Here is a 57,671-nt window from a genome sequence, read left to right as displayed (position 1 = left end):
ATCGTAGGGGCGATGCTGTTGAGCTGAGGGTATATTTTTTCGTGACGTGTTTTTTGTCCAATGATTAAATCAGGCTTCAAAGCCATTATGGCTTCCACATTCGGCTGAAGCTCATCCCCCAAGTTCTTGACCCCCTCCATTTGAGGACGCAAATAGTTGTACCAAGGCTTTTGATCCCAGGATTCTACAGCCCCGACCGGTTTTACGCCAAGTGTGACAACAATATCTACAGCGCCGTTAAACAGGACGACGACGCGCTCCGGTTTCTTCTTCAACGTTACCGTACCCATAGCGTGTTTAATTGTTTTCTCTGTGTAGGCGGCAGCGCCTTGCGGCGGCTTACCTCCATCGGCAGCCTGACCGCTATTGTTCTTATCCCCGGTCCCAGCCGTACTCGACTGTCCGCAAGCTGAAACCGCCAGCGCCAGGACTAGCACCAACATCATTTTTATTACTCTCATCCGATTGCTTCCCCCCGTAATTAGACCTTTCAGTTGATACTGATAATTATTATCAATTATAGGAGGCAGACTTTTCCTTGTACATATCCAATATTAGCCGTTTCACATACTAAATTTATCCCATCTTCCCCTGTACACCGTTTCAGCTTTATAATATGGAACCCTGAGTTGAGCTACAGCGCAAATAGCCCTCTTTTGTCTGAAGAAAATAATGTTATAGGCTGGAAAAGAAAGTACTCGACTTGCGCAGGCGAAATTGACAAGTATTTGAGTGAAAAATTCTATCATTTTCAAAAAACACCTCCAAGGTTATTTCCATATCTAACGACATGGTAAACATCACTTGAAGGTGTTTTGTACATATCTTAGCGACGCTCGACGGCTACGCCCCCAAAAACGCCCCACAGATTTGCAGGATCATTTAAGTATTTATGCGGAAACCCCAGCTCAATCGCACTTATCGCATCGAGTCTATGCAGCTGCGCTTCAGACAGCTTCAGATCCAGCATGTTCAAATTGCTTTCAAGCTGCCCAGCTTTACTAGCACCCAGCAAAATAGATGTAACGGACGGTTGGGCTCTCAGCCATGCCAACGCAACATGTGCTGCCGGAGCATTCACTTCATCTGCTACCTTTTTGACTTCATCCACGATATTAAATACTCGCTCGTTTAACATGCCATGGCTAGCCATCATGGTTATCCGTGAACTCCAGCCCTCGGATTCCATATTTCGCTGCTGCAAATCCTCTCTTGAATATTTTCCGGTCAAAAGACCGTTAGCCAGAGGCGACCAGACAATAATCCCGAGCCCCATTTCCTGAGCCATCGGAGTGAGCTCTCTTTCCGACGTTCTCTCGATCAGACTATGTTCGTTTTGCAGAGCAATTAGAGGAGACCATCCTCTCAGGTCTGCGATCGTCTGCATCCGTGAAATCTGCCAAGCTGGCGTATCCGATATCCCTGCATAGAGCACCTTGCCCGCTCGCACAAGATCATCCATGGCCCGCAGAACTTCTTCAACCGGCGTCGTATTGTCCCAGGAGTGCAGATACAGCAGGTCGATATAATCTGTTTTCATTCGTGACAAACTCTTTTCAACAGAGCGAATCATATTTTTTCTGTGATTTCCGCCTGCATTCGGGTCCCCTTGGTGCGTATTCATCGTATACTTTGTAGCAAGAACGATACGCTCACGCCGCTCGCCTAGAATGTCACCCAACATTTTTTCCGAGCTTCCGTTCGTGTAACCGCTGGCCGTATCGACAAAATTTCCGCCCCGATCAAGATAAATGTCCAGCATATTGCGTGCTTCATCCTTGTCTGCACCCCATCCCCAATCCGTTCCGAAAGTCATGGTGCCAAGAGCAAGCTCCGAGACGCGTAATCCGCTTTTTCCTAATAAATAATATTTCATAAATGCCTCCTAATCATAGTTATTCATTTTTTTCAAAACTGGAAATCTTTCTTTTTTTATAAGAAAATGATCATCGTTGGATGCGCCGCTTTTTACATGAATCACCCCCTTCAAGTAATATCTCTCCACCATGGAACCGATGGCATTTCGGAAGAACCAATCTCAACACTTTCACCTATGCGAGGTACCGCGATGACGACGCTTCTTTCAGCTGCAGCCTTGAGAACACGCTTGATCGGTTCATCCCAGTCATGGAACGCGAGTGTAAATGCGCCCCAATGAACCGGGAGCAATATGTTACCGTGAAGTTCAATGTGGGCTTGAACTGTCTCCTCGGGCAGCATATGCAGTGGCCACAAGCCATTGTTGTCGTATTGTCCAGCCTCAATTAATGTCAGATCAAAGGGACCGCAGATTTCGCCAATCTCTTTAAAGTGAGGGCCGTAGCCGCTATCTCCGCTAAAAAATATCTTTGTATGTTTTCCTTCAATAATCCAGGAACACCACAGCGTAGTGTTTTTCCTAAAAATCCCTCTTCCCGATGAGTGCTTTGCCGGTGTGCAGCGAAACTTCAGTCCTTCAAACCCAAATTCCTCCCACCAGTCAAGCTCCACAATCTTGTCAGGAACAACACCCCATCTTTCCAAACGGCCGTCAACCCCAAGAGGGACAAGAAATGTTCTCACTTTATCTTTTAATTTCATGATAGACCTGAAATCCAGATGATCATAGTGATCATGTGAGATAAGCACCGCATCAATCTGCGGAAGATCCTCGATTTCAATGGGCAATTGTTCGCTATAACGTCTGCCGCCCTGAAAGGAGAGGAATAGGACTCAAATATCGGATCTAACAGTAATAGCCGCCCCTCCAGCTGAATTAACGAAGTAGAGTGCCCGAGCCATGTAACAGCCGTTTTATTAACATCTTCCTTTGATAAAGGTGCCACGATTCGCTGGACCGGAAGTATTTCTTTCGGCCGAGCCCTGGGATTGCCTTTGATATATTGCCGCAAGATGGGGAGCAAAGCCTTCACGTTGTAATCGACAGTCGTTTCAACAGGATATTTAAACCTCCCGTTTACGAAGTTTTTGGATGTTTGATATTCCGTTCTTCTCTTACTGGACATAGGTACCAACTCTCCAATTGTTTATTAAAATCAATAAAAATTGAACGTTCATTCATTTATGATTTAAAAAAAGAAGGACTCCTTATGCTTTGACTGCGTCCCAGCTTGATTGAATCAAGTCCTTCACATTTTTATCATTAAATTCAAATTCTCTTCTGTAATATTGCTTGGCAAGCTCGGTAACAGGAGCATAAATCAAAACTAACATCAGCATGGTATCGTAATCTTTAAGCAGCTTCTGTTCTTTGCCTTCCTCAATCAATTTATAAAAAGGCTGGAACATCATACTGGAATCTTCAAGATACAAATTCTCGACAAGCGGTGAGTTGCAAAATTGTTCATAGAAGAGGAATTCATCTTTATGGTTAAGAATGAATTCAATATAGTTGCTCATAATCAGTTCAAATCTTTCCTTGACCGGCATTGGATGATGAACACCCTGGAACATACTTGAACTAATCTTTTGCTCGACATTCAAAAACAGCTTCCTCAGCATGTCCTCCTTGTTTTCGAAGTAAACATAGATCGTTCCTGGCGATACCTGAGCCCGTTTGGCGATTTTAGACATGGAAATTTCAGAGAAGCCGATCTCATTCAAAAGCTGTATGGTTGCTTGAAAAATAGCTTCATTTTTATTTTTGTCCTTATATCTCATGGTTGAATAATAAACGATCATTCAATTAAAGTCAAATACGCTGACATGTGAAGTCGCTAATGGGTCTGGGAAGAAACGTAACGGCCGCTGCTCCCATCGACTTAGGCAACAACTTCCCCTCCTCACCCTTTAGTACCTGAGCTTTTCTTTTAACCTATTTCGGGTATCATCCAGAATGACCGGGGTAATGGAGCCGCTGCTATACTTGAAAAAGCTGTACACATCTCCATTTCCCGACTGAATGTACCATTGTCCGTCCTCCTGAAAGGGAAAAGCAAACTGCGGCTCGCTGCCCCCGGCAAAGAATGAATTAGCCGCAGGGGCGATATGCGCGGTTTCAAACTGCTTCACGTCAGGATTCCACCGATAAACGGCAACATAAGGATCCTGTGTCCACAGCGTCTCAATGATTTCAGCCTTATGGTCACCATCAAGATCGAGCTTGTAAATCTCATGCATCTGGAAATCGTTATCCTTAACCCATTTACGGGAGTCCTCCCTGTAGTAAAAGATGCTTAATCCGATGGAGCCATTCACTTCAAATTCCGGAACCGTCCCTCCTCTCCACTGGGAAGGCTCCACCTTACTCGATCCGTCGCCCGAAAGCCGCCCTAAGCTATACCAGGTATCCTGATCCTGCAAGTAGCCATAAATGAGATTCTTATCGTCTTTATGTGCGTAAAGGTGAACAAGGATAGATTGCTCATGGCTTGTCTGAACCTCGATTGTATGTAAAAAGACCTCTTCCTTAGGGGGCTTCTCTTCACGTAACTCCTGAAATTCAGTTGAAGGCAGCGGAGAAAATTCCAGCTCAAGAGAGGGTTGGGCAGACAGCTCTTGATAGTGCGGTTGTTCCAAAACCTGCTGTGGGATCAGTGACGCTGCACCCTGGGTCTTACTTTCAGCAGCCCCCGAACAGCCGGTGACCAATATCGTCAGGGCCATAAATCCAATCCATCGTTTCACTTACATTCTCCTCACTAATCTCCGGCATCTCTCCGTATGGGAAAACAAATGTCTGTCCACGAGTCCTCCGACTCCGGACCTTGGTGCCGTTCACCGTAGATTTCGAAATTGTTTTTCAAACGGGCTTCAATTGTCCACCATCGGTGAATTCATTACCGATATAAACCACCAGAGAAAAAGAAACGGAAGCAGGCAGACTATGGTTAGGAGCAGCACAACAACTCTATTGCTTTCTTTGCTCATTATCATCACTCTCAGTTCTGAAAGCTCTTCCTAAACCATAGACGCATTTCACTAAAGTAAAGTTATATACCGCGCCTATTTTATGAAAAGTAAGCTGCCTCTGCTGTTCCTCATAGCTGCAGCAATGCATAAGCGCCCCCCATAGATGCAAATAATACTGTAATAAATTAACATTCGGAGGGCGGCATATGTGGAATATTATTGTTAATTCGCTTATATTGGCGGCTATGGGTACCGTATTTTTAAGATTGGCAGGACGAAAATCTTTATCTCAAATGACGACGCCTCAAATCGTTATTCTGCTATCTATCGGTGCTATTCTTGGTTCGGAGGCCGGCGGCAAAGGCATAGGCTATTCCTTATTAGCCGCTGCGACGTTCATTGCATTTTTAGTGGCTATGGAATTTCTCACCCTTCATTGGAACCGTTCGGAAAAGATATTAAAAGGCAAATCCGTCCTTGTCATTTCGGAAGGACAATTGGTGTTGGATAACCTGAAGAAGCTTCGCATGTCCGTAGATGATCTGGAGAAACGGCTGAGAATCGCCGGGATTTCAAGCATCCGGAACGTAAAGACCGGTACAATCGAAGACAATGGAGAGTACGGGTATGAGCTGATGCCCCACGCCCAGCCGGTAACTAGGAGCGATCTGGAGCTAATGCTGGGAGTGAAGCTCGGAACGCCAGCCCCGTCTCCCAATATTTTCACAGAAGTCAGCAAGGACCGGCATGACCGCGAGATTCCGCCAAGGCTTCAATAAGCCTTCGGGCTCTTTCCCGAACGATCAGCTGCTAATTACAACCCAATCATCCAGCCTTTTCGATTCAACAGGCAGCTGCCCCTGCTTTATCCATTCCACGGCCTGAACAACTAGCGGGGATGCATTATCTTCCGTAATGTCTCGAGTGGAAACCCATAAGGCACCTAAAGAATCTTGCCCATCGAAAGGGTCCGGCTTCGGAGCCAACACTCCGCCCAGCTCTTGAACCAGGTAAAATACAGCCACATGATGAATATGAGAGGTTCCCTTTTTACGCAATGCATAGGGAACTATATAGTCGCACACACCGAGATTCCTTTCCATTCGTACCTTCAACCCTGTTTCCTCGACAAATTCCCTTATCACCGCATCGTTCAAGGTTTCATGCTCCTCTACAGTACCTCCCGGAAGATCGTAACGCCCGATATAGGGGCCGCCCCCTTTTCGGATCACTAACAAATCCTCCTGACGCAAGCAAATCCCATACGCTCCTAAATGGCGGTGCCATACTTCCTTAGGTTCTGTCATCCATACCTCCATGAAATAGGTAAATTAAGAGCCTTATTTGTCCTCGGCTGCGAAATACCGGTTACCGTCGATATCGCTAAAATACAGCCACCACCCGCATCCGCCGCCATCCTCCAAGGTCGCTGTAATACCGCTATCAATCAGCTTTTGCTGAAGCTCTGAACAGGTACCTGATGATGAATCACCGATTGAATCCCCATACAATGCCCTCCCTTAGAAAGTAAATTCCATATTTACCCAATAACAATACCGTACATTTGTTCTTATGTAAATGATCTTTTTTTAAATGGCAGTTATGTAAAAAAGGGCCGCCGGATGATTCCAGCAGCCTCATGGTGTCTACTATGTCAATAACATGATGTTATTTTGCGTACAATCTAACATATTCGGGATAGGCACGAAGATGGATTTCTTTGGCCCGTCTTTGCGTCTTTTCTTTGACCTCCGGTATGCTCTCCGCCTCCACATAATCAGCAAGAATATCAATAACATCATCCAGCAGCTTGGCTCTGAAGTAAAGCTCCATTCTCTCGAGCAGCTCTTCCCCTGCCAAACCTACGACCCGCTCCTTCCACCAAGGCCATTTGGGGGAGCGAACCATCGGCCAAAGAAGCACGGAGTAGTCCATCGCAGCGTCCCCGTCGGTCTCCAGATTATCCCAATCGATAATCCGAAAATGACCGCTATCCTCGATTAAAACATTTTGCCAGTTCAAATCGTTATGCACGACATCCTGCGCCTGCTTCTGAAAAGCTGCGTTTCCGCTCACCATCCGTCTCAAGGCTTCAACTTCATGATCAAACCATTCCAAAGTGCTGTCCGTCACAAAGTCCAGCAAATGCCGTTTGGCCCGAACGACTTGCATATCCTCTTCGAAACGGGCAACGTATTCCTCTATAAAGGCATCCGCGTAAGAGCGACCCTTCGCCTTCCCTGCGATTCTGTGCCGTATCTCTGCATCGGAATGCAGCCGCTTCAGTACGTTCAGAAGCTTCTCAACGACCAGATCCGGATTGGAAATGGAGCTTAGCGGCTCTCCCTTAATATATTCAAACACCAGGCCATAGGGATACCCGGGCAGGATCTCCTGCGTCACTTCTCCCACCAGCCAGGGGGCGTGATACTGATGGGACAGATACTCGCTAATCAGGGTCCATTGCTTAAGACTAGAAGCATTTTCTTCCGTTGAAAGCTTGACATGCCGTATCGTCTCCCCGTCGGAAATCCGATAGGACTGATTGACGAATCCTCCCGGATTCCAAATATACTCAGCCTTCGTATCCGCTCCCTTCAACCCTAACGAAGATGAGTTTGCGGCGGCCCATTCTTTCATTCGCTGCTCGGCGGCATGCAGGTCCATCCCTTTTCCCCCTTCGGCTTAATCATAATCCATTTTCACAGCGGCAGTTCGGCAGTAAGGTTATATCTTGACCGTCAAATTGTGCAGCAAGCGTTCTCCTTCAGAGGCAAAGCCTTTCCGGCTTCTTATAAACTCTTCTACCTCCGACAGCTTCGCCGGTCTGTACCCGGGTCCCCCGCATCCGCAGGAATGATAAGTAAAGCCGTGATGATACAGCTGCTCGATCTTCAACCATTTTTTAAGGTCATTTTGCCTAGGCGCCTTAAAATCATGCCCCATATCCTTCATGACTTCTCCGCATTGGGGACAGTTGTAATGTCTGTTCTGGGCTTCCTGTTGATTTAACTCATAACGGGAGGTTTGTTTGAACACTTTGCGGCAGGCAAAACAAGCGTAAATATCCTTGTATGGACCGTACATCGCGTAGCGGCACATCTGAATCACATCCTTCATCAAATCATTAGTATCATAGCTTAGCAACGAAATACCCCCACTAAGATCTTATTATCCAGGTGAGGGCATCGTCCGTTATTTTTTCATTTGGTCAAAAGCATCCGGGTACACTATCGTCTTGAACACTTCTTTTGTTGCCTCGTCCTTGATTTGGATGGACACTTTCAGCTTTTCCGAAGAAACCCCATTAAACAATTGGTAATACATAGCGCTCATGCCAAGCCCTAAGGATGCAATTCCGTCAAAGCTTTTTTCATAGGCGCCTTTATCCACAATCAATGTAAACTCGGAGAAAGATTTGTTATGAGTGACATCCTTAATGGACTTGAAGTTATTGCCGCTCTTCAAATCTTCGACGGAATCCGTAATGGACTTCTCCATTTTCTTCATCATCTCGGCGTGGACCGATTTAGGCATTTTATAGGTGACGGAACCATCCGGATTTGGGGTTACATCCTTCACCCCGTCAGCCTTTGCTTTTTCGATGACTTTGTCCATATCCTGGTTCTTAAATAAAGATGCCGGGAGAGTGATTTCAACGTTCAAGAGCCCTTTATCCACTTGGACTTTCTGTGCTTCACCCTCTTGCTTAGCGGTCTCTGTGCCTCCGGCCTGGCTTGTGGTTGGTGCAGCAGTCTGCTCTTTAGGCTGACACCCCGCTAGGAGTAAAATGCATGCTGCGGCGATTACGAATGGTTTCATCTGATGAATGGCCCCCCATGTCTTCCGTGAAAAATAAAATGCCTCCAAGGTGCTTCCCCCAGGAGGCGCGTGATCCGCTGTTTCCGGACGAGAACGATAATACCATATCCATCCAAAAATGGTCAAATTGCGATCTGCTTCTTGAATAAAAAAAAGAGCGACCGTTTTAAACCGCACCTGCGGAAATAAAGGTCACTCTTACTAGCTATAGGGTCAGCCCCTACGAAACACTATGCATTTTAGTACACGTCGCGTTGGTAACGTCCTTGCTCTTGCATCGTATTGAGGTACGCTTCAGCCGCTTCGCGAGTCATGGAGCCTTCTTTTTCAATGATATCAATCAAAGCGTTGTGAACATCCTTCGCCATATACTGCTTATCGCCGCATACGTAGAAGCAAGCACCGCCTTCCAGCCATGCAAACAATTCCTTGCTGTTTTCAAGCATTTTATGCTGAACGTATACTTTTTGCTCTGAATCACGGGAGAATGCGGCATCGATCCGAGTCAATACGCCGTCTTTTTGATATCCTTCCAGCTCGCTTTGGTATAGGAAGTCCGTCGCTGCATGCTGGTCGCCGAAGAACAGCCATGCTCTTCCGGACGCTTTGCTCACCGCACGCTCCTGGATGAAGGAGCGGAATGGCGCGATTCCTGTTCCCGGACCTACCATAATAATATCGGTGTCCTGAGATTCCGGAAGATTAAAGTGCTTGTTTTGTTGAATAAAAATCGGAAGCGTGTCACCTTCATGAAGACGCTCTGCGCATTGAACGGAGCAAACCCCTTTGCGTTCGCGTCCATGGGCCGTATAGCGCACCGCACCGATCGTCAGATGCACTTCTTCAGGATTGGCGGCAATGCTGCTTGCAATGGAATACAGCCGCGGAGGCATCTTTCTCAACAAAGCAACCAGCTCTTGGGCAGATGCTTTCCAAGGACCGAAATCCCGAAGCATATCAAGAAAATCACGGCCTTCGGTATATTCCTTCAATTGATTCGCGTCGGCCGCCATCGCTTTCAGCTTCTCGTTATCGGTAAATTCGGCCGCCTGCTGGAGCATTTTTCTCGACAACAATGTGAGCTCAAAGTAGGTAGACAACGCTTCTTTTAATGGCAGCGTGTCCCCTTGCTTGCTCACGGCAACAGGCTGATCTCCATCCCAGTTCATTTCGCTCAGAATGGAAGCTACCAGCTCTGGATCATTGGTAGGAAGAATACCTAGGCAGTCACCTGGAACATATGAAAGGTCGGATCCTTTTAACGAGAGCTCGAGATGTCTCGTTTCTTTTTTGGAGCCTGCACCGTTTAAGTTTACATTTTTAATTACTTTGGCTTGGAACGGATTCGTTCTTGAATAAGTTGTAGGCACTACAGTCGATTGCATAGATTTCACCTCTAAAAGTTGTTTGTAAGTAGGATACCACAAGAATGAAAAATCAGATATGTTTTTTCACGTAAATTTTCTTATTATTGACAAAAAGGATGGTTTTATTACTTAATCTGTCAAAAAAGGACGAGCAGGCCGATATATAAATTGTTGTGAAACTTTCCTCAGCCCTTGCTCGTAGTATATGATAGAACTAAGCCTAAGCTTACAACTCGGCTGGGCTTAGGAATGTTCAAATGAATTCCAAATACTTTAGGAGGAAACAATGGACCCCGAACCGGAACGAGAAAATTTATTGGAATTACTGAAGAAAGGTAACAAATCTTCTGCACTGGCGATGATCGGCAACGCTTTGATTGCCGCAGTCAAGGGTGTGGGTGCTGCCATGAGCGGCAGCGGAGCTATGTTCGCTTCATCCATGCATTCATTGGCGGACAGCATTAACCAAGGCTTTGTATTCGCAGGCAGCATTCTTGCGGAGAAAAAACCTACCCCGCAATTCCCTACGGGATTCGGACGAGTGATTAACATTTTCTGTATGATCGCTGTGATTGTAGTAAGCATCATGGCTTACGAAACGATTCGCGAAGGATGGCATTTGCTTCAGCATCCCGTTCAGGCCGGCGGAGGATTCTGGTTAAATATCGGAGCGTTATTGTTTAACCTCGCTGTCGACGGAGCTATCTTGTTGAAAGCGATGAAGGAAATTACGAAGGAAGCCCGGGTCGAAACCAAGGGATTCGGATTTATTTTTTCATCTTTTAAACACGTGGGCCGCTCAGCGCCTCCTACTCGTCTTGTGTTTTACGAGGATCTGGTTGCTGTTACGGGCGCGGTATTAGCTTTGGCAGCCGTGCTGATCACTTCTTTGACGGCCTTTAATGCGTTGGATGGCGTCGTTACCATCCTTATCGGCTTATTAATGGTAGGCGTAGCCTTTAGAGTCGGTTATGACAATATGGTAGGCTTAATCGGTGTAGCTGCTCCCCGTGATGTAGCTGAGAGGGTCGCCATGCTGATTCTTTCCGATAAAGATGTAACCGACATTAACGACCTCCGGATTACCCAGGAGGGACGCTATTACCACGTCGATGCTATGATAGAATTACGCAAAGGCTTAACATTGGCCGATGCTGACGATATAAAGTTTCGGGTTCAGGATAAGCTGATAGCTGATCCCGATATTACGGATGTTGTGTTAGGAATTATTGAGGATAATGGTGTCAAAGACTGGACGCCCGAGGTTCTTAACGAATTTGCTTAATGATTAAGGAAAAAAGCTGCGGCATTGATATGGATACCATCCATGTCAATGCCGTTTTTTGTGCTTGCCTCGGGCTGTAAATGTCAGCCTGTGCACTCGACTATGCTGGCTGCCGGGGCAAGCTAACCGGCGTAGTTCTATTCACCAGCCTGATTATCGTCCGGTGATGCCCCGGTCTCCGGCGGCTGTGCTGCCGATTCTTCTGCGCCGTTACTTGGGGCGGAAGCCAGGATTTCCTTCAAGCGGCTTTGAACACTATCCATCAGCTCTTGAAATTGTGCTGCCTGGTTGGAGGCAGGGTCGTCTTTAGCAGCAGCTGCGGCGCTGGCCATTAAATAGATCACCCCGGACCATTCCTTCATAAAGCCGCGCAAATCACGTTTCCCATAGCCGCTGCCGGAGAAGCGTTGGCGCCCGTGACGTTCCCAGCGGGTCTCGGTACGATCATCGGCCTCAGCCCCTTCCCTTTCGCGAAGAGTGGCCAGACCCTCTTCCGTTATACGGTACAACTTCTTACCGTCTGCTTCAGTGCTGTCTATCAGCTTCATATCCTCCAGCAGCTGAAGATTAGGGTAGATCGAGCCTGCGCTCGGGGTGTACAATCCGCCGGTTTTTTCCTCCATGGCCTTGATCAATTGATATCCGTGCATAGGCTCCGCTTCCAACAATCGCAGTAAAGCAAATTTGAACTCCCCGCGTTCAAAAAAACGGCGCTTGCCTTCACCGCGCCCCCCAAAGCCCCCGCGCGAACCGCCATGGCGGTGCCTTGAAAATTTCTCTTGGAAAGCCTCTTGATGAAGAAATCTTCTGCGCTCTTTATGACGACCATGATAATATTTCATTCTATACCCACTCCTCAATACGATATATCGTTATATTATAACGATATATCGTATTGGTCAATAGCTGTTTAAACTGCACCAACAGATTCATTCGCTAACGAACCTTCGAGAGACTGTTACATCCCTTCCCCCACATGAAACTTCAGATATATAAGAGGGATTTTCAGCAAACAAAAAAACAGCTGCTTGCTTAAGGCAGCTGCTCCTTGTACTCGCACAGGCCGCCGCGCGGCATATGCCTGCTCATAATGAGATTTATTCCAGAATGGTTTGGAATTAAGCTGTTTTTAAAGATTGCCGGGCTCTAACCATCTTGGAAAATAAAAAACGGACTAGCGGCCCCATGATCAGTAACTGCAGAGGAAAAGCGAATACCAGATTTTTAATAAAAATCAAAAGGTAGCTTTTTATCAAGGAATCTGAAGGAAGTCCATTATTGATAGAAGCCGTTATCAGGCCGTAGAACGACATGAATGTTACCATTCCAAGCACCATGCAGCCGGACATGGCCAGGATCAGCAGCAGCTTCTTGCTCTTGTCAAACGGCAGTTTGGAAACCACCTTCCCGGCTATCGGGCTCACCACCAGCAGCTCCAACGCTGCAGCAACCAGGAAGGTTACGATAAGCTGGAGCAATCCTTTCATAAACGTCATTCCGCTAAGCAAATCATTCATCAGCAGGTTATAGAAGGTCATTGCTATAACCATTCCGCAGCACATCATCAGTCCAAAACAAATTCCTTGCTTTTTCGTTGTAGGCAAATCCTTTCTTCCCTTCTTTTATTTTTCTTTGTAAGTATAGCGAAACGAAAATTTTCTCATAAGTGAACGTTTTGTGAATTTTCAGCAGAACAAAAAAGAGCAGACCGCTGTGGGTACCTGCTCTACGTATTGGATTTTGCGGCTATTTCATTATCTGCGGGTCATTGAAGGATGGTCATTACGCTAATCGTCCACATGGTTAATGCGAACATCATGCCGCTCCAAAACAACTCGGCGGTGTATTTTTTCTCTTATGAACGATTTTCTCTATGGCTTTCAGGAATATCCATACAAAGAGAAAGCTGAATACCGGAACAAAGTACATGGCACTAAAGCCGAAAATCACCATAGCTGCTCCCCCAGACTCGAAATCATTTCATCGTCTGCTGCGAATGAACCCTGTTTAAGCGATCTGGACAATTCTTGCATTTTGGCATAGCGGATAAGTATGGATAAAGCCGGATATAGAAGCTTTCATCTCCTCAAAGGAATCCCCGTAAAAATATAAAGCCGTTTCGGTATTCCCATGCCAGTACCGTTCCACTTCTCCCTTAGATCCCACAAGCGCGGATAACTCCTCTAATACGACATTGCAATCGCACTCCGCGTAAACATTGGCAGGAAGATGGACCCCATCCAGATAAACCGCCAGTCCTTCCTTTTGGCCAAAGTCAATGCGTTCGTCTGAATCTTCTATCATGAGATGCGATCCTTTGGGAGCGCCCGCGTCTTCAAGGATTCCAATCACTTTACGGATAATCATTTCGCGATCGTTCCCGCTATGAAGTTGAATTTCAATATCGCAGAACAGAATTTCCCCCGACTGGGACTGCATCGTCCCTCCTCCGATGATTTCACCGTAGTTATTGGAGCAGAGAAATTCATCCAACGGATCCTCATACAGCCCCGCTCTATCTACCGGCATTATTTTGTCGTTCAATTGAATAACCATAACGATTCCATGTTCATTCGACATCCTCTCACCCCTCCCAGATCTATTCGACGCTTGGAAAATAATCCCTCCCCTTCAATTGGAAAAAGTGCTGGTTTTCATTTGTAATAAAACTGAAATATACCATTCATCTTCCTTTAATGTTGCTGGGCTATACTAATACCTGACCCCCTTTTTAATATATAAACCTTAAGACCCGCGGCCCGTTGCCAGTGGGTCTCTTTTTTTGTATGAAGCAAATTAGTAAAAGGAGCAACTTCACGCGGTTCCCCGCCGTCATTGTTGTTAGAAAGGTCCAAAGGAGTGAAATTCCATTTGAATGCGGCCATAAAACAGCGCACCCGTATCATCTTATGCCTTCTATTCGCCTTCTTCGTCTCCTTCGCTATCACCCTTTATCTGCTTATATCGGACAAGAACCATGCAAGCATTAGCATGTGGATGTTTTTCACCCTGTGCTCACTAGGGCTCCTGGCAGGCAACGCGGCGGTTTGGCTCATGCTTGTCAGCAGAAGCAGAAGGGCAGAACGACGGAGTACGGACTGATCCCTTTACTATAAAAAAAGCTGCCGATAGGCAGCCGCACACTCATTCACTTTTTCGCTTCTCTCTTTAAAGCCGATTTCATGTCTGAGCTCAGCTTCTCGATATTCGGCTCCGGTACGCTTTCCTTGGTGAGCTTCGCTTTGGTCTTCAGCTTGGCGATCCGATACACGCTCGCGTCTATCGTTTCCTGCTTCAGAGCTCCCTCGCGCGCCGCTTGCAGCAGCGCATTCAGCACGGCCCGCTCCTTCGCAGGCTCATGTCCGACCAGGACGATATCCGCCCCCGCCTGAACGGCTTGCACAGCCGCCTTATCGATCGGCATCGTCGAGCCGATAGCCTCCATCGTCATATCATCGGTGATGACGACGCCATTAAAGCCCAGCTCTCCCCTCAAATACTGCTGAATGATGACAGGAGATAGTGAGGCCGGAAGCTTCGGATCCAGCTTCGTGACGAGGAGATGGGCTACCATCACCGCATCGGCTCCTTGGCGGATCGCTTCGGCGAAAGGCGCGAACTCGACGGTTCTCAGTCGTTGCAGATCATGCTGAACAACGGGAAGCTCCTTGTGAGAATCAACAGATGTGTCCCCATGCCCGGGAAAATGCTTGACAACCGGAATAACGCCGCCGGACTGTATCCCCTTCATCTCCGGAATCGCCATCCTGCTTACTGCTTCGGCCGTGGAGCCGAAGGATCGGTCCCCAATGACCGGATTGTTCGGATTGCTGTTCACATCGAGCACCGGGGCAAAATCAATGTTCAAGCCGAAGGCCCCCAGAGCGTGGGCGAGGGTGCTCCCCACTTTATAGGCATAGTCCGGATCCTGGGCAGCTCCAACAGCCTGACTTGCAGGAAAGGCGGGAAGCTCCTTAGGCAAGCGCGATACCCTGCCGCCCTCTTGGTCGACGCCCAGCAATAACGGAAGCTTGGCGGATGCGTTCTCCTTTTGCATCGATTGGAACAGGCTCCATGCCTGATGACTATCCTTGATATTAGGTCCGAAAAAAATAAAGCCGCCAACGTGGTCCTTCGTAATATGGTTCCGGGTCGTGTCATCCAGTACGGTTCCTTCTACTCCGAACAGCACCATCTGCCCGAGCTTTTCCTCCAAGGTCATCGAGTTAACCAGATCCTGAATCGGATCCGGAGCAGCTGTCGGTTTCGGCGATACGGCAGGCGGTGCGGTCTCCGTGCTGCCTTGCCTGGGGGCAGTCGTACAGCCGGAAACTATAATCAGGCCGAATGCCAATGTGCAGTTAAGCATCCTGTGCAGCAGCGATCCTTTCATTCCTTCACCTCCATGGATTTCCTCTTGTTAGTCTGGCATGCTGTGCGCCGAATTAATCCAATGATCCAAAAACGTTTCCATTTCCAGAAGGAAACGGTTGCTGAGCATAGAATACTAAGTTAAATAACTCAACCTAAGAGAGGATGAATCTGCATTGCTATTCCAAAAACAAGATCGACTCGTTATGATTGGCGACTCCATCACGGATTGCGGCCGAAAAAAACCGGAAGGGGAAGGCCGTAACGATTCGCTCGGCAACGGCTATGTCGCTTTGGTCGATGCCTTCCTTCAATCCTTTTATCCGCAGCTGGGCATCCGTGTGACGAATATGGGCATCGGCGGCAATACCGTGCGTAACCTGAAGGACCGCTGGGAAACCGACGTATTGAACCTGAAGCCGGATTGGCTGTCGATCATGATCGGCATCAACGATGTATGGCGTCAATACGACTTGCCGCAGCTTGTCGAAAAGCATGTGTACATAGAGGAGTACGAGCAGACGCTGCGCGAGCTGGTCGAACGTACGAAGCCTTCCCTGAAGGGCCTAATTCTGATGACTCCTTACTACATCGAGCCTAATCCCAATGATGGCATGAGAGCCGCTATGGACCGGTACGGTGCCGTCGTCAAAAAAATCGCCGACCAATACGGCGCTGTCTTCGTCGACACGCAGGAGGCGTTCAAGCCTGTGCTGGAGCATATTTATCCCGCAACCTTGGCCTGGGACCGGGTTCATCCGAACATGGCGGGCCATATGACCTTGGCCAGAGCATTCCTTAATGCTGTCGGCTTCTCCTGGAACGGAGAACAATAATCCTGTATTCTACTAGGTTTCGATACACATAAACTATGTAGGCGATCCCTTCTCCGGAATCGCAAGACCAACGCCAAGGGCTGCCGCGCGGATTAAGCGGCAGCCCTTATTTCATGAAAGCACTTGATATCACGGCGGCCGCCTGCAGCCTAGACTCCGATAACCGTCAGCTCTTTCGGATAAGTTGTCAGCACTTCCGCCCCTGCCTGAGTGACGTATACATTATCTTCAATCCGCACGCCGCCTAGTCCCGACATATAAATTCCGGGCTCCGCCGTGAACACCATGCCTTGTCGCACCAAATCCGTATTGCCGCCATGAATGGAAGGGTACTCGTGGATTTCGAGCCCGAAGCCATGTCCTGCCCGGGTGATGAAATATTCCCCGTACCCTTTGCTCTCAATAACGCTTCTCGCGGCATGATCCAAACTGCCGAAGGGAACTCCCGGACGAACAGCCGCAATCATGCTTCGGTTCGCTTGAAGCACCGTTTCATAGATCTCCTTGTGACGCGGGCTCACTTCACCTACGGCAAAGGTACGCGTCAAATCCGACGCATAACCCTCCACGAAAACACCGGCGTCAATGAGCAGGAACTCTCCCTCACGGACGGCGTCCGTCCCCGGTATCCCGTGGGGCAGACCCGTCTTCTCACCGGTCAATACCATTGTATCGAATGAAGGTCCTTCAGCCCCCAAGCGCTTCATGCGATATTCCAGCTCCGCAACAAGCTCCACTTCGGTTACTCCCGGCTTAACCAGCTGTACCGTATCCCGTAAGGCCTCCTCTATACACTGAATCGCCCGTCGTATCGAGGCGATTTCCTGCTCGCTCTTGATCACCCGGAAATCGGCGATCCGGTCATCCAGCTGAACGATCTCCGCGGCCCCCGTCGCCTCCTTCAAGGCGAGGTACCGCTTCACATTCATATGCTCGGCTTGAATCCCCATACGGGATATGCCGTTCCCAAGATGGCGTTTCAGCACTTCATAAGGGTTATCCGTGTCCTGGTGCGAAACGATGCGCGTTAAGCCCGTTGAACGCACAGCCTTCTCGTAATCCAGCACGGGAACCATCAGCATCGGCTCCTCGCCCTTGGCACAGATTAGCGCCATGAAGCGCTCATGAGGGTCCGAATAAAACCCGGTAAAATAATAAACCAGCTTAGGCAGCGTAATAAACAGAACATCCAATGCCTCGTCTTCCAGAAGAGAATACAGCTTCTTGATACGGTCGTTCATCTGTTCAGCCTCCTTCAATTGCCTTCGGCATCCAGGCCGTCAGGCGGTGTTTCCTCACTCACTCTTCACCTATTGTATCATAGGCGTGACCCTTGCTTCCTCTCCGTGCACTCCCCTTCACAAGCGGAGCATAGCTTTAAAGCGGATTCATGTGCATCGCGGGGAGCCCCGATTTAAATACTAAAATGAGAAAGACCCGCGCGAAATCACAGCGCGGGTCTCCGATGGCCTATACTCCTGACCAGACGTCCTTCACGTAACGTCCTTCCTTCTGCAACGCTTGCAGCCAATCGCCGGCTGCTTCTTCCGATACTCCCTTGACCTCGCAATACGCCCGCTTCATCGTCTCTTCGACCTCCGGCGCCATCCTGCTTCCGTCTCCGCACACATATAGCATGCCGCCCCGTTCGAGAACTCCGATGAATTGCTCAGCATTGAGCTTCATTAGATCCTGGACATGCTGCCGCGGCTGCCCTTCCACTCGGGAGAACGCCGTATGAAGCGTCACAAGTCCGTCGCACTGATCCTGCTCCAGCTCTTCCTGATATATATAATCATGCTCAGGATTACGGCAGCCGAAATACAGATGTGCCTCTCCCAGAGTCTTTCCTTCCTGCTTGAGGGCACGCCTTGCCTGAAGGAAGCCGCGGAACGGCGCCACTCCTGTACCCGGTCCAATCATGATGATCGGAGTCTCCGGATTATCGGGCAGCTGGAAGCCCGATTCAGGGGTTTTGACGAACATGACGATGGCATCACCCGGTTCGCGTCTCGCCAAGTAGTTCGAAGCTACGCCCAAATAGGTTCCGCGTCCGCTTCTAGCCAGTCCCCTGACGACGCCGACGGTAATGCTGGCCTTATCCTGCTGCAGCTTGGGCGAGCTCGATATTGAATAATACCGCGGCTTGAGCGGCGGAAGCAGCTCGATGAACCGTTCAAACGGCAGCTCGCAAGCCGGGTACTGCTCGAGCAGCTCAAGCATCGTCAGACGCTTGCTCTGCACCTGCTCCTTGTAGGCCTCCTCCTGAAGGAGCGCCTCCAGCTCCTTCTTGTGCGGCGGGCAGACGGTGAAGGCTGCAAGCTCCCTCAGCTGTGCCCGTGTCGCCGCCTCCTGCAGCTCCACGCTGTGGCTCAACAGGTCATGGACGCTGATCGGCCGGTCCAGCGGCAGATGAGCCGCGCTGCGGCCGCTTCCGCTTATGATGAGGTGATCGCTGCCGCTCAGCCCGTAGCGCCGCAGCACACGGTCAACCAGCTCCGGCGAATTCTCCGGAATCACGCCGAGGTGATCCCCCTCCTGGTAAGTGACCCCCTCGGGCAGGACAATTTCCAGGTGCCTTGTGCTTCGTTCGCTGCCTTCCTTCTGCAGCTCCCTGTTCTCGGCAACGGCAGCTAGCAGCGCATCGTAGCTGTCCGCCAGAGGCGTGCCAACCAAGCCGCTGACAAACTGTATGCTCAAGGTGCTGGTCTCCTGCCGGGGCTTGCTGATGGCCTTCAAGCCCATCTCGTGGAGGACATCCGGCCACAGATGCTCGCTCCAATCGTCGACCTGCTTCTCGAAGTCGCCGCTCGCATCGGCCTCTCCACGCACGACCAGACGCGTCGCTCCCTTGGCCTGCAGCTGCTCGTCAATGAAGCGCGGAATATGCTGGTACGTGCTTGCCCAATTATGGTCGCCGCAGCCGAATACGGTATAACGGACTCCCTTCAACTCGCCCTGCTCCACGCCTTCCAGCCACTGCACGAACTTGCGGGCGTTGCTTGGCGGTTTGCCATTGTAGGACGCCGTGACGATGAATACGGCTCCTTCCTTGGGCAGCTTGCCTACGTAATCGTTGAGCGGAGCAACCTCACTGCGGAAGCCCTGATAACGGGCCTTATCCGCCAGATCTCTGGCGATGCCTTCAGCGGTACCGAGATTACTGCCGTACAGCACCAATAATGGCGTTTGGTGAGCCGCCTCGACGGCTGCTGCCGGCTCTTCCTGCTGCGCAGACCGCTTTTCGGCTTGAGGGGCCGTGCCTACAGTCGCGAATACCGTTTGGGCACCGCGAGGACGAACACGCATCGTGAAGCCTTCCGGCTTCAGCGTCAGCGTCTCTTTTACCCTCAGCTGATAATTCGTATGGTCGATGATTTCAAAATGACGGAGCACCATGCCTAGAACAAGTGTCGCTTCCTGAAGTGCAAACTGCTGTCCGATACACGCGCGCTGTCCGTTGCCGAATGGCTTGTAGGCATGAAAAGGAATCTTGCTCGGATCTTCAAAGCGCTCCGGCACAAACTCATCGGCGTTCTCGCCCCACACCTCAACATCCCGGTGCAGCTTCGGGATCAGGACGCTGACGCTGTCCCCTTGCTTCATCGGATATTTCCCGGCCAATAAGGTGTCTTCCTTCGCATAGAGCGAGAACGCGGGAGCTGTAGGCCACAAGCGCAGCGACTCATTAAGAATCATGCGGATATAGTTCAGCTCCCGTACCTGTCCATAGGTCGGAACGGGGTCCTTAAGCACCCGATCGACCTCCTCGTAAGCCTTCTGGAGCTTATCGGGACGCTTCAGCAAGTAATATAAGGCGAAGGAAAGCAGTCCGCTGGTCGTTTCATGTCCGGCAATCAGGAACGTAATGATCTGATAACGGATATTTTCATCATCCAGCGCCTCTCCCGTATCCGGGTCCTTTCCGTTCAGCATGTGGGCCAGCAGATCGTCACCCTCGCTTCCATGGGCTTTGCGTTCTGCGATAATTTTATCTACAAGCGAGTTCATCACCTGGATATCGTGCTTGAACTGCCGCTTCGTTATGACCATCAGCTTATCCTGCAGCCCGAGACGCTGAAGCTGATTCATCGCCTCGTTCAATGCGCGCACCATACTCGTAATGAAAGGATGCGGCTGTTCGCGGTAAAAGCTGTTGAACCGGTAATTAAAGCCGCAAAGCCCGATCGTATCCAGCGTCAAGCGGGTCATATCCTCGGGAACCTCGACGCTTTCATCGGGATTCAGCCGCGCCCATTTATGAATGAGCTGAACCGCAATATCAACCATCATGCCGTGATAGCCCTGCATCGCTCTTTGCGAGAAGCTCGGCAGCAAAATATTGTGCGCCTTGCGCCAATTGGGCTCTTCTGTTTCGCTTGTGAACAAGCCGTCCCCCGCAAAAGCACGCACCTTCCTGAGAGGTGCCCATACTCTTTTATCAAATCGGGATTCGTCGCAGGCATCCTCTACCAGCTCATGACTGGATATGAAGATTTCGCTTCTTCCCGGCATATCGAATCGAAAGATAGGACCATATTCGTAAGCAACCCTGACCAATGATTGAACCGGCTCATCCAAATTCAGTTGAGGCAGGTTACCGAGCGGTCCGAAGGTTTTGGGCTGAGGGATCGTAACAGATTCGGGTTGAGTCATAGAGTTCATCCTTTCCAATGGAGACTTTATCGTACATGAAATCAAGTCGTAGGTTCATCTAGTTAATTTGCCAATAAAGTGCTTGATTATGCAAAAGCAACCATAGGAATGAATATTCATTCCGCATGCGGTTCAGAACTACGCAGACTTAGCATTCTGCACAATTCCTTCATTTCCAAACATCGTTCAGACGTTCTTCCCATGGACACTGACCGCATCCCAGCAGCTTTCCTCCAGCTGTCCGAGCATTTGCGGAGTTTCCGTCAGCTTTCCGGCGCGAATCAGGCTGAACACCTTGGCAAATGCACCAAACACAATCGCAATCAACACATCCGCTTGTAACGGACGAATGATCCCTTGTTGAATGCCTGCAGCGGCGTAAGCATGAAGAAAATCCATCAATTGACGAAACGACTCCCGGCTCTCCGGGTCCAAATATCTCGCATTGCTATGAGTATCAACGAAATAAAAGCCGTGGATATTCGCCTTGGCAAAACGAACCATAGCGAAAAATACATGTCTGAACTGCTCTCTTACACCGCCTGCTTCGGGATAATCCCGCTTAACGGTGTCATGGAGACCTTGGACGCAGTCTTGAAACAATGCATTCACCAGTGCCTCCTTGTTCTCGAAATACCGGTAAATCGTGCCCGTTCCAACCTCCGCCTTGTCGGCAATCATCGGTACAGTCGTCCCGTCATATCCCCGCTCTGCGAATAAGACGAGGGCGGCCTCCATGATTTTATCCCGCTTGCTTAACGTCGCTTCCATCTATCGCCCTCCCTCCAAGAAATGAATGAATATTCATTCCTCACCTTTTTATTGTAAATCAGCCTCATCAATGATTGCAACTTCTGTGCTTCCTTTACCACATTTAGCAGAACATTTTAATGATAGAAATGCCTTCGATGACCAAATAAGCTAAAGGGATCAGCTCGACAAATCGAGCACGCATTACCGCCAAAGGTAAAATAGAGTAGGGAGCCTGCTAAGAACGAACAAGGAGTGGGGATTTCTCGTTCCTTGTTCGCATATTAATGCGCCGCGGAAAAGAACCACACTAAGCTATTCCACATTATGGTAAAATAAAGAGAAAGAGGTGATAGTTTTGGCACATCCAATCGACTTCATCAGCGATTTTTTACAGCACGATTTATCCCAAAGAGAAGACGTGGAGACCGTTGTTTTGTGCGGCTCCTATGCGAATGGAAAAGCGGCAGAACACAGTGACGTCGATTTATGTTATATCGGCGCGTTCGATCATTTTCAAAGAGAAAGCATTTACTATTGCGGACGCGAATTCCAAATCATGATTGCGCCCTGGGCATGGTATGAGCATGTTGTTAAGGATTATGAACGTAAGGGAAACATCGCCACCATTACCATTATGCTGGCCACTGGCCGATGTTTAATCGGTGATAACGGGAGATGGCGGGAATTGCAAGCCTTGGCACACCGTTTCTATCATGAGGGCCCAAAGGCTCCATCAGCTGATGAAACGAGAAAACTACGGGTTCAGCTAACCGATTTATGGGAAGATTATCTCGATATTATCGATGATCGGGAAAAAGAATGGCTATCCTTCGTGATCCTTCAGGAGTGTGTCAATACGTTATTTGTAACTCGCCGATGGTGGGCTGTAAAGCCCAAATACCAGCTTAAAGAAATAAAGAGCCGCAACGTCAGTATAGCCGACCTGCTTGAACGGTGCCTCGCTTCACCCGGCTCCAAAGAGGAGCTGGAAACGCTATGCTCCTATGTTCTTGAACCAATCGGAGGTTGGATGAAGGAGGGCTGGAAGGCTTAAGACAAACTGTTCAATACTAGATTTGATCGCATTACCGGAGCTTCAGTCTCCGAAGGAATCTTGCTTACCAACAAAGCCGTGATATTTTCTATCACTCTCTCATCCCCCGATCAGCTATCTGTCTAAGAAACTCCGGCACCAACCTGTAGAGCCCTGCCTATACGGGAAACCCCTTCTTCTATTTGCTCCTCATTCAAATGACCGTAACCCAGCAGCATCCGGTTGTCCGGCAGCACCGTTACAGCCACCTGCTGCTCCAGCAGCGCATCACTCAAGCCTTCCGGAAACGGATGCTTAAACTCTATGACCATATGCAAGCCGGCAGCCTTGCCGCATACCCGGAAGGGCATGTCCACCACCTTATGCAAAGCCTCGACCAGCTTCTCGCGCCTCTTGCGGTACAGCTTTTTCATTTTAAGGATATGGGTGTTGAGATAGCCCGCCTCCATGAATCGAGCCAGAGCCAGCTGGTCCAGGCTAGGCGTCTGGTAATCGGTCAGCTTCTTCAGCTTCCTGCACAATGGAACCAGCGGCTCGGGCAAGACCATGTAACCGATCCGAAGTGAAGGAAACATGATTTTACTGAAGGTCCCGATGTAGATGACTCTCTCCGTACAGAGACTTTGCAAGGAATGAACAGGCGCGCCGTCGAACCGGAATTCGCTGTCGTAATCGTCCTCCAGGATGTAGCTCCCGCAGCAGCGGGCGTACTCCACCAGTTCAATCCGCCTTTGGATCGGCATGATCCCTCCCAACGGGAACTGATGCGAGGGCGTGACATAAATACATCTGGGCCTGCTGTCCGCGGGCAGGCTTTGCGTCAGCATGCCCGAATCGTCCACCGGGATCTTGTGAAGAGCAGCGCCTGTCGAGGTCAGAATCGTCCGCAAATCTTCATTGGACGGATCTTCAACTACCGCTTCATCTCCATCCGCTAGCAGCGCCCTCACGATAAGATCCAGAGCCTGCACGGCGCCATTGGTGACAAGGATCTGCTCCGGCTTGGCAATCACGCCCCTCATCCTCCACAAATAATCGGCCAATATCCGCCGCAATTCCGGATTCCCTGAACAATCTCCATAATCGAGCTGCGACGTGGAAGCCTCCATGCACACGCTCTGAAGAAGGGCGCCCCATTGCTTTAACGGAAATAAATCGACGGCCGGAAGTCCGGTACGAAACGAAATCACATCTTCAGCCGAGTCAGCCCCTGCATGCTCATTCTCAGCTAATTTCCTAGGATTCGCAGGCCGATACCCGAGTAAACGCGCTCCTTCCGCCACATAGCTTCCGGCCCCCTGGCGCCCTGTAATATAGCCCTCGGCCAGCAGCAGCTCGTATGCCTCCAATATCACGTTGCGCGAAACATGCAGCTCCCCGGCCAGCTCCCGTGTGGAGGGAAGCTTGTAACCCGCCGGCAGCCTGCCGGATAAAATAGCGTCTCGGAAGGCTTCAAACACCTGCCGGAACATGGGTAACCGTGATTGCTTATCAATGGAAAACCACAAAGGCCGATCCCTCCTTTTAAAGTGGTACTCTCAAAACTCCTCGTTATTGGCTCTACCAACAACCAGTTGCAGCCTGCTACAGTAAGATGAACCCAAGTAAAAGGAGATGCTTAACGGATGAACGTTCGAACTACCGCTTACCTGGAGCTGAGTGCCGCCGCTGTTCTCATAGGAAGCTCTGTCGTAGCAGGCAAATGGACCACGATGCAGCTGCCCGTTTTTTTATCCCAATCCATAAGCCTTGCCATTGCCTTGATACTGCTGGTCCCGATGGTATGGATGAGTCGTAGCGCCAGTCTTTCACTGGCCAAAAAAGACTTGCTGTATTTACTTTTACAGGCGTTCCTCGGGATGTTCCTGTTCCGCGTGCTGCTGCTTTACGGTTTAAAGACCGCACCCGCCGCCGAGGCCGGCATCGTAACCAGCCTGACTCCGGCTGCCGTAGCCGTTTTGTCCTTTATTTTCCTGAAGGAACGATTGACGACTAGGCTCCTCATTGGGATAACGTGTTCCTTATTGGGGATTATCAGCATTCAAGCTCCGGCCTGGTTCGTATCAGCCTCTTCGCTCCACTCAGCAAGCTCCTCCTTCGGTCTGATTCTCATTCTGGCGGCTGTATGCGGGGAAGCGATGCTCACCATTCTGCGGAAAATGACGGCAAGCAGCGTATCCTCCCTGGTCGGAACAACTTATGTGACCTTGTTCTCCTTCTTGATGTTTACCCCGTTCGCGCTGGTCGAGGCTAACCAATATGACTTCGCTTCTATTCATCTGAAGGAATTCGGCATGCTGCTGTACTACGGCGTTTTCGTCACTGCTCTCGCCTATATCCTATGGTTCCGCGGCGTTGCCAAAGTATCTGCGGGAACTGTCGCCGTCTATACCGGATGCATCCCCATCAGCACGCTGCTGCTGTCGTATGCCGTGCTGAAGGAGCCGGTCTCGGCGGCCCACCTTGTAGGCAGCGCCTTTGTTTGCTTAGGAATTTGGCATGTGTCCAGGAGTCATGCTGCGGAAGCACGCTTGGCTGCCGTCAAAAAATAAACTACCATTTTCATAAACAGATATAAGGCGGGCGGTGTAGTTATGAAAAAATGGCTTTCAGGCTTGACGATCAGTACCAGCTTGAAGACACCTTTAAGCTGAAGCTTCATTTCGTCCTCTCTTTTTATGCATTCTATATTACCATAAGTTGGATAATAGAGAGGTGAGATTTAAGCCTCCTACCTTAAAAAAAGAAAAAGCTATCGGCCTTAACGGCCGACAGCTATTGAAATATCCTCATACATTCGCTCCAGCACAGCTACTCCCAACGCCTCGCTCTGCTTGGCGAGCTCCAGTAACCGGATTGCTTCCCGAGACTGCTCCGGATCGTTCGGTTCGCCGCCGTGTGGATGAGGAAACCGCTGTTGAAATTGACGAAAGACTTCCGCTACCTGCTCATAATGCTCCCCCGCTTCCCGGGCCAATTCCCGGAAAGGTTCCCCAATTTCCTTGACTCCAATCCATCTATCAGGCAAAGTCTTGAGAAACCGGGCGGCATACTCCCTTGCGTCGCCAACCACCTCGGCATTGTAAGCATTGCCGAACGGGTTTACGGTACGGCTCTGGAAGGCCTGAATCCAGGCATCGTAGCCAGCTAATCCGTGTCTATACTCTTTGGACAAAGTAGGAGCTTCCTCATGGGCGAATTGTATCGCCCGCTCCAAAGCCGCTGTCAGCTCCTTTACCGGATCGCTGGGAACCGATTCAAGAATTCGCAGCATGAAGACGAAGTTTAACGGCAGCTCATTCAGCTTGGCATAGGGCAAGGGCCCGTCATGAGAAGGATCTTTGCAGTAAAGCTCCTGCAGCTCGTCGTCATATCCGTATATGACCCCGAATTCCGGAATAAACAGACTCCATCCGATGGCCGGGATCCCGCGGTCGATCGTCTCCTGAGCGAATCGGATCGCTTGCTCCAGCTTTTCCGGCGGTGCCGGTGTCCGAAAGCCATGAAGCTGCTCGCACCGGAATCCAAGAAGATTCAATCCCTTTTCCAGCAGCTCCATAGGCGAGAACATGGTCGGTCCCGCAGGGCTTACATCCGCAGGATGAATGTTGATTCGAAATGCATGGCCGGTCAGCCCCATCACATCAATCAGGGAATAGTCGTCTTTTTTGTCCGTGTATTGCAGTGCTGCATAAATCGATTGCGCTGCTGCGGTATACGTCTTGTCCCAGGAACGCTCTGTCATCTCCGTCATCTCCTCACATTCGTATAGGCTGTACAAGCACTCGGCGGGTAGGCTTCCCCTGCTGCTGCTTTTCCAGCAAAAAACCTTGAAAATAGACACGAATGCGTTCCCTCTGCACCTTCGTACGTGAACGGGAGATCGCCGTATAGACCGAGCCGATGGAGACACCCAGCGCTTCGGCAATCTCCGCAGGAGTAAACTGGCGGAATACATGGGCCTCGAAGATAGCCCGTTCCTTCGCCGTCAAGCATTGGAGCAGCTGATACAACCCGTTATACAGATCCTTGCGCATCCACTGGACCTGGGGATCTTGATGAGGACCTGGCTTTTCCTCCAAGCGTACCGTCATGCGATATAACAGGCGATCCAGCATGAAGCCGTCGCCCGTGGGAGAGGACGGGAATTGCCGTGTTTCCAACGCGGAAAAGGAGCTCTCTCTTCCGCCCGGCCCTCCCCTGCGAAGCTTCATCATTGCCTGATTCCGGACGATCCGCTGCAGCCAATACCGGAATTTGCCCGGCTCCATCAACGTTTCAATCCGCAAAAACGCGGCCACCAGTGCCTCCTGAACAATATCCTCCGCCAGATGCCCATCCTGTGTGATGGTGGCTGCCCAGCCTAGAGCCCTCTCCCGATGCCTTCGCACCAGCTCCCCGAATGCCTCACGATCCCCTGTACGAGCACGATCTACCAGCCGGTCATCCTGTAGGCTTATGACCTCCTCCGCATCATCCCTAGTTCCATCAGAAACGGCAGAGTCCTCAAACCATTGCGTAATCAACCCATTCACCCCTACGTGTCCATGTTGGTTACCATTCGTATCAACAGTTAGATGCCATTCGGAGGAGAAATCTTACAACGAGGTTACCGGAATTTCAAATGAAACCGTGGTACCTTGATCCGCCAGGCTTTGAATCGTCAGCCCGCTGCCATACATTTGCTTTAATCTCCGATTCGTATTGGTAAGTCCGATCCCGCCCCATTCTTTCTTCTTCGTTGGGTCCAATGCCTTGCGGATGTCGTCGGCCTTCATCCCCTTCCCATCGTCTTGAACCTCTATGAGAATGCAATCCCCTTTGCGATCGATCCGGATACGTATCGTCCCGCCCCTTGCGCGGCTTTGAATGCCATGTCTCACCGCATTTTCTACCAGCGGCTGAATGGTCAGCGGCGGAAGAAGCAACGTCTCATCCTCATTCCCTTCCCACAGGATGGAGAGCCTGTCACCAAAGCGTTCTTTCTCGATATACAAATAAGTACGGACAAGCTTCAGCTCATGAGAAAGAGGTACCAGGCTGCCTGTATTTAGAAAATGAAAGCTGATTCGCAGGTATTCGATAAACGCATCCCCCAGCTTGCGCATCCGATCGGTATCCAGGTCACTCAAGGCCATAATGGAGTTCAAGGTATTAAACAGAAAATGAGGCTGTATTTGCGCCTGCAGATAGGCGGCCTCCATGCGAAGATGTTCGTGAACCGACTGCTTCAACGCAATTAAGGACCGGATTCGGTATTTTAACTCCAATGCATCGACCGGCTTGGCGACGTAATCGTTAGCGCCGGACTTAAATCCCGCATAGATATCCGCGGGCTCGTTACGTGCCGTTAGCAGCAAGACAGGAAGCTCTGATACAGAGAAGCGCTCTCTTACCAAACGCGTCAGATCGTAGCCGGACATTTGCGGCATCATTACATCGGCGATAATCAAATCCCACTGCTCCGTGCCGAGCAAGGACAATGCTTCGTCCGCAGAGGAAACTAATTTGAGATTGTAAGGCTCTGTTCCGAGAATGCCTGCAAGCACCTTCAGATTCACCGGATCATCGTCTACTGCAAGTATATTAGCCCTTCCTTCTTCAAAAGGTACCGATTCCACCTCGATAGAAGGGTATGGGTATGGACCTGCTACGCTTTCCGGAAGGAGCCGGGGCGGTGTGTCTATGCCGCACGCCACAAGGTCTGATGCAGGCATTTCCTGCAAATCCAGCATAGGCAGCGTGAAGCTAAATACAGAGCCTTCACCAAGATTGGAGCGAACCGCAATATCCCCGCCGTGAAGCTCCACAAGCTCCTTGCAGATGCTTAACCCGAGTCCAATTCCCGAGCTATTACTGCCGCCGTGAAATCCCTGCTCGTATCTGTTGAAAATACGGGACTGCGTCTTACCATCCATGCCATACCCTGTATCGGAAACTTCAATAACGACCTGGCCGTTTTCGCTTCGGGCAGATACGGCTACCGTCCCTTGCATAGTGTACTTTAGAGCGTTATGAACCAGATTGAACAAAATTTGCGTTAGTCTTTTTTCATCTGCAAGAACAGGCGGTATCGTCTCCGGGATCTTCATTTCCAGCTGAACGGGCTTGCTCTCCGTCATAAACGCAAGCATACCGAAAACACCAGAGACGATGGAGCGGACCGCCAAGGGTTCCTTCTTCAGCACAATGCGCTTCTCCTGAAGACGCGCCACGTCCATTAAATCCTCCACCATATGAGACATCCGGGTGCTGATCATGACGAGCAGTTGCAAGTCCTCCATGCTTTTGTTATCCAACGGATGCCGCTGTCTGTTCATAAGGCTTTGGGAAATATTCAAAATCCCATGCAGCGGGGTTCTTAGCTCATGAGATGTATTGGCGAGAAACTGGTCCTTAAGCCTATCAGCCTCCCGAAGCTGCTTGTTCAGTCTCGCATTTTCCTCGGCATTGCGGAAATACTGCTTGAACCAATAGGAGGAGAACGCGATAATAGCCGCAATCATATCGACCGGAAAAAATACGTTGCTAACCTTTTCGGTGAATTGAAACAATCCCCAAAGGATGCTTGAAGCAATACTTATAATCGCAAGCAGCAGATAGATGGAGTCCTTTTGCTGTCTTAGCACCATCTTGATGGCCAGATAGACAAACCATAGCATAGGAAACAAATACAAGAACCCGAAGAGCATTGCTTTTCTGGAATAATAAATAAGCGGAGGCGATGCGAATACGATGAAGATCGAATATAGTACGAGCAGAAGGATATACAGATGAAACAACCGTCGATTGCCCGACTTTCCATATAACATTTTAGTCAAATATAAAATAAAAAATGAAACCCCCATGTAGGCGAACAATCGGATTTTTTGTATCCACATGTAATTGATCGGAAACCAGAGCTGGAGTATCTTGTCATTATCGGACACAACCGTAAGCGCCGCGGCCAGGAGCAGCAGGAAAAATACAAGAAGTGCTTTTTGCCTTGGATAGAACAGATACAATATACATGCGTATAGGCCATGCAGCAGCAGAACGACGAACGTCACAAGCTGAAAGCCGATGGAATACCAACGCTCAAAATCTATGGCCGCTTGCGAGCCGAATCGGATCGATTTGGCTATGCCCCCTAAAAAAGGATGCTCAAAATTAGCCGCACGGATAAGCAGCTCGATTTCCTTCGCCCCATTGGCCTCATACGTAACGGTATATGAAACATTATAAGGCTTATAATTTTGCTGATTTTCTGCCGGATGGCCGAATTCCTTTTGTTTTTGACCATTAATCTCTACGACGGAAGAGGCTTGGATGTCCTGAATCCAGACTGCATAAGGCTGCTCTAAGGCAGAGTCGACCAAAATACGAAGCCGGTAGGTCCCGTATCCGTATGACGTATCGGTACCTTCCGGGAAAGCGCTGCGCCAGTCCCCAGGAACCTGGAGATAATGTGGGGCTTCGGAAGAGCGGCTGGAGGATGCTTCGTTCGAGATGAAGGCTGACGGGTAGAACTCCCACTCCCCGTTAAGACTGATGGCATGTGAGGTCTCAAAGTTCCAACCGCGCATGTCAAGCACGCCTTTCTCAGCAAGGGGATGCTTCGGGTTTGGAAATACCTCGGACCAAAGCAGCCGAAAGCCTAGAAGAACCGTGACAAACAGAGTGAATATGAAGAAATATTTTATGTAGGATTTGTAATCCTTCGTTCCTAGAGCAGATACATTGGGCACGATCTTTGTTGCTCCTTTTTTTAAAACCAGGCTATTATGCTAGGTGTGTAATCTTTGAAGACGGTTTAGGGCAACGAGGCGGCTGATCCGAAGCAGCAACCAGCTTATATTCAATCACTTTTTCAATACCTTGGGCTGATTGATCATTGCTACCCGTCCTCTTTAAATATATCATAAGCTTGGAAGCATGAGGCGGATAATATAGAAAAATAATAGCTTTTATAGAAATTGCCCCTATGATAAAGGAAGTGTACGTCTTGGAATCATCCTATTTATTCGTCCTGGTTGTAGGGCTGGCGGCAGGCGCCATAAGCGGCATCATCGGAACTGGCTCATCCATCATGTTAATGCCTGTTCTGATCGTTGCCTTCGGTCCCAAGCAAGCCGTACCCATTATGGCCGTAGCCGCCGTCATGGCCAATATCGCAAGGGTCTACACCTGGAGACGAGAAATTCATTGGAAAGCATTCGCCGCATACTCGCTTCCCGGCATCCCCTTTGCTGCATTAGGGGCACGTACGCTATGGGAATTACCCGCTCATTGGGTTGATATTGGGCTGGCTCTATTTTTTCTGGCGATGATCCCTGTCAGGCACTGGCTGCAATCCAAGCAGATACGTATCTCCCTGTGGCAGCTTTCGGCTGCCGGAGCTGTCATCGGCTTTTTAACAGGAATCGTTTTATCTACAGGACCTCTCAGTGTGCCTGCGTTTACCTCCTTCGGTCTAACCAAGGGAGCATTTCTAGCTACGGAAGCCGCCAGCTCGCTTGCCATTTATTTCAGTAAAATCGCCACGTTTCGGGAGCTCGGAGCCCTGCCGGCGGACATGATCCTCAAAGGTGTTATCGTCGGCAGCTCCCTCATGCTCGGCACTTTTGGAGCCAAGGCCATTGTAAAAAGAATGAACGCCGCATCCTTCCATTACGTATTGGACGTGCTGCTGTTCTGTTCGGGGATATCTCTGCTGTGGGCGGCCTTTCACTAATGCAGGATGGCTCAGAATGGTTATACGGTCCCATGATAAGCATAGAATGGAGCCTGTTTATCACCCGCAGAGCTTAACCTCAACTCCTCGAACAGGGCAGGCATGAGCCGCCGGGCTGTGTCCATATCCGCCCAGCGAAGCTCGGTGATATCTTGATCCGGATCTCCTTGACAGCTCATATCGCCATGAGTGATTTGGGCAAAAAAAGTGACAATTACAGCATGGCTGCCGGTCTCTGAAAAAATCTTCTCTCTCAATGAGCTCAGACCCGTAAGGACGACATGAAGTCCGGTTTCCTCTCTCGCTTCGCGCACCGCAGCCTGCTCGAAGGTCTCGCCCTCTTCAACCGCACCCCCCGGAAGATCCCAGTAGGTTCTATCCCCTTTCACGTTTTTCACCAGGAGGACGTTACCCGCGTCATCCGTTATCCAGCCCAATGCTACATGAATTTTTTTCAAATGAGGCACTCCGTTCTTATTGGGATTTATTGTTTTGTGGAAAATGAACCGCCCCTGGTGTGGGGAAGCACTTTATCGGAAAGTTACTCTGCCAAGAGGGCCAGCCCCCTAAACCTAGAGGACTGGACTGATACGAGCTATCGCAGCTGGGACTGCTCTATCCCTTCCTGCGGCCCATCAGCAGGTAAGAAAGCAGGCTCCCGCCTAACAAAATCACTGCAGCAGCCAGGAATGATACACGCATCCCGGCTGTGAACGATTCGCTGCCGTTTATGATCGCTCCGGCAAAGGCAACGGCAAGGGTAGCCCCGAGCTGTCTGCTTGAATTAAGCGCGCCGGATACGGTGCCGGTCTGTTCCTTCGGCGCAGCAGAAATAACGGCCGTCATTAACGAAGGGATCGTGAGCGAGACTCCGAGGCCGATTAGCAGCAATCCAATCGCTGCAAGAATATGGCCCGTGTCCGTATCCGCTCCGGTTTGCAGCAGCACGCCAATAGCCGTAAGTGCGAAGCCGGCTGTCATAGGGATTCGCGCTCCGAAGCGCCCCACAATGCGCCCGGTTACCACCGGATTCACCGCGAGCGGAATGGTCATCGGCAGAAGCGCAAGTCCTGCCATATGAGCGGATAAACCCCGTATTTGTTCATAGAACAATGGCAGAATGAATAGAACGGCCGATAAGCCGAAATTAATAGCCATCCCGTTAACCATGCCGGCGGATACGGTAGGATTACGGAATATAGAAAGCGGGAGAAGCGGCGCCTTGGCCCTGGCTTCGTGGATCAGGAACCAAAGAATGCTCAGCGCGGAGAAGCCGAAACCCCCGGCAATGACCGGGGAGCCCCATCCATAGACCTCCCCTTCCATAATTGCAAAGGACAATGCTGTTATTGCGGCAATCGCAAGCAGTTGTCCTAACCAATCGAAGCCGCTTTCCCGGTTTCGTTGCGTCTCCGGGACCAGCCGGGATGTTAACACAACGCTGGCAGCAGCAAGCGGCACGTTAAGAAGAAATATGCTGCGCCAGCCAAACGAATCGACCAGAAATCCGCCGATAACAGGGCCCGACGCCATAGCGATTCCGGTTACCGCCGCCCAGATGCCCATAACCCGTGCACGCTTCGCCGGTTCAGGAAAAGCCCGGGCAATTAGCGAAAGCGAGGAAGGCATCAGAGCGGCCCCGCCGATGCCAAGTACCGCACGCATGGCAATTAACCAAGGAAGCGAGGGAACGGCGGCGCTAACGGCCGATGCGGCAAGAAACAAGACAAGACCGCCAACGTACACCCGCTTGGCTCCCAGCTTGTCGGCAATTCCCCCCATTGAGAGCAGAAAGCCTGTAAAAACCAGGGTGTATGAATTCACGACCCACTGCAGGCCGACGATGCCTCCGCCCATGTCCGCGTGAATTGCCGGGAGCGCAATGCTCACGACGGTTGTATCCAGGAGGACCATAAAGTATCCTAACGATATGCCAAGAAGCAGCAAAGCCCTTGTCATCTTATTCGACGTTTCCGTCTGAATTTGCGCGATGTTGTCCAATTTGTCTCCATTCCCTTCTATTCCCTAATTGAAAGCAGTTGCTTTCTTCAGGGAGAGTGTATAATGGATGACAGCAGCAAAGAAGATGACGGTTTATCCTAGGAGTTATTCTCCTACCCTAATATCCTTCTTTAGAGGCAGGTGAATCTAATGGCACCAACGGCCAAGGAACGGCTTATGGAGCTGGCCCAGTTTTTACGTTCCAGGCGCGCACGCCTTTCTCCTGAGCAGGCAGGTCTTCCCGGCGGAGGAAGGCGCCGCACGCCAGGACTGCGCCGGGAAGAGGTAGCGCTGCTCTCCGGAGTCAGCGTGGATTGGTACACCTGGCTAGAGCAAGCGCGGGACATTCAAGTGTCCTCACAGGTCCTGGACAGCATTGCGCGCACGCTTCAGCTAGATTCCAATGAACGCAAGCATTTGTACATGCTTGCCCTTCAACAGCTGCCAGCAGACGCCGCACCGATCGATGAACCTGTAGATTCAACGTTACAAGCGTTCCTCGATCTTCAAGGGACAAGTCCGGCATATGTTACCGATCAGCGCCTGAATATCGTAGCGTGGAACCGGGCGGCTTGTCTCGTATATGGGGATTATGCGGCGATGTCCGACCGCGAGCGCAATTCGGTCTGGCGGACGTTTACGTCCCCGTATGTCCGCCTGATGCTTCAGGAAAACTGGGAGAATCATGCCCGGCATCGGCTGGCTAATTTTCGCGCCCTATACGGAAATTTCGTCGGCGACCCTTGGTGGAGCGGTCTTATTGAGGAATTGAACCGAACCAGCGCAGAATTCAGAGCCTGGTGGCCGCAGCATGATGTGTTAAGCGGTCCTGAGGGGCTGAAGGTCAATCATCATCCGGCAGCGGGACGTCTTGTTTTCGATCAGATTTCGTTTCTTTCGACAACGTCACCGCACCTAACAGTGACAATTAATATGCCTTTAGACGATACCCCCGATAAAATGAAAAAGCTTCTAAGTCTGTAAGGGCGAATCAAGCTTAATGACAAGTGCAAGCAGATGATTCGGCGGCCGGCGGCAGTGAAGATATCGCACCCGTCTGCCGTTATCGTCCGATTCCTCTAATCCAGAATGAGCTTCATAATAGTCCAAGAAACCCTTGCCAATCCCCCATGTTCGCACCTCCACTTCTTCTATCATTTGATCTGCATTTTATTCTCCGGACACACTGCGGAAAGGGAACGGAATGATGCCAGCTCCCGCTCTGCCCGGATGATTTCTCGTTCCACGGGCGCATCCTTCCCTTTTATTTACTTACTTTAGTTGAGAAACCATAAAAAAGTGAGTAATATATAGGATATAGGAGGCGAAATCAAATGGCCCATCAAGCAAAGAAAATGGAAATTGGAATCAGCACGTTTCTGGAAGCAACTCCGGATCCGGTGACCGGTAAAAGCATCAGCCATGCCGAACGTCTGCGTGACGCAGTAGAGGAGATTGTGCTGGCCGATCAGGTCGGTCTCGATGTCTATGGCATTGGAGAGCATCACCGGGCCGACTACGCAGGTACTTCGCCTGCCGTTGTGCTGGCTGCGGCAGCGGCTATGACCAAGCGGATCCGGTTGACAAGTGCAGTAACCGTACTGTCCTCGGATGATCCGGTTCGCGTATATCAAGCGTTCTCTACTCTAGACGGCATCTCCAACGGCCGGGCGGAGATTATGGCCGGCCGCGGCTCGTTCATCGAATCGTTCCCGCTCTTCGGGTACAGTCTGGAAGACTATGACGAGCTGTTCGAGGAAAAGCTGGAGTTGCTGCTCAAGATCAGAGCATCGGAGAAGGTGACCTGGCGCGGCGGGCATCGTCCGCCCATCGATAATCTCGGGGTTTACCCCCGCTCCGTGCAGGATCCGCTGCCCGTATGGATTGCAAGCGGCGGAAATCCGCAATCCGCCGTTCGCGCGGGGATGCTCGGGCTCCCCATCGCCTTCGCCATCATCGGCGGTATGCCGGAGAGCTTTGCACCGTTAGTAGCGCTCTATAAAGAGGCCGCCGTCCGGGCCGGGCATGATCCCGACAAGCTGGAGATCGCGACCCATTCGCACGGATTTGTCGGCGACACAACCGAACAAGCGGCCGACCTGTTCTTCCCACCGACACAAGCCCAAATGAACGTCATCGGACGCGAACGCGGCTGGGGACCGTACACCCGCTCCACCTTTGATGCCGGACGCAGTCTTCGCGGTGCGCTCTATGTCGGCGATCCCGAATTCGTAGCCGAGAAGATTCTCCTGCTGCGCAAAAACCTGGGAGTCACCCGCTTCTTCCTCCACATCAACGTCGGCACGATGCCGCATCGCGACATCATGCATGCCATCGAGCTGCTAGGCACTCGTGTAGCGCCTATCGTGCATAAGGAGCTGGAGCGCATCGAATCCCAAGGATAGCGGCGGCCAGTTATAGCTCCAAATTACAAAAAGAAGTGTGCTCTCCCACACTTCTTTTTGTAGTTTCTGGTGCGGCTTCATCAACCGTCTCCCGAGGCGGCTATTCCTGAAAGCGATGCAACTGAAAACAAGCCTTAACAACCTGACACGCGGTCTAGAACGCTTATCAAATACGAGTCCAGCCGTTCAATGATGATCTGCTTCGTTAGTCCGGTCATCCCTAACGCCGTCCATCCCTCATAGACGTCAGGAGGCCAAAAGGCATAATCGATCAAGGTAACCAGATCCCAATAGGGATCGTATTGAAAGGAGTCTCCGGTACGATTCCGGTAATACTCCAAAAATGCGTCGGCTGCACCGACACCATGCAGCTGCGCAAGGTTCACGCGGCAATGGCCGACGTCGATGCCTGCCGGACCTAGACAGCCGTTGACCCAGTCCACCACGCCGCTCACTTTATCCCCGCTCCACAAAATATTCGTTGGATGATAGTCGCGATGAATGAAACGTGTCACTGCCTCTGGGCGGGAGGCTTGGACGATCTCGGCCGCCATCCGCCACTTGTCCGGATTCCTCGACCACGAAGATGCATCCATCTTGGCAGCGTTGGTGTACGGCTTAAACGTCCATCCAAAGCCACTTGCATCCGACGCATGAATGCCTGCCAGCACTTCGGCCATTCCTTGCAGCCACCGGTTCGGCTCCCTCGGCTCCAGCACAACGGAGCCTTCGAGCCGGGTCATCATTAGGGCCGGCATGCCGCACTGATCCCCTGTCGCGTCGAAAGCAATCAGCCTCGGCGTCTGCACGCCGACCGACTGCACCGCCCTGCGCAAGCTCTCCGCTTCGCGGACAGCCAGATCCGGCTCCTCCCGAACCCATTCCGCATCATGGAACTGGCGCAGCACGACCGAGCTTACTTCTCCGCGTACAGCCAAGCTGATCTCATGAACCAAAGATGACACGCCTCCGTGCAGCTGCTGTACGGAAAGAATTGTCGCCTCGGGATGTACGGCCCGGATTACCCAACTCAGGACGCGTTCCGAAAGCTCCGCATCGATCGAACCCATACTTTTCCCATCCTTTGCTTAGATTTAGTTGCTCCCTTACCTCCTATAAGGCGGCTCGTCGCCTCCGCCGCCCTTTCCTCCCATCGCACCTCGGGTCACCTCATAAATCATGCGGTGTTCTCCCTTTTCTTCCCCCTTGCTCCAACGCTCTATGAAATGTACCAGATACTTTTCTTTTTCCCCGGTTTCTTCCACGGCCGTTTCTCGCTCTACATCATACCCTTCGATCTGAAGCTTCACCATACCGGCTTGCTTAGGGAATAAGTCGATTACCGTTCCGGTGCCCGAAGTCGCGAATTGCACGGCATCCGTACTGGTAAAGGGCGGCTTGGGTGGCGAGAGAGCATAGATCGATCCTGCGGATATTCCAAAAAGAAGAAGGGGTGCGCTGAACAGTACAACGCGTAAGCTCCGTCTAAGGTACGGAAGAAACGCCAGAATGATTCTGTCAATAAGAAAGAATAAGATCGCCGAAGCCCCGCCCATGATGCTGAACATGGAAGATTGGAGGACAAAACCGAATAAAAGCCCGAAGACAGCATGCAGCAAGCCGGACGTTATCCATTCGACAGGACCGGAAACTTTCAGCTTCGCTGCGCCCAGCTCCAACAGAGAGGAAATAAGAATACCGTACAGAAAAATGGAAGGTACGGCATACATCGCAATGATAGAAGCCCAGGACAAATAGTTCTGGGCGGCATTCCAAGCTCCCTCCAGAGACACGAAGGGAAATGAAACCCACAGCACGATAGCCCAAGAAGTGAAGTAGGCGGCGGTCAGTTTTCTCTTAATCATTCTGTCCCCTCCTTTAGGGCCGAGCCATCCTGATGAATGGATTGGAAAGCTCTCTGATCCAACACTCTAGAAGACGATGTCATCAAGTGAACTGGACTTGCCAAACTGACATACTGTACCATATTATTGTAATTTTACCAAACAAATGTTCGTTTAGCAATGATGATTCATAGAAAAAAGGATCGAAGTACTGGCATAGCAGTCTGCGATCCTTTATTTATACGCCGAATTGTTTGAAAATAGTTTGGTTCAAGCCGAATTCATTTTAACTGAAGCCCTGCTCCTCCGCGTAGCGTCCCCAGTGCGGGCGTCGGCCGTCTTCATCGGCAAATCCGTAATCGTCCGATAATCCCCATGAGCTGAGGAGCTGGCCGGTTTTATCCATCACTCGAGGGTCCGCCGCCAAGGAAGCAATCGCCTGCCCGACGAAAAACGGAGTCTCCGATTGCAGGAAATGAATATCCTTCTTCCCTGCTTCCTGCCAATTCTCCTCCGTAACCCCGAAATGCTCCAGCATTTCTTCGGAGCGCAAAAATCCAGGGGTCACCGAAACCGCGGCAACGCCATGCGGCTTTAGATCGGCCGCCATCGCTTGAGCTAGATGAGAAACTCCGATTTTGGCAAGGCTGTGGTACAGATTGCCCCGATAGTGATAGCCTACCCCGTCGGTCACTTCGACGATGAGTCCCCGCTTACGTTTTACCATAAGAGGCGCGGCGTAATACGAAGTGATCATGTGCGAGTGCACCGCTTGCTTTTGGAGAAGGAGGCCGTCTGCCAGCGGGCTTTCCCAGAAGCCCGTACCCCAGTGGACGAGCATCTCCCCGCCCCATACGTCATTGACGAGAATATCCAGCCGTCCCTTCTGCTCATCGCTTATGCGCTCGAACAGCATCTTCACCTGGGACTCCTCTGTATGATCCACAGCGTGGTATATGCCGAAGCCTCCCCTGGCAGTGACCAGCTCAGCGGTTTCCTCAATGGTCTCCGGTCTCCTCATCGGGGACGGGTTGCCTCTGGTGCTCCGGCCGGTAACATACACTGTCGCCCCCGCTTCTCCCAGCTTGATTGCGATGGCTCTGCCCGCACCACGTGTCGCTCCGGCAACTAGAGCAACGCGCCCTTCCAAGGGCTTGTTCGCATGAATGCTCATCCTACTAGCAGCTCCTTCTCTCTTAGTTTCATCTTTAAGATAACAAAGTAATCATGTCAAGGACTGTCATATATATGTGATAAAATAAAAGAAAACCATGAGCAAGGAAGTGATGCCCTTTGAGAGCGGACCGGCTTTTGAAAATTATGCTCCTGCTGCATACGCAGGGCAGTCTGACCTCGAATGAGCTGGCTGCAAAATTAGAAGTATCCGTACGAACCATCTTCCGTGATATGGAGGCGCTTAGCGCTGCAGGCATACCTGTCTATGCCGAACGAGGTTCGCAAGGAGGCTGGAAGCTGATGGAGGGATATCGCACAGACTGGGCCAACATGAACAAGAGCGAGATCGTCTCCTTACTCGCTGCCAAGCCCCATCGTCATGTCGCCGATCTCGGCTGGGACAGTACCTTTGAGGCCGCGCTGCTTAAGCTGCTGGCCTCATTGACCCCCACCTTGCGGCGGGATGTCGAGTACACCCGCGAGAGGCTGCACGTGGACGGAGCCGGATGGCATCCGTCCGGAGAGAATGTGCCGCTCTTGCACCTTGTGCAAGAGGCCGTCTGGGAAGGGCGGCAGCTTCATATGGACTACGTATCGGAAAGCAGATCCGGCTATCGCACGGTGCATCCGTTAGGCCTTGTAGTGAAGGGCACGCTTTGGTACCTTGTTGCGCTTCCTGCTGATTCGAATGCTAGCGACCCCCAAAATATGAAAACTGTCGAGCCAAGAACCTACCGTATCTCGCGCATTCGCGCGGCGGAAATGCTGTCAGCACCCGCCGTACGGCCGGAAGGCTTTCAGCTTGCCTCCTATTGGGAGCAGTCGGTGAACCGATTCCGCGCGGATCTGCCGACTTATCCGGCACGCGCAAGGGTGCACGAAGAGGCCCGTGCCCGATTGGAGCAGACACGTTATGTCCGCATCCAAGCGTGGAGCGAACCCTCCCCTGACGGATGGTATGAGGCTGAATTGGCATTCAATACCTTGGAATCGGCTGTCGGGATCATACTGGGGTTCGGGGCCCGGCTTCTCATTCTGGAACCCGCAGAGCTGCGGCAAGCCGTCGTGGCAGGGGCACAGGCTATTATGACGATGTATGACTGATTCTTTTTCTTCGAGACCGGAACTTTCTATTACAACCACTCGTCATAGTTGTAAATAAATAGGAGGCGAATGCTGATGAGAATCGAGGATGCCATCCAGGAAAAGTTCAAGTGTTCTAAATGCAGCGGCACTAGCTGCAGAATCAAGGAAGTTGCTATGACAGGAACCGGGTTAAGCAAGCTCCTAGATATTCAACACAATCATTTTCTGTTTGTTTCCTGTGAGCATTGCGGTTTCGTCGAAGTGTACAATCCCAGTATTCTTGAAGGAAAAAGCCGAGGGCAGCTGGGAACCGTACTGGATATTTTGTTTGGCTAGGATTAATAAACGCCGGAAAGCAAGAACCCTCCATCACTTTATCCGTGTGGAGGGCTGCTTGTGCTGCTCAAGACTTAGCGCAGTGGTTACCCTAATCCGCCTATGCCCAGGAGAGCATGGCCTTCGTCTCAGCCACAGCCTGATGAAACAGCTCATCGGACGCCTCGATCCGCTCTGCTATATCTTGCACGGTTTTGACCCCATATAGATATTCCAGAGTCAGCACCACGTCCGCCGGAAAATCCCTCGAACCGTGCACTAAATAGCAGTCCGCCTGATAAGGAGTATGGAGGATGCGGAGCACATCGACCAACGGCTGCAAAACGTATTTCTGATAGTAGATCATCGACTCCAAAAATAGCCCGCGCTTAGTATACTTCACTGCCCGGCTCCTCTGACTGTATATAGCCTGGGCCTGCAGCCATTGCTGGCGAAGCCGGGATAGATGGGCAGCAGACTCTACATGCGCCATGTTCACAATGCCTGCTTTATCGATCAAAACAACCGGTACTACGGTCAGGTCCTCATGGATAAATGCAACGGGCATACTCTCGCTCTGCACGGTCACATCGATCAACAAATGGTCCGGGGTCCCTATGATATGATAAACCTTATAACGGTTATTGGCGGGCCGCCCCGGCTGTTCATAGGCAATATCGACCGCACCCATGCGTCCGATACAATCATCCAGCCGCGACAATGCGGCCTCTCCGAAGCCTTCCTTGGTATAGCACACCATGTCGATGTCCGAATATTCGTCCAAGCTCCCGGTACCGTCCGAGCCCTCCAGCCAGATTGCCAGTATATAGTCCTGACTTCCGAGATCGGCGGCGATTTCTTGTATAATGGTCTCACGGGTTATCGTCATCCTGACATCCTCCTCATCTGCAGCGATCTATGAGCAGAACAACCTTACAGCTACGTTACCCTATACTCAAATTCAACTTCATGCCGAACAGGGATGCCGTCGTACCCTACCCATGGAATGGAGGGCTTTATTTTTCGTGCTTCCGTAATCGCATCGGGATAAACAGCCTTTAAATCGAAGCCTCTTTTCTGATAGAAGCGTATCGCTTTTATATTATCATTGGACGTAATCAGCCAGACTCGTCTGCAGCCCTTCTGTCTTGCTTTTTCTATAACAAGTTGGATTAGCTTCGTTCCTAGACCTTTGCCCTCGATTTTGCTGTCCAGAGAGACAATTTCACATTCGTCCTCACGCAGATGATAGGTGATTAAGCCCTGGATCTCGTCGCCGATCATTGCGGCAAATCCCGGCAGCTCCTGCAAAATATGTACGCGGCCCCTTGATACGATCATGGTGCCTCTCAATGCTTCCATGCCTGCCTTCAGCTTTTCATCCAGCTCATCCAATTCTCTAAAGATCATACGCTTCCTTCCCCTTAATCGTTCAATTATCCCATGATCAAAAGTCCATTATGCTTTGAAGCAGTCTTATGCTTTCCGCATCTTTGGCACGCGGTAGTCTGCCGATTTGCCTATGTCGAATGATCATCAAACTCCTTAGGCAGCAGCCATTTCCTAAATAATATGCTTCATTCACATACCAAATAAAGGTAATAAATGATTATACTCTTATGTCCAGCTGCCATTAGACGAAATATTAAAGCGTCGGGTCCCAATCCGTAAGTACCTGTTTCACGCGCTCGGCGACAGCTTGGCTAAATTCCTCGGTCATCGGCTCCGTAATATAACGCGGCGTCTCTCCCGGCTCCTTGGCCAACAGATCAAACCAATGAACCGTCCTGTACCGCCAATAATTCACTTCATCAAAGGTAACGTAAGGCTCCAGAGCAAAGGCTTTGGATTGAATCAGTTGGCTCCAAACCTCGCCGGTCCACGGTTTGTTTCGATAGTAGTTGAAATCGATCTGATCCGTATCCCGATAATAGGCTCTTCTCATCGATTCGGGTTCCAGCCCATCAGCCAAAGCCTTCTCTTTAAAGCTGGAATACACTTGCTGCACCCAAAAATAATCGGTAAGCACATGAGCAAAGTATCCTCGAACAAACCATTTCCATTCCTCATCGGCATTCATGCTGATGTAATGGGAATATTCCCTCTGTACGAGCTCCCGCTTACTAGTATCGGATTCAGCATCAAAATGAGTTCTCTTCTTATCCTCTCTGCTTGCGTTCTTTCTCATGTGGATAGCATCCGGCGCTATACTGCCAAGAATAAAAGAATCAGGAATATCCTCATTCCGGAAAAAATGAACAGCAACTTGGAAATGAATCATCGGCAGCGGCATCTTAGTAATGCACCTCGTTTTATTTTATTATAGTTATGTCTAATTCAACGAACGGAAGGAATACGTTTTGTACTGTCCATTGTCTGAAGATAATTTCAAGAGGTTGCCGTCCTTGGGCAGACCTTCGAAATACGCCCCTATACATCCCGTCGTACACCGGTGTCCAGATAGTAGAATGTGGGCCTGTTGCAAGCCGTACTTTTTCTCGAGCTCATGCATAAATGCGAAAACCCTTCTAACAAACCCGTCCACATCCTCAACGCCTTCATACACGCCGGGATCGGGAACGGCACCGGCCATCTTGACTTCCGCTTTGGTTAGTCCGTCCGCTTCGCCCAGATCAAACACATCGAGTCTCGGATCCGTTATCGGCGGCTTCCCCGTTATGATTTGTGCCGTTTGGAGCGCTCTTTCCTGGGGAGAGGAAAAGACGTAATCAAACGGTATGTGCCGAAGATGGTCTCTTACCCATTCCGCCTGCTTGATGCCGCTGTCATTGAGCGGAAGCCCCTGTCTCCCCTGCAGTCTGCCTTCCTTGTTCCTATCGGTTTGCCCGTGCCTGATGACATAAATCATGTATGTTCTTCCTCCTATCTATGTCGTATAATAACAATAATTGTAATTTATAACAGGATCAGAAGGGAAGAGGTTAATTGAAAGCGGTTCAACAAATGTATCAGACTTTTCAGGAGGATATGGGCTGGGACAAGGTCGATAAGAATGACTTTCAATCCAGCAAGGAGTTTCTGCTGTATATTCACATGCTGCTCACGACAGAGGTTGCTGAGGTAGCTGAGGAATTCCGTACCCTGCTGTATAGAACGGCGGATTTGAGGGACGCAGGCCTGGACCAAAACGAAGCCTACCTGCAGGCGAAGGAAGAAATTAAAGAAAATCTGGGGAAGGAATTTGCCGACTGTCTGGCTTATCTGTGCAAGCTTGCAAATTTCTTTGAGCTGGATTTGGAGCATGAGCTGGAGAACAAGCTGGCTGAGATCAGACGCAGATATAATAAGTAATGAAGCTCTGTATGGCCGACCCGCATCCGATCGAGTTCTCACAGCCTATGATTCATTTCTGATCGCTCTTCGAAAAGCCGGTCAATACCAAGCAGGTGACGAATGCACCGAGGGCTGCAACGATGGCGAACAGGAGACCAATGGCTCCCATAAAGGTATCCTCACCCGGATACGATGGCTTAAGTGTCATCAGCCCATACATGAACATCATGACTAACAAAGCATAAAAGCTGCTTCCCACCAATCCCATCTTGATGCGGTCACGCCGCAGCCCCCGCCAAGAGCGATTGATGATTAGCCATACATAGATACTCCCCACGACAGCAATAAGCATCAACAGAATGTGAACGTACGGTATGGAATACATTATGGCCCCGTAAAATCCAAGCACGGCGGTAAAAAACAATGCGGCATTCACCGCAAACAGCAGCAGACCGCCTTTCCAATAATGATGAAACCATGCGGCTCCTCGCAATCTTTGAACGACGGCGTTGTCGTCAAGTATAGCCCTTGCCAGCGCAGCTCTGAATGTCATAACAAGCGTAACCCCTATAATTCCCAGTAAAAAAAGAATGGTTAACGACACCTGTACCCCGCCTCTCCCGAATCGATTCCTTCTATTCATTAAAATACAGCGAAAGACCGAATTAAAGAGAAAAACTTCTTCATGTTCTTTCGGGTTTTGGGCAAAAAAAGAGACCTCTTTCGAGGTCTAGAGTCTGTTGAAAAACCTGTGAAGCTTGAACTACTGCCAATATACTCCAGTGGGGTATCCCCCTCCAGCCAGGCTTCCGAAGCAGGCTTTGCTACACAAAGCCCATAGCTGTTGAAACCCGTGAATTGGATTGGATTTAGCGGTATTTTCACGGGTTTCAAAGGCGGACGTAAACTCCTCCGAGGCATACCCCACCTCCCTATGTAGCATAGTTCACGCAAAACAGAGTTTTACAACACCTTTGACCTCTTTCGAGGTCACTTTTTCATTACATAGTGTGAGTCGTATTTCCGTACAAATCACCTTTAGGGTTCGGGCCGTACTGATTATCACCCGCTTGGCTGTCTTGACACATAAACACAATCAGGATAATGCTCCCGATGATCGGGATCAAACCAATCAGCAGCATCCACCCGCTTCTTCCCGTATCATGCAATCGACGTGCCCCAACCGCAAGAGACGGTACGAGTATTGCCAAAGCATAAAGCATCGATAATATGGAGAACAGACTTGTGATGTTGCTTAATAACGACAGGACAACAGAGATAATAACATTGAATAGAACGAACATCCAATACTCCTGCCGTCTTGCCCGCCCTTCAAATCCTGCGTAATTTTTGATTACTTTCATGTACCATTCCATTTGTACACGCACACCTCATTTTCATTTTGATAAATATTTCCTTTGGTTGACTTTATCGGCAAGAAAATGACATTAGTTAATAGGTATATGCATTTTTTTACATAAATGATATAAAATAAGTCCCCGCTCCTATGAAGAGGGGGACCTATTGCTCACAGCCTACTGCCTGGCAGGCCTAGTTTTTCTTGCTAAAATGAGACTTAAAGGCAATAGCAAAACTGTATATACCGCAAGCACGTACAGACAAAAGACAAAGGCTGCCATATAGCTCCTTGTGGTCGCCTGCCGGACCCCGTCCGCGAACAGCTTCTTGGCTTCAGGGGAGAAGGAGGCCAGATCGGTACAGCCAGCTGAAACGGAAGCACGGGTGCTTACGAATTCCGGATAGCAGACCCGGAATCGGGAAAGTGCGGTTTCGCTTTGTTCTGTAGACAGGGGCGCATAGACCGCCGTTTGCTGACGAAGCTGCGCCTTGGTCTGAGCGCCAGCCTTATCCGCATTGTGGCTGAGCGAATTTAACCATACGATCCCGATAAGGGCGATTCCGATGGCATAAGCCACTTGCATTCCTGTCGTCAAAATCCCGGAGGCAGAGCCAATATCCTGTCTGTTGACCTTGGAAAGCACGACATTCGTCAGCGGAGCGGCAATAAAGCCCTGGCCTAGTCCAAGGATGGTCAACGCCGGCAGCCATGCGGCGATATTCGGCGACAGCCCTGAGCCCTGCACCGTAAGCGCGAGGAACAGGTACCCTCCTGCTGTGAGTACTGAACCTAGGCTCAGAACATGCGGCCCTATCCGGGAGGCAACGCGCGAGGACAAGAGTGAGGCAAGGAAATACCCCATTCCCATGGGCAAAATGACAGCTCCGGCTTTGAGCGGGGAAAATCCCAGCCCGATTTGGAACAAATAAGCGGAGATTAAAAAGAAGCTGGCTTGGGAGGACATAAGCAAGAAGACGACAGCCATCCCGACGCTGAAGCCCCGCTGCTTGAACAAATTCACGTTCATGAACGGATCGCCGTTGCGGCGCAAAATGGTTCGCTGTACCCAGACGAACAAAGCCAGCACGGGAATCGATAGGAAGAGGCTAATGATGAGGATAACCGGCCAGCCCTCTTTTTGGCCCTGCACTAGCGGGTACACGAGCAGGAGTAAGCCGGCGGCGACTAACGAAGCGCCGAACCAATCCAGCTTCGATTGAACCTTTTCCTTGGAGTCGGCGATAAAAGGAATCATGCCCAACAGTGCGATGCCTATCGGTACGCTGAAGAAGAATACCATTCTCCATTCCAGATTCCAGGGGTTCCAATACAGCAGCAGCCCTCCGATCAACTGCCCCGTAGAGGCGGCAATGCCCTGCGCAGCTCCGTAAAGGCCGAATATCCTGCCTCTTTTCTCAGGCGCATATTGAGCTTGAATAAGCGATAAAATTTGCGGCGAGATCATGGCTGCACTCAAGCCCTGCACGACCCGGATCACGGCGAGCATCCCCACTCCGGTAGATAACCCGCACAACAGGGAGCTGACCGTAAAGCCGGCGACGCCGGCAAGCAGCATATTTCTCCGCCCGAAGCGGTCGCCAAGTCTGCCGCCGATAATAAGCGCGATGGCATAAGACAGGGTGTAGGCGGAGATGACAAATTGAACGCCGAAGAAATCGGCATGGAGCCCCTGCTGTATCGAAGGGGTCGCCACATTGACAATAAAAATATTGGCTACCGCCATAAAAACCGATAGCAAAATGACCGCCAGCATGAGACGCGGACGCTGGAGGGCATGAACCTCCAACTGCTGACGATTTAGCGAGCCGTGTGCCGCCGCTTGAGACATAAATCTTTCTCCTCCTTTATGCACCCTGGGAACATTGACATAAGCAGGTATGCTCGATTACAATAAATGAGACAGAACTGTCTCATCCATTACTGATTCGTATGATACAGACAGATCTGTCTCATGTCAATATCGGTTTTTCCTTACATTTGGAATTGGGTGATCATCTATGGAAAAGAAAGAAACGGCGAAGGAGCGCATTTTGCGCGTCGCTTCCGGGTTGTTTTATAAAGAGGGGGTTCGTGCGGTCGGCATCGACAGGATCATCGAAGAATCCGGGGTCGCCAAGGCGAGCTTTTACCGCAACTTCCCGACCAAGGACAGCCTTATCGTCGCGTATTTGGAGAAAAGGCATTGCAATAGATCAATATCCATTGAACAAGCCATTCAGCGCTTTCCCGACTCCCCGAAGGATCAGCTGTATGCCCTTCTGGATGAACTGGTCGAGCGGATGACTCATCCGGAATTTCGCGGATGTCCATTTATGAATGCGGTTGTCGAGTTTCCCGATCTGGAGCATCCGGGTCACCGGTCCGCCGTAGAGAACCGCCACCGGACATGGGATAAGGTGAAGGAAATTGCGATGAAAGGCGGCGTTCGCGATCCGGAAGAGCTGACTTCACAGCTCCGCATCATTAGCGATGGGGCCATGATGAGCGCCTATATCGATAAGACCTCCTTCCGGCCGGAACATTTCCTGAGTGCGGCCAAGCGGTTGATTGAGCATCATTTTTCAGGTTAAAAGCATCGCCCTTTATCAGACTGCGGGCTGATAGGGGGCGATGCTTCTTCTGGCGTCAGGCAAGAACCACGCCAGTCTCCAACCTGGCTTTGGACCGCTATTTCACCATGCTATATACGGTGTCGGTCAAAGCGATCCGTGTCATCTTCTCTAGAGCATAATATTCTACTTCTCCCGATTGCTCGCAAAAGGCGATTACATACAAATGCGAGGACTGGGAGTAGATTCGATACGGGTGTACAAGGACGGTATACTCATCTTCCCCGTCCTGATACGTAAGATGAAGCTTCAGGCTCCTCTTAATAGCCTCGTCGATGCTATGTTTCATGTTGGCCTGCTTCGCATCTGCATACAGGAGCGGAATTTCGCTCTCTTCAGGCTGATAGGGAACGAAGCGCTTGAGCGTCTGCACGACCCGGTCCAATCCTTCGATATATCCCATCGACTGTGCCGCTTCCTCATACTTGTAGATTAAAAAGTTAAGAATCCGCACATCCGTCTCCGTCAAAAATACGGAAGGTAAAATATAAGCCGCATCCTCATATTCGTAGCCGCGATGCTTGGCATTATACGATATCGGCGCTCGGAGCGAGCTTTGCATGTATTCGATATCGCGCCCCGCCTGGCGAACGGATATTTCAAACTGCTCCGCTATGTCCTTGGCATTCGGGTAACGCTTGGCGCGGATTCGTTCGTCGAACCACAGGATCCGATGCAAATTGCTCATGGTACCGTCATCAACTCCATTTGCGGTCTTGTTTATCCGGCTACCATCCTGGAAGCGAGTGAGGGTCAAGGGGCTGTAAGACCGGCGTTCTATCGACCGTTTCCTGCAGTACCCGCTTCACATCGGATGCATGTCGCATCGTATCGAATGTTTTATTGTGATGGAAAGTCGGAATCATGTTCAGCCATTGATAGGCGCTCTTTCGGCCATATTTCAGCTCCTCCAGGAATGGGATATATAATGGATCTGCCGCCTGCCCGCTTTGGATCGCCGTCGTTTTGGATACGGCCAGATTAATAACCGCCCATAGCTTATCGACCCCGCTACCCGGTAAAGCAAGCTTGCGAAGAAACGACCATGCCAGCTCCTTATTGGTACATTGCGGCGAAATTCCATAGCCATAGACTTGAAAAACATTGGCTTTCGGCTGTATCTTGTTCGACGGAAAGCCGACGACGCCGAATTTGTCTTTTTGCACTTGCGACATCGGTTTGATTGCCCAGTTCGCATCCATATACATGGACATTTTGCCGTGAATGAAGCAATCTATCCAGGATTCGCGCCCCACGCCCAATCTTGGAGAAATTCCTTTATCGATCAGACTCAAATACTGTTCGAAGGCTTCTATTGTGGCCGGATGGTTTAAATAGCCGTCCAATGTCCTGCCATCCTCGGACAGGAATGCCCCTCCGTTGTTCCAGACAACCGGCTCGATGTAGAACATATAGCCGAAGCTGGTGAACACGCCGTGACGCACAATATTTCCTTGCTCATCAGTCCGTGTCAGCTGTGCCGCGGTGGCCGTAAATTCGTCCCATGTCCATCCCTCCTGCGGATAAGGCAGACCCGCTTCGTCAAAATGCTCCTTATTGTAGAAAACACCAATCGTTTCCGTCATCACCGGCAGCGCCCCCACCCTGCCCTGGTCTGTTATTGCATTGCGGATGCACGGATAATAATCATCAAGATCGACTTGGTCTCGTTCAATGAACTCAGACAAATCGGACAGCAAGCCTCCTTCCAAACATTGCCCTATGTTTGCGTCTTCCCATTCCACAATATCGGGACCGTTGCCGTTACGAAGCATCTCCATCAGCTTCTCCCTCATCCACGTCTTATCCGGAAGCATCTCCAGAACAACACTGACATCCGGATGCTCCTTACGAAACTGCTTCACCGCTTCTTGAATGACGGCCATTCGATGCTCGTCGTGTGTTGCGATACGAATTTGCATTGGGATATTCCCTCCTTGATTGGTTTGACTTACACCCTCAGTATAAAGGGAGTGCCCTGACATATCGTGTCCGACTGTTTAGTCCGCTCAGGGAGATTTCTGTTTTATACCATACAAAAACATAACAATACCCAATATCAAGAAAATGACGACAAACGGGTTATCCGTAAAATCTACTTGAGGCGAGCTGAAGGAGCCATTCCCTGAATGGACAGCCAGCCCTCCGGATGATAAGCCAATGGCAATCCAAGAACCAAACCGTTCTACGGTGTAGAACAAGCCAGCTAGTATTATGAATAGGACACCTATGCCCTGATAAAATTTGTACATCTCGCTCTCTCCTTCTTCAATAAAAATACCGCTAACCACAATCTCCACCATTTTACCATAATAATCCAACGGGTCTTAAGATATGTTCTTGCTTTATTTGCCGCCTCATTCTAAAATCGAAAAATATTTTAAAATATTCCTTTACAGGAATATTCCTTATCGGTTATATTATAAACATGAACTCGACAATAACGTTTTTGCAGTGCCTAATCGGCCGCACATTGCAGAACTCTTGTGTAATGCCCCTTGCCAGCGAGAGAAAACAGTTTAACAAAGTTGTTTGTGCCAGAAACAAAACAAAACTGGAGAGGAAGAAAAACGTATGAAAAAAACAGCTATCTTTTATTGGATTTTTACCGGGCTGCTCTCAGCCATCATGGTTTTCGGTTCTATACCGGACATTATGTCCGTACCCGACGCAGTTGCCCTGTTCCAGCATCTAGGTTACCCAGCCTACCTCCTGCCTTTCATTGGAACTGCAAAACTATTAGGGGTTATAGCCCTGCTGACGCCCGGTTTTCCACGGCTAAAGGAATGGGCTTACGCCGGGTTTGTTATTGATTTATCCGGAGCCATGTATTCCAGCATATCGGTTGGCGACCCGCCCAGCGGATGGTTGCTCTTTATAATCGGATACATTTTGATTGCCGGTTCCTATGTTTTCCATCACAAAAGGGCAAGATCGGCGAGGCATTCAGAGCTGCCAGCAAAGCCTTCTCTATAAAATGAATTCAAGTATCTACTGAGAACAGATCACACTATAATGTAAAAAAACCGGTACACCATTTGGCGTACCGGTTTTTGCGTCAATCGAACAGCTCTTTTGCAGATTCATCTTATTGCGGCGATGGCATCAAACTTCGCACATCATTCATCGGGATGACTAGATGAATATTATTCATCGTCTTCAGCGAGCCGGAAATAATCCCGGCTAACCGCCCGTTCTTGTCTATGATCGGTCCGCCCGACATGCCGCTTACGATCTGGGCCGAAGTCAAAATACGGCCCCGCCCGTTGATCTCTGCATTCGGAGAGTTCACAATGCCCTCGGTTATGATCGGAGTATCTTTCAGCGGATAACCGATGGCAAATACTTTTTCTCCATGCTTTACTGCCGTTTCTCTAAATGGGAGCGCAGGATATTCGGTAATCCCCAGTTGGCCCTCATGGAGAGCAGGCAGCTTCAGCAGCGCCGCATCCGTCTGCTCGTCGCAGCTCAGCACCTCGATAGGTGAGACCGTACGTCCACTGGTAAACACTCCTTCCAGCTGTGCCGCTTCGGCAAGCACGTGGCACGCCGTCGCCGCCACACCATCGGGTGAAACCACCACCCCGGTTCCGGTGGCTTTTAACGCCCCGTCGCCGTTCAAAGCCCGGATGTAGAACACGGCACTTTCCGACCGTTCATAAATATCCTCGGCATTATATACAGCGGCCTCATCTGCATTCGCTTTGGCAAAAAAAACGACACCGCTCAGCAGCAAGAGGAATATGCCTAACCCTGCAGCCAATAATTTTTTTCTCATCTGCATTGCCGCCTTTCTAATTCTGAAGCTTATTTCATAGCTGCCATAATATCTTGATAAGCCCAGTGAGATGACGGAAGATCGCTGAATTTCTGAGGCAAATCCTGCTTCTCCTTGCCAATGATACGGTTGATCAGGACAACGGCCTGAGCTCTTGTAATCTCGCTGTCAGGTTTGAAGGTGCCGTCTGGGAAGCCGTCAACGTAGCCTGCTTTTGTAAAGGAATTGATATATTTCTCAGCCCAATGGCCGGATACGTCGGATAAGGCAGCCTCTCCCGCATCGCTAATTTGGAGCTTCAGCACTCTGGACATGATGACGACAAATTCGGCTCTTGTGAGGCCTTTATCACCGCCATACGTATTGTCCGGGTACCCGTCAATGATGCCTGCGGATGTAAAGAATGCGATTTGATTTTCCTTGCTGCCGTCGACGTCTTTCAGCAGATTACCGACACTTACATCCTCCTTGTTCAGCAAAGGAGCAAGCATGTCCGTAATTTCGTATCGGCTGAGCGATTTTTCCGGTCTGAACTCGTTGTTCTCATAGCCGGAAATGTACTTCATTTGTCCAGCATCGCTCTTTAAATCGAACTTCGCATTTTCCACCTCATAGTGGATCGTGACTACTTGATCGTTTTGATCCGTAATCATCTTGATCGTCATACTCCGGGTAAGAATCAGCTCTCCTGTATAGCGCAGGCTGTTCTTGGTTGGAGTGCTTCCGTCGGTCGTATAATAAATGATTTGACCGTCTGGCGCCGATAGCGTCAATTTGCTGTTTCTTGCAACGGTCACGGATGCATTGTCATCCGCCTTAACCGCTTTGGAGCCAATATACGCTGTAACCGCCGGCTCAGTTACCGTAGGAGGAAACCAAACACCGCCTCCTCCGCCGCCCCTGGGTTTATCCGGCTCTAACTTCGTCCAGGCTCCCGACAGCACTTCGCTGCTTTCCTTTTCCTCTGCGATGGTGATGGCCTTGATCGTTGTCGTCTTGGTCAATACGATTGGATCTGTGTAGATCATGGACCATTTGTCCGGTTGACTGCCGTCCAAGGTGTAATAAATGACCCCGTTAGCTTCATCGGTAGCCAGCTTAACGGATACTTGGCTCGTGAAAGTCGTATTTCCCGAGACCACTTTCGGCTTCAGAGCCGTTTCTGCAAATGCAGCAGCAGGCACATTAACGGTCCATACTCTTGTGTCACCATGGATAGCAGCTGTCAATTCAGCACTGCCTGATGTAATCATGGAGCCTTTTGCTGAACCTGAAGTGAGGTTAAGCGCAATAGCCTTCGGATCTGCCGTCCACACCACTTCATTATCACGAGTCAGCTCAAATTCGGATTTGATGCTGGATAGGGTATCTTTATCGTTCAGAACCAAAGCTGCAGTGCTCAGCTTAGATGCCGCGGTTCCATTGAACGCAGCGAGCTGAGGATAAAATCCTGGAGCCGCCTTCCATACGGCTGCATCCAGACTAATCGGCAGCGTTCCTTTGACCATATCCTTGGCAAGCAGGCCAACGGCTTCTCCTGCCGCTCCTTCGGACCGTTTTCCCGCCGCCGTATAATAAGCTGTGCTCGTTTTGAGCATTTGCTTGTTAAAGGCGGTATTTTTGATTACGGCCCCATCGCTCCTCTGACCCGCTATACCGCCGAAATACGCGGAGCCAGGTACCATTTTACCGTTTACGGCTGCAGAAGCTTCGCCATAATTCATCGAATCGCTTATCGCACCTTCCGCTGCGTAACCGGCGATACCCCCAGCCCATGCTTTCGTTGTGCCCATAGCTTGGATACGGCCTGAATTGTACGTGTTAGCGATCGCTCCGCGATTCAGCCCTGCAATACCTCCGGCTGTCGCTTGGTCCGATGTAATCGAAAGATCTGCAAAGGAGAACGACTCACTGATCTCTCCGGCTTTTCCATTCTCTCCCGCAATTCCGCCTGCCATCACAGTCTGGCCTTCCTGGAGGGTACGGAGTGTTCCTCTTGCATAAGCTTTGCTGATTTTACCGTCATTCGTACCTGCAATACCGCCCATAACACTGCCTGCAGCGTTAATGATGCCGTCGACAGACACTTTGCTGATGGTACCAGTGTTCTTGCCGGATACGCCGCCCGTGTTATTAGCTCCGTCGAGTGTCAGAGATGTAATGCTGACTTCCGACAAGGTTCCTCCATTGGTCCCTGCCGCGCCGCCGGTCAAGTCAGTACCATTCACTTTTGCAGCTTGAATGCTGATATTCGTAAGCCCGCCTTGGTTCTCACCTGCAATTCCACCCGTATTCAGAGAGCCTTTTACGGACAAATCACCAGCATTTACTTTCGAAATCGAGTTCTCATTTTTTCCTGCTGCGCCGCCTGTGTAATCTGTACCGGTTACGCTCAAGGTCTGAATCGTTACATTCGTAATCTCACCTTGGTTAAGTCCCGCTGCTCCTCCGGTATACTCCGTACCCTTCACCGACCCGCCTACTGTAATTCCGCTCAGGACCGCTCCCGCGTGATTGATTCCTGCTGCGATACCTGTATTTGTTCCACCAGTGAGGTTAGCGTCGCTAAAGAAGATGTTGCTTATTTTACCGTTGTTTTCTGCGACAAATCCATAAGCAGACGCGCCTTCAGCCGTACCTTGGAGTCCTTTGATCGACTTGCCCTTACCATCGAATTCCCCGTTAAACACGGCAAAAGGAGTCCACGAAGTACCTTCCATCGAAATATCTGCACCGAGCGAAAGCTTGTTCAAGCTCGGCTTGATATCGGCTGTCCGGTTAAACAACCGGTAAAAGCTAAGATTTGAATCATTGTACAGCGCTACTACGCCATGAAGCTGTTTTGCGCTCTGAATCACAACTTCCCCGGCATCGTACAAGCTCAGGTAGGAAGCATCCGCTTCAAAATTCCAATTTCCGAAGCCGTAAGAGCCCGATTGGTCTCCCTCCGCTTTATAAGCTTCTACGGAACCCAAGCTGCGGCCGACCGGAGCCATGGAGCCGAGATAGGAGGAGGAGGATACCTTGCCGTCTCTAAAGTTATAGCCGATGAGTGCACCGCTGAACGCATTGGCGCCCGTTACATTCATCTTAATGTCTGTACTGCCGGCAAAAGCCTGTTGAACTACGCCATCGTTATACCCTGCAAAGCCTCCAGTATACGATCGGGTGGCATGGTTAACCCCGTTAGTCGTCACATGGTCCTGCGCCGCATAGGCGTTCTTCACGGCTGCATACCGTTCGATGACACCCGCAAAGCCTCCGGTTCTCGTATCGAAGCCTGTGTTTACAACATTTCCTGTGGCATAAGCATCACTAATTTCATAGCGGTCCGCCGAACCTGCAAAACCGCCTGCATAAGCACCCGTTATGCCTTGGACATCGACGCTGCCTTTGGCATAAGCCCGGTGAATGGCCCCTGCGCCTGCTGGATCTGCGTCGCCCAATAGGCCTGCAAAGCCGCCTGCATAAATGGTATTATCCTGATTGTCGCATACGACCTGCACAGGAATATTGGCAAAAGAATCCGCGAACAACGTGTTGTCCGCCATTCCTGCAAAGCCGCCGACATGTGCGGCTGGTATCATGCCTGATTTCGTAACGGCACTGCCAACGGTAATTTTCTCTCCCGCAACAGCTGCAGCGTTCGAATAATGAATTTCTCCTCCTGCCGCAAGACCCACGAATCCACCGACATGGTAGACGCGGCTGGCATCTGCAGCAATGCTGCTATGAGCCGTTGTGTTTACTATAATGCCGCTGCTGAAGCCTGCGATCCCGCCGACGATAGAGGTTTTCCCTCCGTTGACGGTAATCCCTGCACCAGATAAAGAATGATATATGGAAGACGTTTTATTGCTGCCGGCAATTCCGCCGACATATAGATCCGCTCCGTTATCGGCACTTACGGCTTTCACGGTTTTGGATGACACCGATGCATTATAAACACCATGATACATTGGAGCAAGCTTGCCAAAATCAAAGCTTTTGTTACTATCGTTCGACGATAGAAGTCCAACAACGCCGCCAACGAAGGTTTCACCTGTCTTGGAAGCTGACTCGATGTCCGACTTCACATCAACCATATAAAGAATGGATTGTTCGGCTTGCCCTGCGGCGCCGCCGACGGTCACCCGATCACCGGCAGCTTGGAGCGAACCGGTTACTGATGCCTGACGCACAGCGGAGTTGACAAGCTTTCCTGCAATACCGCCGACGATGGCTTGCTCACTTGCTTCCGAGCTGGACAGTGTCAAACCATCCGCTTTTACTTGATCCATATCAAAGGAATTGCTGCCTTTTCCTTCCTTCACACCTACGATACCGCCGACAATGCCATTCCCCAGCATATGCTGGCCGGCGTTGGCAGCAGCAATCGTCACATGATTCATCGGATTATCCGCGCCGGATTGTCCAACGACTCCTCCCAGAGTCGATCCCGCTCCAAGTGCTTGTAAGGTACCGTCTGTAAAGGCAAGACTAATGTTCTCGAGCTTGCCTGAAACCTGCTGCCCGATCAGTCCTCCCACAATGCTGCTTGGACCCGCAGCTGAAATTCGGTAATTAGCCGCAATATTCATGTTGATTCCGGTGATATCCCCGGCTTGTTTACCTATCAGCCCGCCGATGGTAGCCTGATTTGCCGAGCTTCCGATACTTCCGTCTGTCGATTGGAATGTAAACAGGCCTGGATTCATGGCAAACGCATTGTCGCCAATAAGTCCTCCCGCAACGGCATTGGGACCAGTGCCCTCGATCCGGCTTCCGCCTTCCATTTTAATGTCCACCTTGTTAATCGTACCGGTGTTTTTTCCCAATAGGCTGCCAACCGTACCGCCGCTAATCTTGGCCCCGCCTACCAGCTTAATGTCTATACCCGATACGGCGCCTTTATTGAATCCGGCAAGCACGCCTGTATATTGCTGCCCGGCTATGGACAAAGGTTCCAGCTTGATGCTTTCCACTTTAGCCTTCTGCCCGATCACTCCGAATAGTCCGGAATAAGCGGTTGTCGACGTTAACGTCAGACCGTCAATCAATTGGTTATTTCCGTTAAAGCTACCTTGAAACGCACTGTCCTCATTAAGACCGATCGGAATCCACTGTTTGGATTGAATGTGGATCGGGTTCATAACTTTAATCGTTCTGCCTTCAAAAGAGAATTTCGGAACGCCAGGGATCGTGCCGTTCACTATAGCCGCGAGTCCGGCAAGCTCTGCCTCGCTTTTCAGCGTGAAGGTAATCGCTCCTGGATCACGAACATACCAGTTGATATTGGCATTGACGTCACCGCCGCCGCCCGTCTCTCCTCCGCCATTGGCAATACGGATTAGCTCCGGATATTTATACTCGGCATCCACCGAACCATATCTCCAGGTCGAGTTGAAATCCCAGCCGGACAATCCAGGGAAGTAGCTTCTGTCCTTCAACGTTGCAGACAAGATCGTGCTCAAACGTGCATGAGCATTCAGCCAGAGGAAGCTGCCGTCTGCAAAATCCGGCAAATCCCCATTAATGTCGTTGTCTATATCCTTCACATAATAAGCCTTGTACAGCAATTCTTTATTGGTATTGTCATAGCGTCCGGCAAAGCCGCCCGCATACGAGCCATCCACTGCTGTTACTTTACCTGCGGAATAGGCGGTCGTTACGGTACCGTTCGTAATTCTGCCGAGAAGACCTCCGGCATAAGAGTGGTCGGCACTCGCAATAACCTCTTTGGCCGCATAGGCATTCGTCATGCTACCCGCGACATGATCGCCCACCAAGCCTCCAACTATGGAGTAGCTGCCTTTTGCCGTAACCGTGGAAACCGAGTAGGATTTGTCCATAGTTCCGCTGTTACGGCCTATCAGTCCTCCCAAATAGACAGGACTGCCTTCCGTACCATGGGCATTACCTGTGATAGCAATGTCCACATAAGAGGACAGCACTTGACCCAGGTTCTCGCCCACCAAGCCGCCGGCAAGCGTGTTCTCGCCTTCGATCGTCATGTTCGCGTTAGAGTAAGTGTAATATAAGGTTCCCGTTTCCGTATTCCGTCCGGCTAAACCGCCGACAATACTTGAATTCCC

51 protein-coding genes and 2 pseudogenes (2 of these 53 cut by a window edge) are annotated in these 57,671 nt (G+C 50.4%); 13 read left to right on the top strand and 40 right to left on the bottom strand.

What is annotated here, in order from left to right; translation table 11 throughout:
* The 6 genes and pseudogenes from B1728_RS21230 to B1728_RS21205 all read right to left on the bottom strand — a co-directional run.
* Window positions 1-461, bottom strand: the start of a protein-coding gene (locus tag B1728_RS21230) for an ABC transporter substrate-binding protein (protein WP_079912403.1). The gene continues 535 nt to the left of window position 1, outside the view; the window shows 461 of its 996 coding nt (coding positions 1-461); its start codon is at window positions 459-461; the stop codon falls past the left edge of the window.
* A gap of 365 nt (window positions 462-826) precedes the next feature.
* The gene (locus B1728_RS21220) at window positions 827-1,876 is read right to left on the bottom strand and encodes an aldo/keto reductase (protein WP_079912401.1); all 1,050 of its coding nucleotides are present in this window, start codon (window positions 1,874-1,876) and stop codon (window positions 827-829) included.
* 110 nt (window positions 1,877-1,986) lie between these two features.
* Window positions 1,987-2,628, bottom strand: coding sequence for an MBL fold metallo-hydrolase (locus B1728_RS36905; protein WP_256865457.1), 642 nt, complete (start codon window positions 2,626-2,628; stop codon window positions 1,987-1,989).
* A 459-nt stretch (window positions 2,629-3,087) separates the two neighbouring features.
* A complete protein-coding gene (locus B1728_RS21210) occupies window positions 3,088-3,501 on the bottom strand; it encodes a TetR family transcriptional regulator C-terminal domain-containing protein (protein WP_256865456.1) in 414 nt (137 codons plus the stop codon).
* Window positions 3,502-3,504: 3 nt separating this feature from the next.
* Window positions 3,505-3,660, bottom strand: a pseudogene (locus B1728_RS36900) (TetR/AcrR family transcriptional regulator); the annotation flags it as partial.
* Window positions 3,661-3,789: 129 nt separating this feature from the next.
* The gene (locus B1728_RS21205) at window positions 3,790-4,626 is read right to left on the bottom strand and encodes a hypothetical protein (RefSeq protein ID WP_079912399.1); all 837 of its coding nucleotides are present in this window, start codon (window positions 4,624-4,626) and stop codon (window positions 3,790-3,792) included.
* Between the two features lie 431 nt (window positions 4,627-5,057).
* On the opposite strand from B1728_RS21205, the gene B1728_RS21200 reads away from it, so the two are divergent.
* Complete coding sequence (locus B1728_RS21200; RefSeq protein WP_079912398.1) at window positions 5,058-5,630, top strand: DUF421 domain-containing protein; 573 nt, start codon at window positions 5,058-5,060, stop codon at window positions 5,628-5,630.
* A gap of 24 nt (window positions 5,631-5,654) precedes the next feature.
* On the opposite strand, the gene B1728_RS21195 is transcribed toward B1728_RS21200, so the two are convergent.
* From B1728_RS21195 to B1728_RS21175, 6 genes and pseudogenes are all read right to left on the bottom strand, one after another.
* On the bottom strand, window positions 5,655-6,158 hold the full coding sequence (locus tag B1728_RS21195) for an NUDIX hydrolase (RefSeq protein ID WP_079912397.1): 504 nt from the start codon (window positions 6,156-6,158) through the stop codon (window positions 5,655-5,657).
* A 33-nt stretch (window positions 6,159-6,191) separates the two neighbouring features.
* Complete coding sequence (locus B1728_RS36370) at window positions 6,192-6,362, bottom strand: hypothetical protein (protein ID WP_179136123.1); 171 nt, start codon at window positions 6,360-6,362, stop codon at window positions 6,192-6,194.
* Between the two features lie 157 nt (window positions 6,363-6,519).
* Window positions 6,520-7,518, bottom strand: a complete 999-nt coding sequence (locus B1728_RS21190; RefSeq protein WP_079912396.1) for an aminoglycoside phosphotransferase family protein — start codon at window positions 7,516-7,518, stop codon at window positions 6,520-6,522.
* 60 nt (window positions 7,519-7,578) lie between these two features.
* Window positions 7,579-7,953 (bottom strand): hypothetical protein, encoded by a 375-nt coding sequence (locus B1728_RS21185; protein WP_079912563.1) that lies wholly within the window; start codon window positions 7,951-7,953, stop codon window positions 7,579-7,581.
* A 93-nt stretch (window positions 7,954-8,046) separates the two neighbouring features.
* Window positions 8,047-8,673: a hypothetical protein gene (locus tag B1728_RS21180; protein ID WP_079912562.1), complete on the bottom strand. Its 627-nt coding sequence runs from the start codon at window positions 8,671-8,673 to the stop codon at window positions 8,047-8,049.
* A gap of 239 nt (window positions 8,674-8,912) precedes the next feature.
* Window positions 8,913-10,079 (bottom strand): annotated as a pseudogene (locus tag B1728_RS21175) (sulfite reductase subunit alpha); the annotation flags it as partial.
* 247 nt (window positions 10,080-10,326) lie between these two features.
* Between B1728_RS21175 and B1728_RS21170 the strand changes: the two are divergent.
* The gene (locus B1728_RS21170) at window positions 10,327-11,325 is read left to right on the top strand and encodes a cation diffusion facilitator family transporter (RefSeq protein WP_079912394.1); all 999 of its coding nucleotides are present in this window, start codon (window positions 10,327-10,329) and stop codon (window positions 11,323-11,325) included.
* 137 nt (window positions 11,326-11,462) lie between these two features.
* Here the strand turns inward: B1728_RS21170 and B1728_RS21165 are convergent, their stop codons facing one another.
* From B1728_RS21165 to nagZ, 4 genes are all read right to left on the bottom strand, one after another.
* Entirely contained in the window at window positions 11,463-12,167 is a 705-nt protein-coding gene (locus tag B1728_RS21165) for a PadR family transcriptional regulator (RefSeq protein ID WP_079912393.1), read from the bottom strand.
* A gap of 276 nt (window positions 12,168-12,443) precedes the next feature.
* Complete coding sequence (locus tag B1728_RS21160; protein ID WP_079912392.1) at window positions 12,444-12,929, bottom strand: DUF2798 domain-containing protein; 486 nt, start codon at window positions 12,927-12,929, stop codon at window positions 12,444-12,446.
* Between the two features lie 403 nt (window positions 12,930-13,332).
* Window positions 13,333-13,905: a hypothetical protein gene (locus B1728_RS21155; RefSeq protein WP_079912391.1), complete on the bottom strand. Its 573-nt coding sequence runs from the start codon at window positions 13,903-13,905 to the stop codon at window positions 13,333-13,335.
* A gap of 568 nt (window positions 13,906-14,473) precedes the next feature.
* Window positions 14,474-15,718, bottom strand: coding sequence for a beta-N-acetylhexosaminidase (gene nagZ / locus B1728_RS21140; protein ID WP_256865447.1), 1,245 nt, complete (start codon window positions 15,716-15,718; stop codon window positions 14,474-14,476).
* 184 nt (window positions 15,719-15,902) lie between these two features.
* Between nagZ and B1728_RS21135 the strand changes: the two genes are divergently transcribed.
* Window positions 15,903-16,532, top strand: a complete 630-nt coding sequence (locus B1728_RS21135) for an SGNH/GDSL hydrolase family protein (protein ID WP_377740364.1) — start codon at window positions 15,903-15,905, stop codon at window positions 16,530-16,532.
* Between the two features lie 149 nt (window positions 16,533-16,681).
* Here B1728_RS21135 and B1728_RS21130 read toward each other — a convergent pair whose 3' ends face one another.
* The 3 genes from B1728_RS21130 to B1728_RS21120 all read right to left on the bottom strand — a co-directional run bounded on the left by B1728_RS21130 (window position 16,682) and on the right by B1728_RS21120 (window position 21,959).
* A complete protein-coding gene (locus B1728_RS21130) occupies window positions 16,682-17,773 on the bottom strand; it encodes a M24 family metallopeptidase (protein ID WP_079912387.1) in 1,092 nt (363 codons plus the stop codon).
* A 229-nt stretch (window positions 17,774-18,002) separates the two neighbouring features.
* On the bottom strand, window positions 18,003-21,188 hold the full coding sequence (locus tag B1728_RS21125; protein ID WP_079912386.1) for a bifunctional cytochrome P450/NADPH--P450 reductase: 3,186 nt from the start codon (window positions 21,186-21,188) through the stop codon (window positions 18,003-18,005).
* A 186-nt stretch (window positions 21,189-21,374) separates the two neighbouring features.
* Window positions 21,375-21,959: a TetR/AcrR family transcriptional regulator gene (locus B1728_RS21120; protein ID WP_218672315.1), complete on the bottom strand. Its 585-nt coding sequence runs from the start codon at window positions 21,957-21,959 to the stop codon at window positions 21,375-21,377.
* Window positions 21,960-22,296: 337 nt separating this feature from the next.
* On the opposite strand from B1728_RS21120, the gene B1728_RS21115 reads away from it, so the two are divergent.
* Complete coding sequence (locus B1728_RS21115; protein WP_179136122.1) at window positions 22,297-22,995, top strand: nucleotidyltransferase domain-containing protein; 699 nt, start codon at window positions 22,297-22,299, stop codon at window positions 22,993-22,995.
* Window positions 22,996-23,117: 122 nt separating this feature from the next.
* Here B1728_RS21115 and pdxR read toward each other — a convergent pair whose 3' ends face one another.
* The gene (gene pdxR / locus B1728_RS21110) at window positions 23,118-24,503 is read right to left on the bottom strand and encodes a MocR-like pyridoxine biosynthesis transcription factor PdxR (RefSeq protein WP_079912384.1); all 1,386 of its coding nucleotides are present in this window, start codon (window positions 24,501-24,503) and stop codon (window positions 23,118-23,120) included.
* A 117-nt stretch (window positions 24,504-24,620) separates the two neighbouring features.
* Here pdxR and B1728_RS21105 point away from each other — a divergent pair, with 117 nt between their 5' ends.
* On the top strand, window positions 24,621-25,547 hold the full coding sequence (locus B1728_RS21105; RefSeq protein WP_079912383.1) for a DMT family transporter: 927 nt from the start codon (window positions 24,621-24,623) through the stop codon (window positions 25,545-25,547).
* 209 nt (window positions 25,548-25,756) lie between these two features.
* Here B1728_RS21105 and B1728_RS21100 read toward each other — a convergent pair whose 3' ends face one another.
* From B1728_RS21100 to B1728_RS21090, 3 genes are all read right to left on the bottom strand, one after another.
* Window positions 25,757-26,740, bottom strand: a complete 984-nt coding sequence (locus B1728_RS21100) for a hypothetical protein (protein ID WP_079912382.1) — start codon at window positions 26,738-26,740, stop codon at window positions 25,757-25,759.
* Between the two features lie 13 nt (window positions 26,741-26,753).
* The gene (locus B1728_RS21095) at window positions 26,754-27,521 is read right to left on the bottom strand and encodes an RNA polymerase sigma factor (RefSeq protein ID WP_179136121.1); all 768 of its coding nucleotides are present in this window, start codon (window positions 27,519-27,521) and stop codon (window positions 26,754-26,756) included.
* A 72-nt stretch (window positions 27,522-27,593) separates the two neighbouring features.
* On the bottom strand, window positions 27,594-30,722 hold the full coding sequence (locus B1728_RS21090) for an ATP-binding protein (protein WP_079912380.1): 3,129 nt from the start codon (window positions 30,720-30,722) through the stop codon (window positions 27,594-27,596).
* Window positions 30,723-30,979: 257 nt separating this feature from the next.
* Between B1728_RS21090 and B1728_RS21085 the strand changes: the two genes are divergently transcribed.
* Window positions 30,980-31,708, top strand: coding sequence for a sulfite exporter TauE/SafE family protein (locus B1728_RS21085; RefSeq protein ID WP_218672314.1), 729 nt, complete (start codon window positions 30,980-30,982; stop codon window positions 31,706-31,708).
* A 20-nt stretch (window positions 31,709-31,728) separates the two neighbouring features.
* Here B1728_RS21085 and B1728_RS21080 read toward each other — a convergent pair whose 3' ends face one another.
* Window positions 31,729-32,166: an NUDIX hydrolase gene (locus tag B1728_RS21080; protein WP_079912378.1), complete on the bottom strand. Its 438-nt coding sequence runs from the start codon at window positions 32,164-32,166 to the stop codon at window positions 31,729-31,731.
* Window positions 32,167-32,323: 157 nt separating this feature from the next.
* The gene (locus tag B1728_RS21075) at window positions 32,324-33,709 is read right to left on the bottom strand and encodes an MFS transporter (protein ID WP_256865446.1); all 1,386 of its coding nucleotides are present in this window, start codon (window positions 33,707-33,709) and stop codon (window positions 32,324-32,326) included.
* Window positions 33,710-33,859: 150 nt separating this feature from the next.
* On the opposite strand from B1728_RS21075, the gene B1728_RS21070 reads away from it, so the two are divergent.
* Both B1728_RS21070 and B1728_RS21065 read left to right on the top strand, forming a co-directional pair.
* Entirely contained in the window at window positions 33,860-34,693 is an 834-nt protein-coding gene (locus tag B1728_RS21070) for a helix-turn-helix transcriptional regulator (protein WP_079912377.1), read from the top strand.
* Window positions 34,694-35,043: 350 nt separating this feature from the next.
* A complete protein-coding gene (locus tag B1728_RS21065) occupies window positions 35,044-36,114 on the top strand; it encodes an LLM class flavin-dependent oxidoreductase (protein ID WP_483310990.1) in 1,071 nt (356 codons plus the stop codon).
* Between the two features lie 134 nt (window positions 36,115-36,248).
* Here B1728_RS21065 and B1728_RS21060 read toward each other — a convergent pair whose 3' ends face one another.
* The 3 genes from B1728_RS21060 to B1728_RS21050 all read right to left on the bottom strand — a co-directional run bounded on the left by B1728_RS21060 (window position 36,249) and on the right by B1728_RS21050 (window position 39,132).
* The gene (locus B1728_RS21060; RefSeq protein WP_079912376.1) at window positions 36,249-37,184 is read right to left on the bottom strand and encodes a phosphotransferase family protein; all 936 of its coding nucleotides are present in this window, start codon (window positions 37,182-37,184) and stop codon (window positions 36,249-36,251) included.
* A gap of 36 nt (window positions 37,185-37,220) precedes the next feature.
* Window positions 37,221-37,979, bottom strand: a complete 759-nt coding sequence (locus B1728_RS21055) for a hypothetical protein (RefSeq protein WP_079912375.1) — start codon at window positions 37,977-37,979, stop codon at window positions 37,221-37,223.
* Window positions 37,980-38,244: 265 nt separating this feature from the next.
* A complete protein-coding gene (locus B1728_RS21050) occupies window positions 38,245-39,132 on the bottom strand; it encodes an SDR family oxidoreductase (protein ID WP_079912374.1) in 888 nt (295 codons plus the stop codon).
* A 119-nt stretch (window positions 39,133-39,251) separates the two neighbouring features.
* On the opposite strand from B1728_RS21050, the gene B1728_RS21045 reads away from it, so the two are divergent.
* Window positions 39,252-40,238: a helix-turn-helix transcriptional regulator gene (locus tag B1728_RS21045; RefSeq protein WP_079912373.1), complete on the top strand. Its 987-nt coding sequence runs from the start codon at window positions 39,252-39,254 to the stop codon at window positions 40,236-40,238.
* Between the two features lie 75 nt (window positions 40,239-40,313).
* Window positions 40,314-40,556 carry a zinc ribbon domain-containing protein gene (locus B1728_RS21040; protein WP_079912372.1) on the top strand — a complete coding sequence of 81 codons (243 nt, stop codon included), beginning with the start codon at window positions 40,314-40,316 and terminating at the stop codon, window positions 40,554-40,556.
* 100 nt (window positions 40,557-40,656) lie between these two features.
* Here B1728_RS21040 and B1728_RS21035 read toward each other — a convergent pair whose 3' ends face one another.
* The 4 genes from B1728_RS21035 to B1728_RS21020 form a co-directional block, all read right to left on the bottom strand.
* Window positions 40,657-41,424 (bottom strand): nucleotidyltransferase domain-containing protein, encoded by a 768-nt coding sequence (locus tag B1728_RS21035; RefSeq protein WP_079912371.1) that lies wholly within the window; start codon window positions 41,422-41,424, stop codon window positions 40,657-40,659.
* Between the two features lie 50 nt (window positions 41,425-41,474).
* Entirely contained in the window at window positions 41,475-41,945 is a 471-nt protein-coding gene (locus tag B1728_RS21030) for a GNAT family N-acetyltransferase (RefSeq protein ID WP_079912370.1), read from the bottom strand.
* Between the two features lie 235 nt (window positions 41,946-42,180).
* On the bottom strand, window positions 42,181-42,828 hold the full coding sequence (locus B1728_RS21025) for a hypothetical protein (RefSeq protein ID WP_079912369.1): 648 nt from the start codon (window positions 42,826-42,828) through the stop codon (window positions 42,181-42,183).
* Window positions 42,829-42,867: 39 nt separating this feature from the next.
* Window positions 42,868-43,404 (bottom strand): histidine phosphatase family protein, encoded by a 537-nt coding sequence (locus B1728_RS21020; RefSeq protein ID WP_079912368.1) that lies wholly within the window; start codon window positions 43,402-43,404, stop codon window positions 42,868-42,870.
* Window positions 43,405-43,481: 77 nt separating this feature from the next.
* Between B1728_RS21020 and B1728_RS21015 the strand changes: the two genes are divergently transcribed.
* Window positions 43,482-43,847: a hypothetical protein gene (locus B1728_RS21015; RefSeq protein ID WP_079912367.1), complete on the top strand. Its 366-nt coding sequence runs from the start codon at window positions 43,482-43,484 to the stop codon at window positions 43,845-43,847.
* 52 nt (window positions 43,848-43,899) lie between these two features.
* On the opposite strand, the gene B1728_RS21010 is transcribed toward B1728_RS21015, so the two are convergent.
* From B1728_RS21010 to B1728_RS21000, 3 genes are all read right to left on the bottom strand, one after another.
* Window positions 43,900-44,382 (bottom strand): hypothetical protein, encoded by a 483-nt coding sequence (locus tag B1728_RS21010; protein ID WP_079912366.1) that lies wholly within the window; start codon window positions 44,380-44,382, stop codon window positions 43,900-43,902.
* A gap of 448 nt (window positions 44,383-44,830) precedes the next feature.
* Complete coding sequence (locus B1728_RS21005) at window positions 44,831-45,205, bottom strand: DUF805 domain-containing protein (RefSeq protein ID WP_079912365.1); 375 nt, start codon at window positions 45,203-45,205, stop codon at window positions 44,831-44,833.
* 159 nt (window positions 45,206-45,364) lie between these two features.
* Window positions 45,365-47,038, bottom strand: a complete 1,674-nt coding sequence (locus B1728_RS21000) for an MFS transporter (RefSeq protein WP_079912364.1) — start codon at window positions 47,036-47,038, stop codon at window positions 45,365-45,367.
* A gap of 169 nt (window positions 47,039-47,207) precedes the next feature.
* Here B1728_RS21000 and B1728_RS20995 point away from each other — a divergent pair, with 169 nt between their 5' ends.
* Window positions 47,208-47,780 (top strand): TetR/AcrR family transcriptional regulator, encoded by a 573-nt coding sequence (locus B1728_RS20995; RefSeq protein WP_079912363.1) that lies wholly within the window; start codon window positions 47,208-47,210, stop codon window positions 47,778-47,780.
* 97 nt (window positions 47,781-47,877) lie between these two features.
* Here B1728_RS20995 and B1728_RS20990 read toward each other — a convergent pair whose 3' ends face one another.
* From B1728_RS20990 to B1728_RS20980, 3 genes are all read right to left on the bottom strand, one after another.
* Window positions 47,878-48,507 carry a helix-turn-helix transcriptional regulator gene (locus B1728_RS20990; RefSeq protein WP_079912362.1) on the bottom strand — a complete coding sequence of 210 codons (630 nt, stop codon included), beginning with the start codon at window positions 48,505-48,507 and terminating at the stop codon, window positions 47,878-47,880.
* 40 nt (window positions 48,508-48,547) lie between these two features.
* Window positions 48,548-49,741, bottom strand: a complete 1,194-nt coding sequence (locus B1728_RS20985) for an ABC transporter substrate-binding protein (protein WP_179136120.1) — start codon at window positions 49,739-49,741, stop codon at window positions 48,548-48,550.
* A gap of 87 nt (window positions 49,742-49,828) precedes the next feature.
* Window positions 49,829-50,071 carry a hypothetical protein gene (locus B1728_RS20980; RefSeq protein ID WP_079912360.1) on the bottom strand — a complete coding sequence of 81 codons (243 nt, stop codon included), beginning with the start codon at window positions 50,069-50,071 and terminating at the stop codon, window positions 49,829-49,831.
* A gap of 322 nt (window positions 50,072-50,393) precedes the next feature.
* Between B1728_RS20980 and B1728_RS20975 the strand changes: the two genes are divergently transcribed.
* Window positions 50,394-50,795, top strand: coding sequence for a DoxX family protein (locus B1728_RS20975; RefSeq protein WP_079912359.1), 402 nt, complete (start codon window positions 50,394-50,396; stop codon window positions 50,793-50,795).
* Between the two features lie 112 nt (window positions 50,796-50,907).
* Here B1728_RS20975 and B1728_RS20970 read toward each other — a convergent pair whose 3' ends face one another.
* Together B1728_RS20970 and B1728_RS20965 are read right to left on the bottom strand one after the other, a co-directional pair.
* Window positions 50,908-51,597, bottom strand: coding sequence for a S1 family peptidase (locus tag B1728_RS20970; protein ID WP_179136119.1), 690 nt, complete (start codon window positions 51,595-51,597; stop codon window positions 50,908-50,910).
* A 29-nt stretch (window positions 51,598-51,626) separates the two neighbouring features.
* On the bottom strand, window positions 51,627-57,671 hold the 3' portion of the coding sequence (locus B1728_RS20965; protein WP_079912357.1) for a chitobiase/beta-hexosaminidase C-terminal domain-containing protein. It continues 3,465 nt past the right edge of the window; the window shows 6,045 of its 9,510 coding nt (coding positions 3,466-9,510); the start codon falls outside the window, past its right edge — the gene reads right to left on this strand; the stop codon is at window positions 51,627-51,629.

The sequence above is a fragment of the Paenibacillus sp. 32352 genome (assembly GCF_002042965.1).
GTDB lineage: Bacteria > Bacillota > Bacilli > Paenibacillales > NBRC-103111 > Paenibacillus_S > Paenibacillus_S vulneris.
The sequence above is the reverse complement of the archived record's forward strand: the minus strand, read 5'-3'. Positions and strand labels throughout refer to the sequence as shown.

Bases quoted from the DNA above. Each gene is read 5' to 3' on its own strand.
- B1728_RS21165 (WP_079912393.1), bottom strand. From the start codon at position 12,167: ATGAAATATTATCATGGTCGTCATAAAGAGCGCAGAAGATTTCTTCAT.
- B1728_RS21170 (WP_079912394.1), top strand. From the start codon at position 10,327: ATGGACCCCGAACCGGAACGAGAAAATTTATTGGAATTACTGAAGAAA.
- B1728_RS21010 (WP_079912366.1), bottom strand. From the start codon at position 44,382: ATGACATTCAGAGCTGCGCTGGCAAGGGCTATACTTGACGACAACGCC.
- B1728_RS21125 (WP_079912386.1), bottom strand. From the start codon at position 21,188: ATGACTCAACCCGAATCTGTTACGATCCCTCAGCCCAAAACCTTCGGA.
- B1728_RS21000 (WP_079912364.1), bottom strand. From the start codon at position 47,038: ATGTCTCAAGCGGCGGCACACGGCTCGCTAAATCGTCAGCAGTTGGAG.
- B1728_RS20970 (WP_179136119.1), bottom strand. From the start codon at position 51,597: ATGAGAAAAAAATTATTGGCTGCAGGGTTAGGCATATTCCTCTTGCTG.
- B1728_RS20975 (WP_079912359.1), top strand. From the start codon at position 50,394: ATGAAAAAAACAGCTATCTTTTATTGGATTTTTACCGGGCTGCTCTCA.
- B1728_RS21035 (WP_079912371.1), bottom strand. From the start codon at position 41,424: ATGACGATAACCCGTGAGACCATTATACAAGAAATCGCCGCCGATCTC.
- B1728_RS21130 (WP_079912387.1), bottom strand. From the start codon at position 17,773: ATGAACGACCGTATCAAGAAGCTGTATTCTCTTCTGGAAGACGAGGCA.
- B1728_RS21105 (WP_079912383.1), top strand. From the start codon at position 24,621: ATGAACGTTCGAACTACCGCTTACCTGGAGCTGAGTGCCGCCGCTGTT.
- B1728_RS21030 (WP_079912370.1), bottom strand. From the start codon at position 41,945: ATGATCTTTAGAGAATTGGATGAGCTGGATGAAAAGCTGAAGGCAGGC.
- B1728_RS20980 (WP_079912360.1), bottom strand. From the start codon at position 50,071: ATGTACAAATTTTATCAGGGCATAGGTGTCCTATTCATAATACTAGCT.
- B1728_RS21040 (WP_079912372.1), top strand. From the start codon at position 40,314: ATGAGAATCGAGGATGCCATCCAGGAAAAGTTCAAGTGTTCTAAATGC.
- B1728_RS21070 (WP_079912377.1), top strand. From the start codon at position 33,860: ATGGCACCAACGGCCAAGGAACGGCTTATGGAGCTGGCCCAGTTTTTA.
- B1728_RS21055 (WP_079912375.1), bottom strand. From the start codon at position 37,979: ATGATTAAGAGAAAACTGACCGCCGCCTACTTCACTTCTTGGGCTATC.
- B1728_RS21100 (WP_079912382.1), bottom strand. From the start codon at position 26,740: ATGACAGAGCGTTCCTGGGACAAGACGTATACCGCAGCAGCGCAATCG.
- B1728_RS21220 (WP_079912401.1), bottom strand. From the start codon at position 1,876: ATGAAATATTATTTATTAGGAAAAAGCGGATTACGCGTCTCGGAGCTT.
- B1728_RS21120 (WP_218672315.1), bottom strand. From the start codon at position 21,959: ATGGAAGCGACGTTAAGCAAGCGGGATAAAATCATGGAGGCCGCCCTC.
- B1728_RS20985 (WP_179136120.1), bottom strand. From the start codon at position 49,741: ATGCAAATTCGTATCGCAACACACGACGAGCATCGAATGGCCGTCATT.
- B1728_RS21025 (WP_079912369.1), bottom strand. From the start codon at position 42,828: ATGCCGCTGCCGATGATTCATTTCCAAGTTGCTGTTCATTTTTTCCGG.
- nagZ (WP_256865447.1), bottom strand. From the start codon at position 15,718: ATGAAAGGATCGCTGCTGCACAGGATGCTTAACTGCACATTGGCATTC.
- B1728_RS21185 (WP_079912563.1), bottom strand. From the start codon at position 7,953: ATGTGCCGCTACGCGATGTACGGTCCATACAAGGATATTTACGCTTGT.
- B1728_RS21065 (WP_483310990.1), top strand. From the start codon at position 35,044: ATGGCCCATCAAGCAAAGAAAATGGAAATTGGAATCAGCACGTTTCTG.
- B1728_RS21020 (WP_079912368.1), bottom strand. From the start codon at position 43,404: ATGATTTATGTCATCAGGCACGGGCAAACCGATAGGAACAAGGAAGGC.
- B1728_RS21195 (WP_079912397.1), bottom strand. From the start codon at position 6,158: ATGACAGAACCTAAGGAAGTATGGCACCGCCATTTAGGAGCGTATGGG.
- B1728_RS20990 (WP_079912362.1), bottom strand. From the start codon at position 48,507: ATGAGCAATTTGCATCGGATCCTGTGGTTCGACGAACGAATCCGCGCC.
- B1728_RS21200 (WP_079912398.1), top strand. From the start codon at position 5,058: ATGTGGAATATTATTGTTAATTCGCTTATATTGGCGGCTATGGGTACC.
- B1728_RS21210 (WP_256865456.1), bottom strand. From the start codon at position 3,501: ATGCTGAGGAAGCTGTTTTTGAATGTCGAGCAAAAGATTAGTTCAAGT.
- B1728_RS21190 (WP_079912396.1), bottom strand. From the start codon at position 7,518: ATGGACCTGCATGCCGCCGAGCAGCGAATGAAAGAATGGGCCGCCGCA.
- B1728_RS21050 (WP_079912374.1), bottom strand. From the start codon at position 39,132: ATGAGCATTCATGCGAACAAGCCCTTGGAAGGGCGCGTTGCTCTAGTT.
- B1728_RS21135 (WP_377740364.1), top strand. From the start codon at position 15,903: ATGATTGGCGACTCCATCACGGATTGCGGCCGAAAAAAACCGGAAGGG.
- B1728_RS21005 (WP_079912365.1), bottom strand. From the start codon at position 45,205: ATGGAATGGTACATGAAAGTAATCAAAAATTACGCAGGATTTGAAGGG.
- B1728_RS21155 (WP_079912391.1), bottom strand. From the start codon at position 13,905: ATGTCGAATGAACATGGAATCGTTATGGTTATTCAATTGAACGACAAA.
- B1728_RS21180 (WP_079912562.1), bottom strand. From the start codon at position 8,673: ATGAAACCATTCGTAATCGCCGCAGCATGCATTTTACTCCTAGCGGGG.
- B1728_RS21060 (WP_079912376.1), bottom strand. From the start codon at position 37,184: ATGGGTTCGATCGATGCGGAGCTTTCGGAACGCGTCCTGAGTTGGGTA.
- B1728_RS20995 (WP_079912363.1), top strand. From the start codon at position 47,208: ATGGAAAAGAAAGAAACGGCGAAGGAGCGCATTTTGCGCGTCGCTTCC.